Annotated in this window: 56 protein-coding genes and 3 tRNA genes (2 of these 59 running past the window's edge); 26 read left to right on the top strand and 33 right to left on the bottom strand. The window is 62.6% G+C overall.

Annotation, left to right across the window (positions count from 1 at the left end; genetic code table 11):
• On the bottom strand, positions 1–509 hold the 5' portion of the coding sequence (locus WOB96_RS04685; RefSeq protein WP_341370120.1) for a TlpA family protein disulfide reductase. 4 nt of this gene lie to the left of the window's left edge; only the first 509 of its 513 coding nucleotides appear in the window; the start codon lies at positions 507–509; its stop codon lies beyond the left edge, outside the window.
• Positions 506–1066: a hypothetical protein gene (locus WOB96_RS04680; protein WP_341370119.1), complete on the bottom strand. Its 561-nt coding sequence runs from the start codon at positions 1064–1066 to the stop codon at positions 506–508. Before WOB96_RS04680 ends, WOB96_RS04685 begins: the two co-directional genes overlap by 4 nt.
• 153 nt (positions 1067–1219) lie before the next feature.
• Here WOB96_RS04680 and WOB96_RS04675 point away from each other — a divergent pair, with 153 nt between their 5' ends.
• The 4 genes from WOB96_RS04675 to WOB96_RS04660 all read left to right on the top strand — a co-directional run bounded on the left by WOB96_RS04675 (position 1220) and on the right by WOB96_RS04660 (position 5332).
• Complete coding sequence (locus WOB96_RS04675; RefSeq protein ID WP_341370118.1) at positions 1220–1600, top strand: NifU family protein; 381 nt, start codon at positions 1220–1222, stop codon at positions 1598–1600.
• 388 nt (positions 1601–1988) lie between these two features.
• Entirely contained in the window at positions 1989–2735 is a 747-nt protein-coding gene (locus WOB96_RS04670; protein ID WP_341370117.1) for a DUF2934 domain-containing protein, read from the top strand.
• Between the two features lie 99 nt (positions 2736–2834).
• Positions 2835–4790, top strand: a complete 1956-nt coding sequence (locus tag WOB96_RS04665) for a PAS domain-containing sensor histidine kinase (RefSeq protein ID WP_341370116.1) — start codon at positions 2835–2837, stop codon at positions 4788–4790.
• A gap of 98 nt (positions 4791–4888) precedes the next feature.
• A complete protein-coding gene (locus WOB96_RS04660) occupies positions 4889–5332 on the top strand; it encodes a DUF2934 domain-containing protein (RefSeq protein WP_341370115.1) in 444 nt (147 codons plus the stop codon).
• A gap of 57 nt (positions 5333–5389) precedes the next feature.
• On the opposite strand, the gene WOB96_RS04655 is transcribed toward WOB96_RS04660, so the two are convergent.
• The 4 genes from WOB96_RS04655 to purD all read right to left on the bottom strand — a co-directional run bounded on the left by WOB96_RS04655 (position 5390) and on the right by purD (position 8632).
• Complete coding sequence (locus WOB96_RS04655; RefSeq protein WP_341370114.1) at positions 5390–5608, bottom strand: hypothetical protein; 219 nt, start codon at positions 5606–5608, stop codon at positions 5390–5392.
• 189 nt (positions 5609–5797) lie between these two features.
• Positions 5798–6694: an oxygen-dependent coproporphyrinogen oxidase gene (gene hemF, locus WOB96_RS04650; RefSeq protein WP_341370113.1), complete on the bottom strand. Its 897-nt coding sequence runs from the start codon at positions 6692–6694 to the stop codon at positions 5798–5800.
• Between the two features lie 92 nt (positions 6695–6786).
• Positions 6787–7356 (bottom strand): L-threonylcarbamoyladenylate synthase type 1 TsaC, encoded by a 570-nt coding sequence (gene tsaC, locus WOB96_RS04645; protein WP_341370112.1) that lies wholly within the window; start codon positions 7354–7356, stop codon positions 6787–6789.
• A gap of 7 nt (positions 7357–7363) precedes the next feature.
• Positions 7364–8632: a phosphoribosylamine--glycine ligase gene (gene purD / locus WOB96_RS04640; protein ID WP_341370111.1), complete on the bottom strand. Its 1269-nt coding sequence runs from the start codon at positions 8630–8632 to the stop codon at positions 7364–7366.
• Between the two features lie 87 nt (positions 8633–8719).
• Here purD and galE point away from each other — a divergent pair, with 87 nt between their 5' ends.
• A complete protein-coding gene (gene galE, locus WOB96_RS04635) occupies positions 8720–9709 on the top strand; it encodes a UDP-glucose 4-epimerase GalE (protein WP_341370110.1) in 990 nt (329 codons plus the stop codon).
• 671 nt (positions 9710–10380) lie between these two features.
• Here the strand turns inward: galE and WOB96_RS04630 are convergent.
• From WOB96_RS04630 to WOB96_RS04560, 15 genes are all read right to left on the bottom strand, one after another.
• Positions 10381–11475 (bottom strand): tetratricopeptide repeat protein, encoded by a 1095-nt coding sequence (locus tag WOB96_RS04630; protein WP_341370109.1) that lies wholly within the window; start codon positions 11473–11475, stop codon positions 10381–10383.
• Position 11476: 1 nt separating this feature from the next.
• The gene (locus WOB96_RS04625; protein WP_341370108.1) at positions 11477–12322 is read right to left on the bottom strand and encodes an ExeA family protein; all 846 of its coding nucleotides are present in this window, start codon (positions 12320–12322) and stop codon (positions 11477–11479) included.
• Positions 12322–14079: a secretin N-terminal domain-containing protein gene (locus WOB96_RS04620; RefSeq protein WP_341370107.1), complete on the bottom strand. Its 1758-nt coding sequence runs from the start codon at positions 14077–14079 to the stop codon at positions 12322–12324. The genes WOB96_RS04625 and WOB96_RS04620 overlap by 1 nt, the downstream gene beginning before the upstream one ends.
• The gene (locus WOB96_RS04615) at positions 14076–14426 is read right to left on the bottom strand and encodes a hypothetical protein (RefSeq protein WP_341370106.1); all 351 of its coding nucleotides are present in this window, start codon (positions 14424–14426) and stop codon (positions 14076–14078) included. Before WOB96_RS04615 ends, WOB96_RS04620 begins: the two co-directional genes overlap by 4 nt.
• Positions 14423–15196: a hypothetical protein gene (locus tag WOB96_RS04610; protein ID WP_341370105.1), complete on the bottom strand. Its 774-nt coding sequence runs from the start codon at positions 15194–15196 to the stop codon at positions 14423–14425. The genes WOB96_RS04615 and WOB96_RS04610 overlap by 4 nt, the downstream gene beginning before the upstream one ends.
• Entirely contained in the window at positions 15193–15870 is a 678-nt protein-coding gene (locus WOB96_RS04605) for a hypothetical protein (protein WP_341370104.1), read from the bottom strand. The genes WOB96_RS04610 and WOB96_RS04605 overlap by 4 nt, the downstream gene beginning before the upstream one ends.
• Positions 15867–16907, bottom strand: coding sequence for a pilus assembly protein PilM (gene pilM, locus WOB96_RS04600; protein ID WP_341370103.1), 1041 nt, complete (start codon positions 16905–16907; stop codon positions 15867–15869). Before pilM ends, WOB96_RS04605 begins: the two co-directional genes overlap by 4 nt.
• A gap of 64 nt (positions 16908–16971) precedes the next feature.
• Positions 16972–19275, bottom strand: a complete 2304-nt coding sequence (locus tag WOB96_RS04595) for a DUF6701 domain-containing protein (RefSeq protein ID WP_341370102.1) — start codon at positions 19273–19275, stop codon at positions 16972–16974.
• Entirely contained in the window at positions 19272–19694 is a 423-nt protein-coding gene (locus WOB96_RS04590; protein ID WP_341370101.1) for a pilus assembly PilX N-terminal domain-containing protein, read from the bottom strand. The genes WOB96_RS04595 and WOB96_RS04590 overlap by 4 nt, the downstream gene beginning before the upstream one ends.
• 10 nt (positions 19695–19704) lie before the next feature.
• Complete coding sequence (locus WOB96_RS04585) at positions 19705–20553, bottom strand: type II secretion system protein (protein ID WP_341370100.1); 849 nt, start codon at positions 20551–20553, stop codon at positions 19705–19707.
• Positions 20553–21074 carry a type IV pilus modification PilV family protein gene (locus tag WOB96_RS04580; RefSeq protein ID WP_341370099.1) on the bottom strand — a complete coding sequence of 174 codons (522 nt, stop codon included), beginning with the start codon at positions 21072–21074 and terminating at the stop codon, positions 20553–20555. The genes WOB96_RS04585 and WOB96_RS04580 overlap by 1 nt, the downstream gene beginning before the upstream one ends.
• Positions 21064–21504: a prepilin-type N-terminal cleavage/methylation domain-containing protein gene (locus WOB96_RS04575; RefSeq protein ID WP_341370098.1), complete on the bottom strand. Its 441-nt coding sequence runs from the start codon at positions 21502–21504 to the stop codon at positions 21064–21066. Before WOB96_RS04575 ends, WOB96_RS04580 begins: the two co-directional genes overlap by 11 nt.
• Before the next feature lie 44 nt (positions 21505–21548).
• The gene (locus WOB96_RS04570; protein WP_341370097.1) at positions 21549–21986 is read right to left on the bottom strand and encodes a pilin; all 438 of its coding nucleotides are present in this window, start codon (positions 21984–21986) and stop codon (positions 21549–21551) included.
• An 83-nt stretch (positions 21987–22069) separates the two neighbouring features.
• Entirely contained in the window at positions 22070–23290 is a 1221-nt protein-coding gene (locus tag WOB96_RS04565; protein ID WP_341370096.1) for a type II secretion system F family protein, read from the bottom strand.
• Between the two features lie 3 nt (positions 23291–23293).
• Entirely contained in the window at positions 23294–24997 is a 1704-nt protein-coding gene (locus WOB96_RS04560; RefSeq protein WP_341370095.1) for a GspE/PulE family protein, read from the bottom strand.
• Between the two features lie 270 nt (positions 24998–25267).
• Between WOB96_RS04560 and WOB96_RS04555 the strand changes: the two genes are divergently transcribed.
• Positions 25268–26125 (top strand): pirin family protein, encoded by an 858-nt coding sequence (locus tag WOB96_RS04555; protein ID WP_341370094.1) that lies wholly within the window; start codon positions 25268–25270, stop codon positions 26123–26125.
• Positions 26126–26198: 73 nt separating this feature from the next.
• Here WOB96_RS04555 and WOB96_RS04550 read toward each other — a convergent pair whose 3' ends face one another.
• The 4 genes from WOB96_RS04550 to WOB96_RS04535 all read right to left on the bottom strand — a co-directional run bounded on the left by WOB96_RS04550 (position 26199) and on the right by WOB96_RS04535 (position 27462).
• A complete protein-coding gene (locus WOB96_RS04550; RefSeq protein ID WP_341370093.1) occupies positions 26199–26492 on the bottom strand; it encodes an addiction module antidote protein in 294 nt (97 codons plus the stop codon).
• Complete coding sequence (locus tag WOB96_RS04545; RefSeq protein ID WP_341370092.1) at positions 26489–26779, bottom strand: type II toxin-antitoxin system RelE/ParE family toxin; 291 nt, start codon at positions 26777–26779, stop codon at positions 26489–26491. Before WOB96_RS04545 ends, WOB96_RS04550 begins: the two co-directional genes overlap by 4 nt.
• Before the next feature lie 182 nt (positions 26780–26961).
• Positions 26962–27037 (bottom strand) — tRNA-Phe (locus WOB96_RS04540).
• Positions 27038–27084: 47 nt separating this feature from the next.
• Entirely contained in the window at positions 27085–27462 is a 378-nt protein-coding gene (locus WOB96_RS04535) for a DsrE family protein (protein WP_341370091.1), read from the bottom strand.
• A gap of 81 nt (positions 27463–27543) precedes the next feature.
• Between WOB96_RS04535 and WOB96_RS04530 the strand changes: the two genes are divergently transcribed.
• The 3 genes from WOB96_RS04530 (at position 27544) to WOB96_RS04520 (ending at position 29477) form a co-directional block, all read left to right on the top strand.
• A complete protein-coding gene (locus tag WOB96_RS04530) occupies positions 27544–28437 on the top strand; it encodes an aldose 1-epimerase family protein (protein ID WP_341370090.1) in 894 nt (297 codons plus the stop codon).
• Positions 28438–28499: 62 nt separating this feature from the next.
• The gene (gene apaG / locus WOB96_RS04525; RefSeq protein WP_341370089.1) at positions 28500–28877 is read left to right on the top strand and encodes a Co2+/Mg2+ efflux protein ApaG; all 378 of its coding nucleotides are present in this window, start codon (positions 28500–28502) and stop codon (positions 28875–28877) included.
• Between the two features lie 3 nt (positions 28878–28880).
• Positions 28881–29477, top strand: a complete 597-nt coding sequence (locus WOB96_RS04520; RefSeq protein ID WP_341370088.1) for a class I SAM-dependent methyltransferase — start codon at positions 28881–28883, stop codon at positions 29475–29477.
• Positions 29478–29520: 43 nt separating this feature from the next.
• Here WOB96_RS04520 and WOB96_RS04515 read toward each other — a convergent pair whose 3' ends face one another.
• The 5 genes from WOB96_RS04515 to WOB96_RS04495 form a co-directional block, all read right to left on the bottom strand.
• Entirely contained in the window at positions 29521–30102 is a 582-nt protein-coding gene (locus WOB96_RS04515) for an outer membrane protein (protein ID WP_341370087.1), read from the bottom strand.
• A 278-nt stretch (positions 30103–30380) separates the two neighbouring features.
• Entirely contained in the window at positions 30381–30692 is a 312-nt protein-coding gene (locus tag WOB96_RS04510) for a DUF167 domain-containing protein (protein WP_341370086.1), read from the bottom strand.
• Positions 30689–30985 (bottom strand): YggT family protein, encoded by a 297-nt coding sequence (locus WOB96_RS04505; RefSeq protein WP_341370085.1) that lies wholly within the window; start codon positions 30983–30985, stop codon positions 30689–30691. Before WOB96_RS04505 ends, WOB96_RS04510 begins: the two co-directional genes overlap by 4 nt.
• On the bottom strand, positions 30982–31872 hold the full coding sequence (proC, locus tag WOB96_RS04500; RefSeq protein ID WP_341370084.1) for a pyrroline-5-carboxylate reductase: 891 nt from the start codon (positions 31870–31872) through the stop codon (positions 30982–30984). The genes WOB96_RS04505 and proC overlap by 4 nt, the downstream gene beginning before the upstream one ends.
• 17 nt (positions 31873–31889) lie before the next feature.
• On the bottom strand, positions 31890–32609 hold the full coding sequence (locus WOB96_RS04495; RefSeq protein ID WP_341370083.1) for a YggS family pyridoxal phosphate-dependent enzyme: 720 nt from the start codon (positions 32607–32609) through the stop codon (positions 31890–31892).
• Positions 32610–32715: 106 nt separating this feature from the next.
• On the opposite strand from WOB96_RS04495, the gene WOB96_RS04490 reads away from it, so the two are divergent.
• Complete coding sequence (locus tag WOB96_RS04490) at positions 32716–33771, top strand: type IV pilus twitching motility protein PilT (RefSeq protein ID WP_341370082.1); 1056 nt, start codon at positions 32716–32718, stop codon at positions 33769–33771.
• 26 nt (positions 33772–33797) lie between these two features.
• Complete coding sequence (locus WOB96_RS04485; protein ID WP_341370081.1) at positions 33798–34931, top strand: PilT/PilU family type 4a pilus ATPase; 1134 nt, start codon at positions 33798–33800, stop codon at positions 34929–34931.
• Positions 34932–34937: 6 nt separating this feature from the next.
• On the opposite strand, the gene prfA is transcribed toward WOB96_RS04485, so the two are convergent.
• Both prfA and hemA read right to left on the bottom strand, forming a co-directional pair.
• Positions 34938–36029 carry a peptide chain release factor 1 gene (prfA, locus tag WOB96_RS04480; RefSeq protein WP_341370080.1) on the bottom strand — a complete coding sequence of 364 codons (1092 nt, stop codon included), beginning with the start codon at positions 36027–36029 and terminating at the stop codon, positions 34938–34940.
• Entirely contained in the window at positions 36026–37387 is a 1362-nt protein-coding gene (hemA, locus tag WOB96_RS04475; protein ID WP_341370079.1) for a glutamyl-tRNA reductase, read from the bottom strand. Before hemA ends, prfA begins: the two co-directional genes overlap by 4 nt.
• Before the next feature lie 116 nt (positions 37388–37503).
• Between hemA and WOB96_RS04470 the strand changes: the two genes are divergently transcribed.
• The 13 genes from WOB96_RS04470 (at position 37504) to WOB96_RS04410 (ending at position 50906) form a co-directional block, all read left to right on the top strand.
• Positions 37504–39285 (top strand): tetratricopeptide repeat protein, encoded by a 1782-nt coding sequence (locus WOB96_RS04470; RefSeq protein WP_341370078.1) that lies wholly within the window; start codon positions 37504–37506, stop codon positions 39283–39285.
• Positions 39286–39294: 9 nt separating this feature from the next.
• A complete protein-coding gene (lolB, locus tag WOB96_RS04465) occupies positions 39295–39951 on the top strand; it encodes a lipoprotein insertase outer membrane protein LolB (RefSeq protein WP_341370077.1) in 657 nt (218 codons plus the stop codon).
• Positions 39944–40801 (top strand): 4-(cytidine 5'-diphospho)-2-C-methyl-D-erythritol kinase, encoded by an 858-nt coding sequence (ispE, locus tag WOB96_RS04460; RefSeq protein WP_341370076.1) that lies wholly within the window; start codon positions 39944–39946, stop codon positions 40799–40801. The genes lolB and ispE overlap by 8 nt, the downstream gene beginning before the upstream one ends.
• 23 nt (positions 40802–40824) lie before the next feature.
• Positions 40825–40899, top strand: a tRNA-Gln gene (locus tag WOB96_RS04455).
• 111 nt (positions 40900–41010) lie between these two features.
• Positions 41011–41958, top strand: a complete 948-nt coding sequence (locus WOB96_RS04450) for a ribose-phosphate pyrophosphokinase (RefSeq protein WP_341370075.1) — start codon at positions 41011–41013, stop codon at positions 41956–41958.
• Between the two features lie 93 nt (positions 41959–42051).
• A complete protein-coding gene (locus tag WOB96_RS04445; RefSeq protein ID WP_341370074.1) occupies positions 42052–42666 on the top strand; it encodes a 50S ribosomal protein L25/general stress protein Ctc in 615 nt (204 codons plus the stop codon).
• Positions 42667–42682: 16 nt separating this feature from the next.
• The gene (gene pth, locus WOB96_RS04440) at positions 42683–43261 is read left to right on the top strand and encodes an aminoacyl-tRNA hydrolase (RefSeq protein ID WP_341370073.1); all 579 of its coding nucleotides are present in this window, start codon (positions 42683–42685) and stop codon (positions 43259–43261) included.
• Positions 43262–43275: 14 nt separating this feature from the next.
• Positions 43276–44367: a redox-regulated ATPase YchF gene (gene ychF, locus WOB96_RS04435; RefSeq protein ID WP_341370072.1), complete on the top strand. Its 1092-nt coding sequence runs from the start codon at positions 43276–43278 to the stop codon at positions 44365–44367.
• A 44-nt stretch (positions 44368–44411) separates the two neighbouring features.
• A tRNA-Met gene (locus tag WOB96_RS04430) sits at positions 44412–44488 on the top strand.
• Between the two features lie 411 nt (positions 44489–44899).
• Positions 44900–46000, top strand: coding sequence for a polysaccharide biosynthesis/export family protein (locus WOB96_RS04425; RefSeq protein WP_341370071.1), 1101 nt, complete (start codon positions 44900–44902; stop codon positions 45998–46000).
• Positions 46001–46317: 317 nt separating this feature from the next.
• Positions 46318–47778 (top strand): mannose-1-phosphate guanylyltransferase/mannose-6-phosphate isomerase, encoded by a 1461-nt coding sequence (locus WOB96_RS04420; RefSeq protein ID WP_341370070.1) that lies wholly within the window; start codon positions 46318–46320, stop codon positions 47776–47778.
• A 109-nt stretch (positions 47779–47887) separates the two neighbouring features.
• The gene (wbaP, locus tag WOB96_RS04415; protein WP_341370069.1) at positions 47888–49402 is read left to right on the top strand and encodes an undecaprenyl-phosphate galactose phosphotransferase WbaP; all 1515 of its coding nucleotides are present in this window, start codon (positions 47888–47890) and stop codon (positions 49400–49402) included.
• 121 nt (positions 49403–49523) lie between these two features.
• Positions 49524–50906 (top strand): UDP-glucose dehydrogenase family protein, encoded by a 1383-nt coding sequence (locus tag WOB96_RS04410; protein WP_341370068.1) that lies wholly within the window; start codon positions 49524–49526, stop codon positions 50904–50906.
• Positions 50907–50948: 42 nt separating this feature from the next.
• On the opposite strand, the gene WOB96_RS04405 is transcribed toward WOB96_RS04410, so the two are convergent.
• Positions 50949–51614, bottom strand: a complete 666-nt coding sequence (locus WOB96_RS04405) for a phosphatase PAP2 family protein (protein ID WP_341370067.1) — start codon at positions 51612–51614, stop codon at positions 50949–50951.
• Between the two features lie 272 nt (positions 51615–51886).
• Between WOB96_RS04405 and WOB96_RS04400 the strand changes: the two genes are divergently transcribed.
• Together WOB96_RS04400 and WOB96_RS04395 are read left to right on the top strand one after the other, a co-directional pair.
• Complete coding sequence (locus WOB96_RS04400; RefSeq protein ID WP_341370066.1) at positions 51887–54355, top strand: SLBB domain-containing protein; 2469 nt, start codon at positions 51887–51889, stop codon at positions 54353–54355.
• Positions 54356–54361: 6 nt separating this feature from the next.
• On the top strand, positions 54362–55292 hold the 5' portion of the coding sequence (locus tag WOB96_RS04395; RefSeq protein WP_341370065.1) for a GumC family protein. 296 nt of this gene lie beyond the right edge of the window; the window shows 931 of its 1227 coding nt (coding positions 1–931); its start codon is at positions 54362–54364; its stop codon lies beyond the right edge, outside the window.

Below are 55292 nucleotides of genomic sequence, written 5' to 3'. Positions count from 1 at the left end.
CGTGTCAGCCCTTGCAGGAAAGGGAGATAGGGCGGGACGTCCCAATCTCGGCCGCCCAGGGCCAGATAACGGATCCGGCCCTGCGGGTCCACCAGAAAACTGGATGGCAGGCCGCGTGGCCGCCAGTTCTCGGTGACCCGGCCATCAGGATCGAGCAGGCTGTGCAGATCCGGCGCCACGGTCGAAAGAAAGGTGAATACCTCTTCCTGGCTTTCCGCGGTATTGACCAGCAGCAGGCGCAGCCTCGAATCCGGCATCTTCGCGTCCAGGCGCTGCAATGAGGGCATTTCCTGACGGCAGGGGCCGCACCAGCTTGCCCAGAAGTGCACCAGCACCCATTGCCCGCGCAGACTGCGCAGATCCGTCACCCGCCCATCCATGTCGCTCAGGCGCAATGCGGGCGCCGGGCGGTTCTCCACCGGCATCAGACCGCGTGGTGGCGCAGCCTGCAAGGGCGCGCTCAGGATCAGGAAGCCAAGCAGCAGGATGAGGTGGCGGGTCTGTTTCATGGCTGCTCTCCGTGAGATGCATCAGCGCTGGGACAGCGCAGATTGTCGACCTGGATCTTCAACACCGGTCCAGTCTTTTCGGCTCCGGTACGGAAGCTGGCCTCCAGGGAAAAGGGGCCGGCAGGCGGCAGAATGGCCAGGTTGCCACCGACTGGCTCGCCGGGTTGCAGGTCGCGCTGTTCGGGGAGTTGCGTCCAATTGAAGGTGGCGCGATTGCCCGGTGGCAGGTCAATGGCATCCCAGCGCTGCTGCCAGTCGGTGCGCGTGAGTCGCGGCACGGCGCGGCCCTCGGCATCGGTGATGCGCCAGCGGTCGAGTGCCAGCCAGACGATCTGACTGGTTTCATTGCGCATGCCCACGGTCAGAAAGCAGATCTTGCCCAGGGCCTGGATTGCGCTTTCCGGGAAGCCGCGCGCGCTGTAAAAGGCGGCAAGCTGCTCGGGACTGCGGGCCGAGAGATGGAAATCCAGCTCCCGTACCGCCCCCTGGGGCGGGTCGGCCCAGACGGGGGATGCGAGCAGCAGGATCGATAGCATGGCGGACTGGATCTGTTTCATAGGGTCTTCTTCGGCTCAGCAGGCGGACACGCGGATGATGCAATTTCCGGTCCAGCATTGATGACTCCGGGAGCCCATTGTGCCAGTCGGGATCAAATTCGATATACTTTCCTCTTATATCCTTTTAAGACATCCAGCAGGGGCAGTTTTTCCGTGACCGAACAACGACAGCCTATCCGCTTTTATACGGAAGACGAACTCGACGAGATCGAGGCCCAGGATCCCGAGCGGGCCTACCAGCTTGCCCGCGCCCAGGCGATGGCGCAGCGCCAGACGCCCTTTGCCCCCGTCGATGTCAGCAACCTGCCGCCGCCAGACCCGGACCGGGTGGCGGAAGCTGTGGAGAGTGTTCGCCAGATCCTGTCGCGAGATGGCGGTGATATCGAACTGGTCGGCATCGAGGATCATGTCGTGCTGGTACGCATGAAGGGTGCCTGTGTCGGCTGCCCGAATTCCGTGCTGGATCTGCAGAATGTCGTTACCCGGATCGTCCGGGGTGTACCCGGCGTCGGCGAGGTCCGCAATACTTTCTGAAAAGCCCCGGCTTTGTCTTGACACCTGGGTCATTTCCCTCCCTTATCCCACGGCGCGGCTTTTCAGCCCATTTGGTCTAGGACCTAAGTGACTGTACTGCAAAACTAATCTTCCTTTGCGCAATCCATTTCCCTGAAGGCTTGGGCAATTGCTGCATTTCTGGCTTCGCCCGGCAACAGAGTCCGCCGAAAAGTACATGGAAGCCTGCCATGCCGGGCGTATGCTTTCCGCTATAGGAAAAGCCAGGCGCAGGAAAACCAGATTTCAGCACGCCTGCGCGAGCAGGGTGACAGTGAGGTGAATACCATGACTGGAACTGATGATCAGGCCGGCCGGCCAGGGCTTGTGCCGCTTCACCCCTTTTTGTCATTGCCCCGGAGGAGGGTTCATGCAAGAACGTCTGATCGCCTTTTTTGCCACGCGGGAGGCCGCTGAAGAGGCTGCCGCGGCACTGCGACGTGCCAACTCGCCGGAGCCCGAGGTGCAGATTCTGCAGGCGGAAGCGGGCGCGAGCTTTGCGCCAAAGGACAGCAGATCCGCCAAGCGCCGGCGTGAAACCCCGGATTTCATGGATCGGGTACGAGGTTTACTGGCTGAAGTCGGGTTGCTGGACGCCCGTCGGGCAGCCAATCTGGATGACACCGGGCGGAACTGCTTTGAGGAAGGTCTCTGCCGGGGTGGCGTGGTGCTGCGCGTCGATGTCGATGCAGAGCAGGCCCAGGAGAGCATGAATCTGCTGGCGCGCCATGAGGCGCTGGATGTCACCGAATATGCCACGGGCTGGGCGCGGCTGCGCAAGCGGCATGCTGGCGGCCAGGATGCCGGCACCGCCCCGCAGAAGGCAGCAACACGGACCAGGACAGCGAAGGCTGAACCCGCCGGCGAAAAAGGCGGGCGCGGGCGTACCCCGAAGGTCGCGAGCGATCCAGCCATCGGTAATGCGGTCAGCAATGATCACGGCCATGAGATAACACCGGAGATGCGGGAGCGCATGATTGCCGAGGAGGCTTATTTCCTGGCTGAACAACGTGGTTTTGCTGGTGATCTTGCCGTAGAGGACTGGCTGGAAGCCGAGCGTCTGGTGGATGCCCGGCTGAACGCCGCCAGGGCTGACGGGTCCGGGACTGGTGCCTGATCCCGATGGTGCTCAGGGAGTCAGGGGAGGAGCGTAATCGTCCTAAGACAGGATGCAGTGGTTCATATAAGAAGCTGGTTATTCACGATGGGGGACGACATGGAATCCGTACAGAACGCACCGCCAACCGTGCAGCAGGATGTCCGCGGGCTCCTGCATGATCTGGTGCTGGAGCGCCCCTCGGCCATTTACAGCCTGAAAGCAGATGGTCCTGCGCCATCGGTCATCTGGATCAGTGAAGACGTCTACCGAATCACCGGCTACACCGTGCAGGAAGCGATCAGCTCTCCCGAGTGGTGGTCCGAGCACCTGCATCCGCAGGACCGTACGCGTGTCCTCGAGAACCGTCACCGGCTGTTGTTCGATGAGGATGCCATCACGCAGGAATACCGCTTTCGCCATAAGGATGGTTCCTATCGCTGGCTTCGGGATGAAGCCCGGCTGGAACGTGACCCTGCCGGCGCGCCGCAGCAGATCATCGGTATCCTCTATGATATCACCGAGCAGCGCGAGGCCGAGATCAGCCTGCGCGAGCGCGAAAAGGCCTTCCGCCTGCTGTTCATGAACAGTCCCCTGCCGATGTGGGTGTTCGATCTGGAAAACTTGCGTTTTCTGGAGGTGAATCTCGCCGCTACCCAGTACTACGGTTATTCCCGCGAGCAGTTTCTCGGCATGCGCCTCGACTCGCTTACCCCCCGGGAGAATGACGACAGATTCTTTGCCAGCCTGGCCAGCATGCGCGAGAGTGCCGCGCCCGGTTCCCCGCTTTTCTTCGGGCGCTGGCGCCATGTGCTGGCCAGTGGTCGCAGCATCGAGGTGGAGACCTTTGCGCATCTGCTCGATTATCGCGGCCAGCGCGCGGCGCTGATGATGGCGCTCGACGTGAGCGACCGCAAGATCGCTCAGGATGCCTTGCGAGACAGCGAGGAGCGATTCCGCGCCACCTTCAACCAGGCGGCGGTGGGCATGGCCCATCTCTCGCCGGACTGCCACCTGTTGCAGGTCAATCAAAAATTTGCGGATATGCTGGGCTACAGCCGGGAGGAAATGCTGGGTCTGAGCCTGGCCGAGCTCACGCATTCGGAGGACCTGTCAGCCAATGCTGACTGTCAGCGGCGGCTGCTCGGCGGCGAGATCAGCAACTGCGTTCTCGAAAGCCGCTATCGCCATCGGCATGGGGATTGGCTTTGGGTCAATATTGCAAGATCCCTGGTGCGTGATGGCGAGGGACAGCCTGCCTATATGATCCTGGTGATCGAGGACATCAGCGCGCGCAAGCAGGCAGAGCTTGAAAGATGCGCGGCGGAAGAAGAGGTGCAGCGCATGCGCGATGATCTCGAGCGCCGCATCGAGGAGCGTACCGCCGAGCTCAAGCAGTTGAATCGGGAGCTGGAGGCCTTCAGCTATTCGGTCTCCCATGACCTGCGCGCGCCACTGCGCGTCATCAACGGCTTCAGTCTGGCCCTGCTGGAAGATTATGGCAGCAAGCTCGACCAGGAGGGCGTGCGGCATCTGGAGCGCGTACGCAGCGCCAGCATCCGCATGGGAGAGCTGATAGACGATCTGCTCAATCTGGCCCAGATCAACCGCAGTGGCATGAAGATAGAACTGGTGAACCTCAGTCAGATCGCCTTGCGCTTCACCGAGGACCTGCGGTCCTCCAGTCCGGAGCGGCAGGTGGATTTCGTGATTGCGCCGGATCTGCTGGCGCAGGGGGATGCCCATCTGCTGGAAATCGTGCTGGAGAACCTGTTGCGCAATGCCTGGAAATTCACCAGCAAGCAGGCCCATGCGCGTATCGAACTTGGTCAGACCCGCATGAATGGTGAACAGGTGTTTTTCGTGCGTGACAACGGCGCGGGTTTTGACATGCAGTATGCCCACAAGCTGTTTGTCCCCTTCCAGCGCCTGCATGGCGATGCGGAGTTCAAGGGCACGGGGGTCGGGCTGGCGACCGTGCAACGCATCATCCACCGCCACGGCGGTCGCATCTGGGCCCAGGGCAGCCCTAACCAGGGCGCGACCTTCTATTTCACCTTGAATCCGCAAGCTTAGCGAGATTTCGGGTCTCAGACTTTCGCGCCAGGCAGGGAATGCCTGGCGGCATCAAAGGTCTAATTCCACGTGCAGAATCCGTCATGGGAGCGCGAAGGATGAATAAGACGTTTGTCAGGTTTTCGGGAAGTGGCCAGATAGCGGAAAGCGAGGCGCAGGAGCTGCCGCTGGCAGTAGTACACTATCTGGTGGGTCGCCGAAGCCAGGGGCCTGGCGGCAGCTATGTGGTCTCACCGGAGGAGCGCCAGCGCATGATTGCCGAGGCCGCCTACTTCAGGGCCCAAGCCAGGGGCTTTGGTGAAGGTCTGCAACTCGAGGACTGGCTGGCCGCGGAACGCGAGATCCAGCAGCAATTGGAGGCTTCGCGCGACAATGGTGGGGAATCTCGGACCCTGAACATGCCGTCGTGCAAGCCAGCGAAACGGGTCCATGTGCCCAGTAATCTGGGCCTGGCCGAGCGCCGTACCCAGCCAAGCGATCATCATGAGCCGGAACGCAGGCGCGCCAGCAATCTGGCGAGGCCAGCTGCCGGACAGAAGTGAGTTTTGTCGGGCATATGGGCGGTGCTTCACCGCCCCGGCCCAGCGAGCCTGGTGTTTCTAATCGTCCTCGTCTGCGCCCTGGAAGAAATCCAGTGAAAAAAGACTCAGGCCGCAGGCAGCACCCAGTCCCAGGCAGATACCCATGTTCCAGGCAAAGCCAATCCATGTCAGGACCAGGGTAGCCAGCACCACCAGCAGGACTTCCGGGTTCAGGGCGGGAATCCTGTAGGAAGCCGACTCCAGCAGATGATCCGTCATCAACTCTTCTCTTTTCATGATCTCCTCCCGGATGAAAAGGACGTGGAACGGCAATCTGACATGTAGCAGTTTCAGCTTATGCCGCCGTCCGGGCTCCGGAACGGGACCAAGGTAGTAGAGTCAGTCCTAGGTCTGACAACCCATGTGGGGTATCGATGCCGGCATCAGGGTCTCCGGGCGCTGGCCTTACCCGATTTCTTCTTGAACTCAGATCGAAATCCAGTCGCGCGCCGGCAGGAACTGCTCGTAAAGGGCCGCTTCGGGGCTGCCGGGCTCGGGCTGCCAGTTGTATTCCCAGGAAACCAGGGAGGGCAGGCTCATCAGGATGCTCTCGGTGCGACCACCCGATTGCAGGCCAAACAGGGTGCCGCGGTCGTAGACGAGATTGAACTCCACGTAGCGCCCGCGCCGGTAGAGCTGGAAATTGCGCTCGCGCTCGCCAAAGGCCATGTCGCGGCGTCGTTCGATGATGGGCAGGTATGAAGGCAGGAAGGCATTGGCGGCCTCCTGCCAGAAGGCGGTGAGCTTTTCGTGATCGCCGGTGAGGTCATCAAAGAAGATGCCGCCCACGCCGCGCGCCTCGTTGCGATGCTTGATGAAGAAGTAGCGGTCGCACCAAGCCTTGAAGTTGGGGTAGAAATCAGGGTCGTGGATGTCGCAGGCGGTTTTCAGGGTGCGGTGAAAGTGGCGCGCATCAGCTTCGAATCCGTAATACGGGGTGAGATCCGCGCCGCCTCCAAACCACCAGATGTCGCCGGCTTCGAGATAGCGGTAATTGAAATGCACGGTCGGGATGTAGGGATTGTGTGGGTGCAGCACGCAGGACACACCCATGGCAGTGAAGGGCAGGCCAGCCATCTCCGGACGGGCGGCGGTGGCAGAGGGCGGCAGGGAGGCGCCCCAGACCTTGGAGAAATTCACGCCGCCTTTCTCGAAGATCCCGCCATTGCGGATCACCCGGGTGCGCCCGCCGCCGCCCTCGGGGCGGCTCCAGGCGTCTTCCTGAAAGCGCCCCTTGCCATCAATGGCTTCCAGGCCGGCGCAGACGCGGTCCTGAAAAGCCAGGAGGAAGGATTCGATGTGGTTCAGATCCGGTTTCGGCATGAGGGCTCCTGTTTGCAATGATATGTCCCGCGCCAAGATCATAACAGGACAACAATATCCTATTCTAGTCTTTCTGGAGCTTGCCAGCACTGTCAGCCGGGGCGTAGCGTGCGCCCGCTCTGCACGTCAATGATCCGGCTCGGCTTGCGCTGCTTGCCAATGGGCGCGCGCAGAATGGCATCCACGCGGCTACCGAAGTAGCGCCTTACCTCGGTTGCCGTGCGTGCGGACTGGAAGCCGGCGGGGTTGGCACTGGTGGAAACGATGGCCATGCCGGCAACCTTGCAGAGGTCCCGCGCCGGGGGATGGGCGTCCTCGCGCAGGGCGATGCCGTCATGCCTGCCGCGCACCCAGGGCGGGCAGCGGCGGCCGGCAGGCAGGATCAGACTGACGGGACCCGGCCAGACCGCGTCCATGGTTTGGTCGATATCCCCCGGCAGACGGTGGCGATCCGCATAGGGCAGCAGTTGCCGCCTGCTGGCACCGATCACGATCAGGCCCTTCCAGACCGGTCGGTTCTTGAGGCGCAGGATGCGCCGCACGGCGCGGCGATTGCGCGGATCGCAGCCCAGCCCGTAGCAGGACGCCGTGGGGTAGGCGACCACGCCGCCGCGCCGGATCACGCCGGCCACGCGCCGCAGTTGACTGGCCCAGGGCTTCATGATGCGCTCAGGCCTCGCGGGCGATGGCGCGATAGCCGATATCGCTGCGGTGCTGCTCGCCATCCCAATGAATCTGGCGGACGGCTTCATAAGCGCGGTTCTGGGCCTCGCGCACGCTCTGGCCGAGTGCTGTCACGCCCAGCACGCGGCCGCCACTGGTGAGCACTTGGCCGTTTTTGAGTTCGGTGCCGGCATGGAAGACCTTGCTGTCCGCGAGCGCAGCGGTATCCAGTCCCTGGATGGCATCACCCTTGCGCGGATTGTCGGGGTAGCCGGCGGCGGCCATGACTACGCAAAGCGCCGGACGGCTGTCCCATTCCAGGCGAGTCTCCTGCAGATGGCCATCGACCGCAGCATCCAGCAGATCCAGAAGATCACTCTGCAGGCGCATGAGGATGGGCTGGGTCTCGGGGTCGCCCATGCGGCAGTTGAATTCGAGTACCTTGGGCTGGCCGTTCTCGATCATCAGACCCGCGTAAAGAAAGCCGGTGTAGGGGATACCCTCGCTTTCCAGACCACGCAGGGTGGACAGGATGACGCTTTCCATGATGCGCTGATGGGTGGCGGCATCGACGACCGGGGCGGGGGAGTAGGCGCCCATGCCGCCGGTGTTGGGGCCCCAGTCGGCATCCAGCAGGCGCTTGTGATCCTGGGACGTGGCCAGGGCCTGCACCTGGCCCTGTGCCGCCACCACGATGAAGCTGGCCTCCTCGCCCTGCAGGAATTCCTCGACCACGATACGCCCGCCGCCCTGCATCCAGTCGCGCGCGGCATCCAGGGCTTGTTCCAGCGTTTCGGCAATGATCACGCCCTTGCCGGCGGCCAGGCCATCGGCCTTGATGACCAGCGGCAGGCGCTGGCTGCGGATGTAGTCCTCGGCGGCCGCGAGATCTTCGAAATGCCGGTAGGCGGCAGTGGGAATGGCATGGCGCGCCAGAAAATCCTTGGCGAAGGCCTTGGAGCCTTCAAGCTGAGCGGCCTGGGCCGTGGGGCCGAAGATGCGCAGGCCAGCAGCCTGGAAGGCGTCGACCAGGCCAGCCACCAGCGGCGCTTCCGGGCCGACCACCGTTAGATCAATGTTTTTTTCACGCGCAAAGCGCAGCAGCGCATCGATATCGCTGGCACTGATTGGCAGGTTCTCGACCCCGGCCTCCAGCGCGGTGCCGGCGTTACCCGGCGCGCAGTATACCTGGCCGACACGCGGCGACTGGGCGAGTTTCCAGGCCAGCGCGTGTTCGCGCCCGCCGTTGCCGATCACAAGAATTTTTTGGCTCATACGCTTTCCGCAGGACGACAGGAATTGTTGAAAGCAGGTATTCTAGCCTTTTTGATAAGCACTTGGCATCAAAAAGGGGAAAAGGGCATGGCACAACTCGAGATTCTGGTGGTAGGCGGTGCGGGCTACATTGGCTCGCACATGGTGGAGATGCTGCTGGAGCAGGGGCATCGGGTGGTGACCCTGGATGATCTCTCCAACGGGCATCGGGATGCGGTGCTGGGTGGTGAGTTCGTACAGGGCAATGTCGGTGACGCCGCGCTGCTCGATCAGGTCTTTGGTGAACATCAGTTCGATGGCGTCATGCACTTCGCCTCCTTCATTCAGGTGGGCGAATCCGTGATCCACCCGGCCAAGTACTATCACAACAACGTCACCACCACGCTGGTGCTGCTCGACGCCATGCGCCGCCACAATGTGCGCAACTTCATCTTCTCCTCCACCGCCGCCATCTTCGGCGAGCCGCACTACACGCCCATCGATGAAAAGCATCCCGAGCATCCCATCAATCCCTATGGCCGCACCAAGCGCATGGTCGAAGAGATCCTCGGCGACTACGACCAGGCCTATGGCCTGAAATCCGTCTGCCTGCGCTATTTCAATGCCGCCGGTGCCGACCCCGAGGGGCGTCTGGGTGAGCGTCATGATCCCGAGACTCATCTCGTCCCGCTGGTGCTGCAGGCCGCCTCCGGCCGGCGTGAAGCTATCTCCGTGTTCGGCCGCGACTACGACACCCCCGATGGCACCTGCATCCGCGACTACATCCACATCATGGATCTCTGTGGCGCGCACCTGCTGGCCCTGGAGCAACTCGTCGCCGGCGGCGAGAGTGCGGCTTATAACCTCGGCAACGGCAGTGGCTTTTCCGTGCAGGAAGTCATCGACACGGCACGGGAAGTGACCGGGCGCGAGATCCGCGTCATTGATGCCCCCCGTCGCGCGGGTGATCCGGCCCGGCTGGTGGCCGACTCGCGCCTGGCCCGCGAGCAGCTCGGCTGGAACCCGCAGTTCAATGACCTGCATACCATTATCCAGCACGCCTGGAACTGGGAGCGGAAGATGGCGGGGGTGGGTTGAGTTTGAGTTTGTGCGGCTGCGCCGCGGCTGGATTGAGTGTCGGGGGTTGCCCGACAGCAACTCCCTTTCTTTTGCTTGTCCAAAAGAAAGGGAGCAAAGAAAAAGACCCCCAGCACCGGTGGCCTGCGGCTACCCGGCTTGCTGGCTCGTGCGGAGCGGCTGCGGAACTCGCCTGCGGCTCAGACAGTCCTCGCCGACTGCCCCCCGCCCGAGCGGCACGCGCCGGCACCGGTGCAATGGGTTGAACCCCATCCCAAGCTCGTGATTGAGTGCTCTGGGAGAAGATCTGGTTAGAAGGGATCTGGTTTGATCGGAGCTTAGCGGATCTTGTCTGATGTATGCGGCTTAACCAAACCTTCTCTATCTTTTGCCTTTTGCCTTTTCCTTTCAGCCTGCCTCATCAGGGCTGATCCCTGTCTGCCGGCACGGACCAGACCCCTTCTGCGCTGCCGTGCAACGCCGGGACGCGGGGATCAGCGCGCGCGTTGTCTGAACGCAGCGAGTTTAGCGCGCGCGCCCAAGGCCCAAGGCGCACAGGGCAGTCCGCGTCAGCGGACCAGCGCAGCGGGGCGGGTTTTCTTGGGTTACTTTCTTTTGCCCGTCCAAAAGAAAGTAACCAGCTGTCGGGCTGCCCCCGACACTCAACCAAGCCGCGGCGCAGCCGCTCAAACTCAGCCCAGCCCCGCCAGCCTCCCCCGCAAATATTCCCCCACCTCACTCCCCGCCGGCAATCTCTCCAAGACCCGCTGCAACAGCACCCGCGCCTCGGCGGATTGCCCCTGGTCCGCCAGCACCAGACCAAGCCCCATCTGCCATTGCAGATTGTCAGGATTCAGCCGCAGGGCCTGGCGATAGGCCTTGTTGGCAAGATCAAGCTGTCCCTGTTGCCGCGCCAGAGCCCCCAGCAGCCCGTAATAACCAGGATTTGAGACCGGCGCGCGCATCTGGCGCAGGAGATCAAAGGCCTCCCGGTTCTGCTGGAGTTCTGCCAGCAATCGGGCGAGCAGGATGGTGATATCGGCATTGTCCGGGAAAAGCTGACGACCTTCCCGCAAGGCCTGCAGGGCCTCGTCCTGCCGGGCCTTCTGCCAGAGCAGCAGGGCGAGCTGCACGCGGGCGCTCGCAAAACGCGGCTCTTCGCTCACCAACATCTGCAAATCGCGGATGGTACCAGCGGGGTCGCTGCCCCGGTTTTCCAGGGCGGCTTCCAGGCGTGCATTTCTGGTTTGGCCGGTCATTTCCAGCTCAGGATGGATCACGGGTGGCGAACTGAGTTCGGCAGCTTGCGCTTTCTTGTTTTGCGCTGCCCTGGGCAAGGCGGGCGCGCTCGATACTGGTCGGACTGCATTCCGCTGCTCAGGCGTGGAACTGGGCGGCGGCTGTCTCACCGAGGTTCGGGACAGGGATTGGGGCTCCTCGAAGTCCGGGGCTTCCGGCGTCGTTTCCTTCACCGATGGACTCAGCGCGGGCGCGACTGGGGCCTCGGCGGGGCTGACCGCCACCTGTGGCGGCTGGATTGCTGTGGTGCTTGCTGCCGGGGCAACTGGTGCGGCCTGAGCCAATACCGGGGCTGGCGGAGCAACCCTGAGCGATTCCGGCCAGAGCAGGAGCAATCCTCCCGCCAGGACCCCGGTTCCCAGTACACCGCCCAGCAGCATCCTTTTCCGGGACCTGTCCACTGCCTGCACGGGCGGCAGGGCGGCTCCCGCTGCCTGCGGTCCCCGGCGTCGATCCAGGTCCTTCAGGACATCATTGATCAGGCTCATATCAAAAACCCGTCACGCGCCGCCAGAAGGCGACGTTGAAGGCCTGCGGCGTGTCGTCTAGGGCGCGTAGCAATTCCCGGCGCGAGATCTGGCGCCTGCCCTGGCCATAGGCCGCTAGCAGGGCCTTGTGTGCCAGCAGATTGATCAGGCGCGGTATGCCGCGACTGGCCCGGTGCAGCAGACGCCGCGCGCCGGGGCTGAACAGTGCCCAGCCGCGGTAGCCCGCCAGCCGCAGCCGGTGTTCGAGATAGGCGCCACTCTCGTCTTGGCGCAGGGGCCGCAGGGTGTAATTGAAGGCGATGCGCTGCCTGAGCTGGCGGATCTCGGGCGCTTCCAGGCGGCTGTCGAGCTCCGGCTGACCAAACAGCATGATCTGCAGGAGCTTGCGTTTCTCGGTTTCGAGATTGGAAAGCAGACGCACGGTTTCCAGCGAGGCTGTCGAGAGTGCCTGGGCCTCATCGATCAGCAGGATGACGCGTTTGCCGTCCGCGGCGTGCTGGAGCAGGGCCTGATTGATGGCCTGCAAGGCCTGCTGGCCGTCCTCGTGCTGGTCGAGGCTGAGCGTCAATTCCCGGGCCACGGCCTGCAGCAGTTCTCGGGGTTCGAGCTGGGGGTTGAGAATATAGGCGCTGATCGTGTCCGGGCCGAGGCTCTGCAGAAAATAGCGGCAGAGCGTGGTCTTGCCGGTGCCCACCTCACCGCTGATCTTGATGAAGCCTTCCCCCGATTCCAAGGCGAAACGCAGGGTATCGAGCGCGCCCTGGCGGCTCTCGTCAGCAAAGAAGAAGCTCGAATCCGGCGTCAGCCCGAAGGGATATTCCCGCAGCCCGAAAAACTCCAGATACATCAGCGTTCGCCCCCGACGCCGAAGGTCTTCGGGAAGCCGCCGAGATGGAAACCAGGATCGGCATCCTCGAAGCGCGTGCGGGTCGCGGCAATGTCCTGCTCCCAGGCACTGGCATCATCGACCACCACCGGGCGCAGCAGGATCACCAGCTCGCTCTTGAGGCTGGCCTGGCGGGTGTGGCGGAAGGCCGCGCCCAGGAAAGGAATGTCGCCCAGGAGCGGCGTGGCGGCGAGATCCTCGCTCTGGCTCTCCTTCATCAGGCCGCCGATCACCACCACCTGGCCATTGCGGGCGCGCACGATGCTGTCGACCTCGCGCACGTCCGAGGACGCGAGTGGCAGGGTGTAATTCGCGCCATTGATGGTGAAGTTCTGGGTCACGGTATTGATGTTGGTGATGGCCGGATGCACGTGCAGGGTGATGAAGCCGTCCTTGTCGATGCTCGGCGTGACGTCCAGGGCGATGCCCGAAAACAGCGGCGTCAGCTTGGGCGTGGGCTGGGTGTTGACCGTGCTGCCGAGCGTGCCGCCGACGCTGGAATTGGTGTTGATGTCGGTGACGAAGATGTTGTCGGTACCGACCTTGATCACGGCTTTCTGGTTGTTGATGGTGGCGATGCGCGGGCTGGAAAGCACGTGCACCTGGCCCTGGCGCGACAGGGCCTCGATCATGGCGGCAAAGTTTGCGCCATTGCGCACCACCATGTTGAACACGCCGCCGAAGGCCTGCACCGTATCCAGCGCGGGCAGGGTACCGCCAATATTGCCGCTATTGCCGACAGTGGGCGCGGTCCCATCTGCATTGGCGAACAGGCCCGGTCCGCCCACCTGATTGGCAGTGATGTCAGTGTTGCCGATATGCCCCAGCGCGTTCCAGTTGATGCCGGCCTGAAAGCCCTTGTTAAGCTGCACCTCAAGGATCTTGGCCTCCAGGATGACCTGACGCTCGACGCTGCCCCGGATGGCCTGCAGCAGACGACTGACGTCGCGCAGCTCGCTCGGCATGGCGCGCACGACCACCATCCCGGACTGCGGGCTGAGGATGACCTTGCGGCCATCCTTGTCGCCGATCACGGCATCCAGCGAGCCCTGCAGGCCCTTCCAGAAATCGGTTTCCGAGCGGGTATTGATGCGGCTGGCCTGCAGAGCGCGCCCATCCAGCCCGTTGCTGCCCGGTGCCAGGGCCATAGAAGGCTGCGTGCCCGTGTTGCCATAGGTGCTCGACGCGCTACCCACGTCATTGGAATTGACCGACAGATCCGAGATGCCGCGACGCTGGATATCCAGATAGTTGATCTGATAGATGCGGGTTTCGAGCTGGGCCGGCTTGATGATGATGCGCTTGCCCTGCAGCTCGTATTCATAGCCATAGGCGCTGCGGATGCTCTCCAGGGCCTCGGGCAGGGTGACCCGGTGCAGGTTGAGCGTCAGACGGCCCTTGACCTCGGGCGAGACCACCATGCTGTAGTCCGTGCCATAGGCCAGGCCCATGAAGATCTGATCGGCCGGCGCGTCCTGCATCACCAGATTGAAGCGCGGGAAGGCCGCCTTGCGCGGGGCGGGTGTTGGGGCCAGACTGCCAACCGGTGGCAGCAGGGCGCGATCGACTTCGGCGGGCAGGGGACTGCTGGCCGGGACGGCGGGCGCCGGGGCCAGGGTCTGCTTCATCATGGCCTCCTGTCTGTCTTGCGGCATGTGCTGGCAGCCGGACAGGAGCGCGAGCGCCATGGCGCCCAGGGGGAGAAGTGATTTCTTCATGGTGCCGAAGCCTTGTTGGCGCTTATGCGGGGCCGATAGGCCAGTGCCGGTAGTTTCAGAGTGAGCGTTTCGCCCGTGGGCGTCTGCAGGCGGGCCCAGCCCGAGCCGATGGCCTGCAGGCGCAGGCCCTCCAGGGTGTCGCCGCGACGCAGCACCTGGCCATTGATGATGGCGACCGGCTGCTTTCCCCCCATCAGCGTGCTCTGAAGCTGCAAGGCCGGTAGGGCAGGGGCCGCCATGCCCGCTGGCGCATGTACGCGGGGCAGGGGCGGACGCGTCGGGTCTGCGGCAAGACTCATGTTGCTGGCCAGTGCCGCCCATGTCCCCAGCATCATCAAGGTTTTCATGGTCGGGCTCCGGGCGTGGGCAACGCATAGGCGGGATCGCTGGCGCGGTTGAGCTTGTCCAGAAAGGCCTCGCCGGAACCGGGCGCCTGCGCCGGCGCTGCGGCTTTGATGTCTCCGGGCAGATCGGCGCCAAGGATGTAAGTGTTAACCACGGCCCTGACCTCGGCGCGCGGGTATTGCGTGACCTGATAATCCAGACTGCTCCACTCCAGTGGCCAGGGAGAGCTTGCCAGACGCTGGAAGTAGCGCGTCGTGTCGGCATAATTGCCGCTGAAACGCAGCTCCACGCCCTTGCGATAGAGCGCGGGCGAGTCATTCGAGGCCTGGTTGCCGGTGGCCGGATAGACCTGGACCGCCGGCAGGCTCTGCAAGCCGGTGATCCGCAGACCCGGGCCGCCCTGCTCGCGCAGGAGCTGGGCCAGCCAGCGCGCCAGTTCGCGGTCATCGAGAAAACGCCTCCCGCTGGCGGCGAGTTCGGCATTCACATCATCGAGTTGCGCTTGCGCGCGCGCCAGCCGTAGCCGCAGGGGGGATTGCGGGCTGGATGGATCATTGCTCGCCAGTAGCTGCATTTCCTCGGCAATGGCGGCCTGTTGCTGCTGCGTGTCCTTGAGGCTTTTCTGCAACTGTAGGGTGTGCTTCTGGATGGGATCGAGCACGAACTGGACCCCGCCGAGCACAATCAGCGCACTCACGGCACCCAGGATGAGCAGGCGTTCGCGCTCGCTGGTGGCGTTAATGAAGCTTTCCAGACGCTGCCAGGATTTCATCGTGCCTGCTCCGCCGATGCCGCACCCGCGCCATCGGGCTTGCCGCTGGCCAGCTCGAAATGCAGGTAGGACGCACCTAGCTTTTCCGGCTTCGGCGTGCTGACGCTGAAGCTGCGGAATTTCGCCTCGGGAAAGCCATGGTAAGTATTGAGGGCGTTGAGATAGGCCGGCAGGCGGTCGGCATTCAGAGTACCGCCAGCCAGCCGCACCGTTCTGCCGCCCTCCGACACATGGATGTCGGTCAGCCAGAGGCCCGGCCGGCTGGCATTCGCCAGGCTGCCAAGGATGCTGGCGGGCCGGATCTGCTCGCCCAGCAGGCGGCTGTCGAGATAGCGCAATACTTCACGCCGGTCCTGGACCTGCTTTTCAATACGCCCGGCCTCGGCCTGCAGGGCGGCGAGACGGCTGGGGCCGGCCTGCTGGCGCAGGAGCTCCAGTGCGGCCTCATCACGGGCCAGCCCCTGCTGCGCCACACGCAGGGTGGTTTCAAGCTGCTGCTCATGTTGCCGGAGCATGGCCGCATAACCGAAGATGGCAAGCAGCAGCAGGGCCACGTAAAACAGCATGAATCGCGCTGAAAACAGGACCGTCTTCGGCGCGAAGGCGTCGGTGTAAAGATTGATATGCCGGAGCTTGCGCCCGGTGAGCGGCTGGAGGGCAATCGCCTGGTTCATGACAGCAGTTCCCGCAGGGCCGCGCCATAGCTCAGCAGCCCCATGCGATGGCTGGCATCCCTGCCATCGATCGCCGGGAAGTCACGGCAGGCAGCGCCGGTCAGCACGCCAAGATAGGGCGCCAGGTGCGGCACGTGCAGGCTATCGAAAAGGACATAGGTCTGGCGCACCGCGCCGCGCCGGAAGCGGCTGTCGTAATAATCGAGCGAGCGCTGCAGTTCCAGGGCCAGGCGCTCGGCCTGCTGACGCAGGATCTGCTGGGCGGCGGGCAGGATGTCGGTGAGGATTTCGGGTTCCCCAAGCCCCTCGGTGCCGATCTGGGCCCGCGCCATCTCCGGCGCAAAACCGGCACTCTCCACCAGGCCATCGACCAGGTTGCCCGTGCCGAAGGCAATGGCGCGGCTGAAGATCAGCTGGCCCTGGCGGGTGATGGTCAGCAGCGATTCGTCCTCGGCGATTTCCAGCAAGGCCAGGCCCTGTTCATCCTCGGGCAGACGCGCGGCCAGGTTGCGCTGCGCCTTTTCGGCGATATCGATGTAGGCGGGGTCCAGTCCGATGCCGCGCAGCAGGTCCACGCGGGCCTGTACCACGCTCTCGCGGGCGGCGACGACATAGATCTGGCGGGTATCGGCTGTCTGACCGGGTGGCAATTCGAAGTAGTCGAGGATAGCCTCATTCACCGGGAAATCGATCTGGTCGGCAATCTTCCAGCGCAATGCCGAGAGGATTTCCGCTTCCGGCACCTGAGGGGCTTCCACCAGCAAAAGCTGATAGTCGGGACGATGCAGAACGCTGACGCAGGGGCTGCCGGCCAGATTGTGCTCGCGTACCTGCCGGCTCAGCAGCTCCGCCAGCGCCTCGCGCGAGTGCTGCTGATCCGGGCTCAGGGGCAGGCGCTTCAGAAACGTGGGCCGGCCCTGCCGGTCCACTTGACAGAGGCTGGCCTGGCTCGGACGCAGGTCGAGCGCCAGCAGCGTGCCGGCACGGGGGCGGCGCAGCAGCTTGCGAAGATCTAGTTTGAGGAAATCGAGATTCATGAGCCTGGAGCCGGTTTTAAAATTCGTATTGTCGGACAAAGGTCGGATTAGATGAAAAGATAGTCTAGTTGAGCACTTCCCGCCAATAAATGATGTGCCGGTTGCCCTGAAAGTGCCCGAAGGCGGCCAGGGCGGGCTGGCTGAGCAGGTAAGGGTGAGCGGCAAAAGGAACGAGAAAGCTGCCGCCCGTGCCGCCCGCGGTATACCAGAGTTGTGCGCCGGCGCGATGGCCACTGGTGTTTGGCGCAAAAAGCTGACCGCCCGTGGCGCTGTAATCGGCCTGTGTCCAGTAGCCGCGGCCGTCATTTGCGGCCGTGGCGCCCAGGGCGGTGCCGGTCGGTGGGCTGAGCTGAAACAGCGAGCAGGTGTCGTCGGTCTTGTCCCGCCAGCTCCGGCTCGCGCTGTCCCAGAACTGCGTGCGTACCCACATGGGCAGGGGCAGCAGTTCCGAGCCATAGGCATTGTCGGCAGTCAGCCGCCCGAAGTAGAAGGCGGAGTGGACAGGATTATGGGGCTTCGTCATCACGCCATCGCCATCCTCAGGGGTGAGAGAAATGTCGGTGTTGAGAAAAGGCCCGTCCGGCGTGAAACCGGGCGCGCTATCCTGGCGCCTGATCTTCAGTTGTGCCCTAACGCCATCAGCTTCGCCATTGCTGAAGGCAGTGCTGCCTGCAAAGCCATTTTGTGCCAGTCGGGGCGTGAGATCGGCGCTGCTGGTGCTTACGGGTGAATCGATGGCGCTGAATCGCCAGCGGCCCTGGCTGGCACTCGTATCCGGCGCAAAGGGCTGATCGAACTTCGCCAGCGTGCCGCTGTAGTTCCGTGTGAGTTGGTTCTGGGCATTGTGGGCGCTGATGCTGAAAACGAGATCGAATTGCTCGTCGAGATAGCTGAAGGGATTGCCGCAGCCGGCCAGAGTGGCGGCGTCGGTACGATTGCGGATGCTGATGGCCGGGATCTCGAAATGATCGGGCACGAAGCGGCCGATGGTCGTGGCGCCCTTGGCGTATTGCGGCTGGTTGCCGGCATTACAACGCAGGCCGATGCTGCGCTGGCACAGTGGCGTGCCGTCACTGGCGTCGACGCTGGCGAAGCCGCTGTCCGTTACCTGAACCGCGACCGCGCCGACCTCGGAATAAGCTGCCGTGCTTTCCGTCACGCCCGCGCTGAAGGTCCAACTGGCCGTTGCCAATGTGCCGAGGGCGCCACCGGCGGGCAGGACCTGGGAAACGGCGATTGCCGTAGGCGTGCCGCCTGTGTAGCCGGACGTGGCTGTGCCCGAAGCATTCACGGCACTTGCCCGCAGCGTGAAAGGCTGGCCCGCCTTGTGGATCGGCGTGCCGCTGGCTGTCGCGGTATTCAGGATATTGGTGGTGCCTGGTGATTCCCAGTTCTGATCGCTGGCCTGGATCAGGAAATGGCTCGGGCGGATGGCGAAGTTGTCGCTGGAGCAGGCCGCTGCATTGTTCTGTCCATTGCCATTGCCATTGCCATTGCCATTGTCGTTGTCGTTGTCGTTGTCGTTGTCGTGTTTATGCCCGTGCCCACCGCCATCGCCAAGACCCGCTTGTGTGATGCGCACCCGCACCTTGGCGACGGCATCTGCATACAGGATGTTGCTGAGCGTCCCTTCACCCTTGCGCAGCGTGGCAGACATGCTGCTCCAGCCCGGCAGGGTCGGCAGCTCGGCGCAGACCGCGCCGCTGGAGGCATCGACCAGATCGATCTGTACATCGCCATCGAACCCATTGTTTACCCGGCCATCCTTGAGGGCATAGATGTCCAGATCAAAGGGCTGGCCGGCAATCCTGGTCTGGATAGGGCCGGTGATGGGGTCTGTATTCCTGTCCACGGCATTGAAGGGGTCGCTACTAAGCGATCCCGATCCATTGCCGAGGTCCAACTGGATTTTGTCCCACTGGATATCGTCATAGCCAAATCCCAGCAAGAGCAGAGAGATTCGCCCCGCGCTGACAGTCAGGGTATGCTCGCCGGCGCTCAGGGACAGCGTCTTGACCAGCGTAAACTTCTGGTCATCGCGATCCAGGGTGCCAATCGCGACGCCATCGATCGCCACGCTGGCGGGCGCAGCAAGACAAAATGGACAGGGCTTGCCGTCGATGAAACCCAGAATCGGCCAGCCGGCTTCGACATCGCCCAGATCAAAAAAACTGATCTGCTGCAGGGTGGCGGGATTGGCAAGCGGGAAGCTCAAGGAAACCTTTGTACCGATTGCCTGTTCCGGGCTCCAGCGCGGGCCCTCATCATTTCCGATGTGCACATTGTCGTTCAGATTGAGAATATAGGCGGCCGCCTGGCCCGCTGCCAGCATCAAAAAACACGCGAGAAGAAGGCGCAGCCGCTTCATGGGTTCTGCGCTCCGACTTCGATCATCCTCGTCGCCGCATCCCTGCCGCTGCCGCAAGCGCCCCGGCTGCTGATGCGAAACTGCGTGCTGGTCGCGCCGCCGGCATTCGCTACCACCACCGGCCCGGCGCAGCTTACCTGCGCGCTGCAGCCAGCCAGGCCCTGGGCACTGAAGCTCAGATCCTGCTGGGCAAAGCAGGTGGCGGCCGCGCTGCCTGTCGGCGGAAAGATTGTGTTCATGCCCCACTGCGCGCCGCTTTCGGCGGCGTAGAAGGCGCGGGTGGAGAGCACTTCAAAACCCACCGATTGCGCGCCGGTCGCCAGCATGCGCGTCATCGCCGCGCCCAGCAGTGACAGCACCACCAGCACGAAGATCGCCACCGGCAGCGAGAATCCAGATTGTGAAAACGGCTGTTTCATGGGACTCGTCTCATGGCACATTGCGCAGTTGAATGTCATGGCGGATGCGCACCCACTCCTCGTTCTGCATGAAGCGCAGATCCAGGGCGACGAGCCCGTTGCGGTTCAGTGAACCGGCCGTAAAGCGAAAGGGTTGGACCGCGCCGCCGCCATCCCTGAGCGGCAGGTGTTCGGCGAGGAGATCCCCGCCTGCGGGCGGAGCGGGCTGGCTGGCCTGCACCCCGTAATCGTGATAACGGCGCAGTTCGCCATTGCTCAGCACACAGAAGCTCACCGGGTCGCGGGTGACAAAGAGCCGCTGGGCGGCGGACTGGCGCGAGAACTGATGTGCCCCAATGAGCGTGACCCGGCTCACGCCGGCGGGTCGTCCGCTCGTGCTGACCGACTGGATCGGAAAGCGCACGCCGGGATCGCCGCTGGCGTAGGGATCACCATTGCCGCTGCCCGGACCCAAAGGATAAACCGCCAGCGCAAAGCCGCCCTGGCTGAAATCGCCATTCAGATCCAGGGCATCGAGCGTGCTCGCGGCCTCGGAAAAGCCACTGACCGGCAGGGCCAGGATGGCCTCGCCAGAAGGATAGCTGCCCGTCTCGCGTTGATAGCGTGCCCCGCTGACCAGCGGCATGAACTCGATGCAATTGCCGCTTACCCGCACACTGTTTGGCAGGGCGCCGCGCAGCTCGCGGCTGATGCGCTCTGCCGCCAGACGCGCAGTGCTGGCCAGTTGGTCGCGCCGGGCCGTATCGCGGTAACCCTCCACGCTGCGCACGATGAAGGCCGTGGTCCCGGCGGCGAGAATGCCCAGGATCACCAAGGCCACGATCATCTCGATCAGGGTGAAGCCCCCAGCGCGGCGCATCAGAAATTGCTCCGATAGGCGCTGAAGGGGAAGGACTCTCCCTGTGGCGTGGTGACAGTCACCGTGATCCGCTTGGCGGCGGCATTGGCGATCCCGAGATCCGTACCGGCATGGGCAACGCTCACTGTCACCCGGTAGCCCGCATAGCCGGGCCGGGGATTGCCCTCGGCGTCCGTGGGCGCTTCATTCAGGCCCTGGTAATCATCCACGTCATCGAAGCTCGCGCGGGTCTCGCCGGCCTCAACCCCGAGTGCCGTGGAACAGGGCCTGCCAGCAGGGGAATCGCAGGGCGGCGATTGGCCATCATTGCCGGTATTGGCGTCAAACTTCTTGGGCAGGATCTCGTCGAGATAGGCCTGACCAAGTTCGGCGGCGCGGATCTGGATCATCGGATCAGCCGAGTGGCTGGTCGCCTGATTCACCGCCAGCAGTACCCCGCTCAGGGCAACGCCGATCACCACGATGAAGACGATCAGCTCGATAAGCGTGAAGCCCGTTTGCCTTTGGATGCTAGCAGGCATGGGCATAGCCAGTGGGCTCGATGCAGACCTGGCGGTTCTCGCCACCGCCGCTGAGCGTGACGGTCGCGGTGGTGCTCTGCCCGGTGTCGCCGAGGCGGTCATAGGCGAGTGCCTGGCCTGTGGCTGTCACGCCGCGCGGAAAGGGCAGGGGATAGCTCTCCCCGCTGGGCGAGGCGATCCAGGCATTGTTGATTTGCACGCCGTAGTCGCTGTTGCTGATGACCAGTCGCACGGAGTGCGTCTGATTCATACCCAGTTGCTGGGCATGACGGGCGACGCTGATCAGTTCGTTCTGGGCGGTGCTGGCGGAAAAGGAGTCCGCGCCGAAAAAACGGGGAATGGCAAAGGCGGCGAGGACGCCGATCAGGGAGATGACGACGATCAGCTCAATGAGGGTAAACCCGTTTTCTTGAGCAGGGGACTGGCGCATGGCGCATCAGAAGCAGGGCGGGCTGTGCCCACCCTGCGCTCCGCCTAGCAGCCGTTGGTTACTGGCGTTCCGACCGTGGCCGGTGCTGTGCTGGATGTGGCAGCCGTGTACTGCACGTAGCATTCGGCAGGAGTCGGTGCGCCTGTCAGCGTGAATTTTCCATTTCTGAGAGAAAAGCCGGTCAAATCCTGTAAGGCATTACCGATTGTGGCTGTTGTGGCGTAACCATTACTAAGTCTGACGCTCTGACCGTCGCCAATATCGAGAGTGCCTGCAGTTTGGCCTTTGGCCAAGGCCTTGGCATGCACCATCGCCGAAGCCGACTTCAAGCTACCCGCCAGCCCATTCAGCGTGGCAATACGTGCATCTCTTTGCAGATCCACGAAACGCGGCAGCGCAAAGGCCGCGAGAATGCCGAGAATGGTAATGACGACGATGAGTTCGATCAGGGTGAAACCCTGCTGTTTGACCTGCATGGACATGATGTAACCTCCCTGGTGAATGGACAACTTGTTGTTTTCGACAAATAGCGGCTTGCGCAAATAAAACAAGCCGGACTGCAAAATCAGTGGGCTACCCGCGCCATGTCCCACATGGGCAGGAAAATACCCAAGGCAAGCACTAAGACTAAAGTCCCCATGATCACTAGCATAATCGGCTCGATTCTTGCTGACAATGCCTCGATCTCATAAGCGGTCTCGCGCTCGTAGAAATCCGCGACATCGCCCATCAGCTCGTCGATGTTTCCCGATTCCTCCCCCACCGCGATCATCTGCAGTACCAGCGGCGGAAACAGATGCGTGGCCTGCGCCGTGCGGGTGAGCGATTCGCCACGTTCCACGCCGGTTTTCATGCCCTGCAGACGCTCGGCGATGAAGCGGTTGTCGGTGGCCCTGGCGATGAGCTCGATGCCGCGCAGGATGGGCACGCCGGCCTTGCCGGTCAGTTGCAGGGTGCGTGCGAAGCGCGCCATGGCGCTCTTGAGAATGAGCGAGCCGAACACCGGCAGGCGCAGCCTGTAACGGTCCCAGCGCAGGCGCCCCTGGTCGGTATTGACCGCCGCGCGCGCACCAAACCAGAGCGCAATGCCCAGCAGCAGCACCAGCCACCAGTACTTGGTGCTGAAGTCACTGGTTGCGATCAGGATCTTGGTGAAGATCGGCAGGTCCACATGCGCGCTTTTGAACATCCTGGCGAACTGCGGGATCACCATGTAATTGAGGATCGCCATCGCCACTGCCAGCGCGATCACGACAAAGCTGGGGTAACGCAGGGCGCGCTTCACCTTGCCGGCGGTGTCCTCGTCGCGTTCGAGATAACCCGCCAGCGCGAGCAGGGTGGCGTCGAGATTGCCGGTGTTCTCACCCACCGCCACCAGGCTCACGAACAGCTCGCTGAAGGCCTGCGGATGTCTGGCGAGTGCCTCGGAAAGCGAGCGCCCGGCATCGAGGTCGGCACGCACCTCGCCGAGGATGCGCCCGAGCTGCGTATCCATGCCGTAGGTCTGGCGCAGGCTGTCGATGGCGGATAACAGGGGCACGCCGGCGCGCAGCAGGGCATAGAGCTGGCGCGCGAACATGATGATGTCCTTGCGCGCGATACGCCGCAGCCGCAGGCGCTCGATCAGCAACTGCAGCGAACTGGGCGGCGGCGCCTCGCGGATATCCACCGGGATGAGACTGTTGTTGTTCAGAAAAGCCGCCACCGCACTGGCATTACCCGCCTCCAGGCGGCCATTGAGCAGTTCGCCACGCGGGTTGCGGGCCTGGTAGAGAAACTCGGCCATGGCTTAGTGATCCATCTCCGCCGTGACTCGCGCCACTTCCGCCAGCGAGGTCACGCCTTCACTGGCGAGTCTTAGCGCGGCAATGCGCAAGGGGCGATACTGCGGCTGCTTCAGCGCGGCATCCACGATGGCCTGGCGATTGCCGGCTTCCAGTGCCGCGCGCACTGTAGCGTCCACGCGGATGAGTTCATGAATGCCCTGGCGGCCCTGATAGCCGGTGTTGTTGCAGGCCAGACAACCCCGCCCCTTGTGAAAACGCAGCTCGCCCGGCGTCTTGCCAAGCTGGCCGGCAAACTGGGCGCGCGCAGCTTCGGAGACTTCCGTGTCCTCGGTCTTGCACTGCGGGCAGATGCGCCGCACCAGCCGCTGGGCCATCACACCGATGGCGCTCGATCCCACCACGAAGGGCTCCAGGCCCAGATCCACCAGGCGCGTCAGGCTCGACGCCGCATCATTGGTGTGCAGGGTGGACAGCACCAGATGCCCGGTGAGCGCGGCGCGCAGGGCGATCTGCGCGGTTTCCAGATCGCGGATCTCGCCGACCATCACCACGTCCGGGTCCTGGCGCAGCACCGAGCGCAGCACCAAAGCGAAATCCAGCCCGATGCGCGCGTTGACCTGCACCTGATTCACGAGTTCAAGCTGATACTCGACCGGATCCTCGACGGTGATGATCTTCTTTTCGACCGAGTTGATCTCGTTGAGCCCGGCATAGAGCGTGGTGGTCTTGCCCGAGCCGGTCGGGCCGGTCACCAGCAGCAGCCCATGCGGCTGGCGCACCAGATGCTCCAGCACGGCTTCCACGTCCGGCGCCATGCCGAGTTCGTGAAAGCGCCTGCGCGCGCTCGACTGGTCCAGCAGACGCAGCACGATGGATTCGCCAAAGCGCACCGGCAGCGTCGACATGCGGATATCGTAGGCCCGGCCCTCGATGCTGATATTGAAGCGCCCGTCCTGAGGCAGGCGTCGCTCGGCAATGTCGAGATTCGCCATCAGCTTGAGCTTGGATGTCACGGAAGCGCCGATGCGCGCCTCGCCGGTCACCTGCTCGTGCATCACCCCATCCACCCGAAAGCGCACCCGCAGCAGCTTCGCGTCCGGCTCGATGTGAACGTCCGAGGCCTTCATGCGCACCGCATCCTTTAAGAGCGCATTGAGGAAGCGCACCACCGGCGCGTCTTCCACGCTGCTCTCGGTCAGCAGTTCATCCGGCGTGCTTGCCGCCAGATCCTGCTTGAGTTCCTCGGCGAAGCCGGCGGCCTGGCTCGTGCCCTTGTAAAAGCGCGGCAGCAGTTCCAAAAGGCTCGCCTCGCTGATCACCGCCGGCTCCACCGGCTTGCCGAGCAGGCGTGACAGCTCGTCCTGGGCATAGATGTCGGTGGGATCGGACAGGCCGACCAGGATCGCGCCACCCTGATCCTGGAGCGGCAGGGCGCGGAAGCGGCGCGCGAAGGTCTCCGGCAGGCGCCGAACCAGTGCGGCATCGATGCGAAACTGCGCGAGATCGATGAAGGGGATGTTGAGCTGGGTGGCCAGGAAGTTGAGCAGGGTGCTTTCGGCCAGCGTGCCGCTTTCCACCAGCACCCGCCCGAGCTTGTGGCCACTGGCCTTCTGCAAGCTCAGGGCCTGTTCAAGCTGGATGGGACTGATGACGGCATTCTGCACCAGCAGATCGCCCAGGCGGATCTTCTTGAGTCTTGCGGCCATATCTTCTCCGACGTTTGTAGGAGTATATAGCAGGTTTTGAGCGGGAGGTCAGGGTGGGGGCGAAGCGGACTGAATTCAGAAGCCCTGTCACGTTCAGCCGTACACTTCATCATGGCGATGTCCTCCCCGGATTGAGTAGCGCGTCGATTTGGAGTCCAATTCTCTAACCCAAAGAGATTGGGCATGAAGCGGTGGTCTTCGATAGAGCAGATCGTCCGCCTTTCTGTCTGAGGCCGTGCTATCGTTTATGAATGAACCAGGAGGTCCGCCATGACTACCCGTTCCATCCAGCAACTGATCCGCGCCCGACCGGTATCCGAAGGCGCGGGCGTCACGGTGCACCGCACCATCGGCACCCCGGCCTTGCGCCAGCTCGATCCTTTTCTGATGCTGGATCACTTTGGCAGCAACAATCCGGATGAATATATCGCGGGCTTTCCCGAGCACCCGCATCGTGGTTTCATCACCTTCACCTACATGCTCGACGGCCACATGCAGCATCAGGACAGCATGGGCAATCGCGGCGATCTGCGCGCGGGCGGGGCGCAATGGATGAAGGCCGCCAGCGGCGTTATCCACTCCGAGATGCCACAGCAGACCAATGGCTTGCTGCGCGGCTTTCAGCTCTGGATCAACCTGCCGGCGCGTGAAAAGATGAATGATCCCGAGTATCAGGAATTCACGCCCGAGGCGATTCCCGAGGTGAATCGTGATGGCGAGCGCGTGCGCGTGCTGCTGGGTCAGTATGGCGAAACGCGTGGACCGATCTCGGATCCGAACACTCAGGCGCAATATCTGGATGTCACGCTTGCTGCTGGCCACGCCTTCCGGCAGGACCTGCGTGAGAACGACACCGCTTTCATCTATGTTTTCGAGGGGAGCGCGGCGCTGGGCGGCAGTGATCTGCCACAACACAGTCTGGCCGTGCTGAGCCCGGGCGACGCTGTCGAACTCGTCGCCGGCCCGGATGGCGCGCGCTTCATCCTGGTGGCGGGCAAGCCGGTGGGGGAGCCGGTGGTGCAGTATGGCCCCTTCGTCATGAACAGCCGCGAGGAGATCGAGCAGGCCCTGATGGATTACCGCGACAACAAGCTGGTGCGCAGCAAGGCCGCCATGCAGGGGGCCTAGGATGGCCGAACTGGCGGGCCTGATCGCGGCATGTGCCGATGTGCTGCTGGACCCCGGCTAGCCGGGGGGAGAGTCAATGGGCGGCGGGGACCTTGGCGCTCAGTTCGATGCCCAGGGCCTTCATCACCGCCAGCGTCGTTTTCAAGGTCGGGTTGCCGCGCTCGCTGAACGAACGGTAAAGCTGTTCGCGGGATAGTCCGGTTTCGGCGGCAATCTGGGCCATGCCCTTGGCTCGGGCAACTACTCCCAGGGCGTGCGCGATATAGCCGGCATCGTTGGTCTCGAACGCGCCGGCCATGAACATGGCAACGGCTTCATCAGAGTCCAACCCCTCGGCAGGATCAAAAACAGTCAGTTTCTCGGTCATGACTCGCTCCATTCATTTGCTAAACGCTTCGCGGTCTGAATATCCCTTGCCTGTGTGCTTTTGTCACCACCGCACAACAGGAGGATGATCGTGGCGCCGCGCTGCTGGAAATATATGCGGTAGCCCGGGCCATGATGAATGCGCAATTCACTGATCCCTTGGCCGACCGGTCGCACATCTCCCGCATGACCATAAGCCAGACGGTCCAACCGCGAAAAGATCGCGCCTCGGGCTCGACCATCCTTCAGATTGGTCCACCATTTCCGGAAGGCCTCGGTTTGCCTCAAATCGATTATGGCTCGATTGTAGTCCTTAAACTACTTGGCAGCAACTACGCGGGGGCGCCTCCCATTGCAGCTCACGCCATTTCCGAATGGATGCCATACCAACCCCGGTGGAGCAGAATTGGAGCAAGTATTCCGTGACGCAAAGAAAAAGGGTCAGGCTTTTCAGCCTGACCCTTTTTGTCTGGTGCCCAGGGACGGAATCGAACCGCCGACACGAGGATTTTCAGTCCTCTGCTCTACCGACTGAGCTACCTGGGCAATGGCCGCCTATTAAACAGCGCAAGGCCCGCCAAGTCAAGCCGGGTCTAGTAACCCAGCACCTTCCACTCGTCATCCATCACCCGCGCCATGTAGGCCGCGCCGCCGGCCGCGCCAGTGCATTCGGCGATCAAATCTCCGGCACTGATTCCATGCCCCGTCAGGGCGCCGCCGCAGGCATAGAATTTCACCCCGAGATCAGCGGCATCCTTCATGAACTCGTAGATGGACTTGTCGCCGCCATCACTCGGGTAGAGCTTTTCAGCTACGCCCTTTTTCAGGAGCGCGGCGGACTTGCCGGCAAAATAGATTTCCACCTCGATATCCATGGCCGCAGCCGCGGCGGCCTGGAAGAAAGGGGCGCCGCACTCATGGGGGCGCTCGGGCGTGGTGTTCAGCAGCATCATCACCAGTTTGTCGGCCATGGCAATCCTTTGATTTTCGCTCGAAAAATCCCTAGTGTATTCAAAATTCCAGGAATTGTAAGCAAACGCCCGGAGGGGAGCATGGACAGAGTGGTGCTGGAAAATGCGTTTTTCAGGGCGGAGATCGACCCGCTTGGGGCCGAGCTGCGTTCGCTGATTCCCGCAGGTGGCAGCAATGTGATCTGGGGCGCTGATCCGGCCTACTGGCCGCGTACGGCACCCATCCTCTTTCCCATCGTCGGGCGTCTGCAAGGCGATCGCTATACCCACGCCGGGCAGACCTTCCAGCTGGGACAACATGGTTTTGCGCGGGACAGCGTCTTTGAAATTGAGCAGCAGGACAGCGATGCCGTCACGCTGCGCTTGCGTGCCAGCACCGAAACGCTTGTCCGCTATCCCTTCGCCTTCGATCTGCGGGTGCGATATCAGTTGCATGGCGAGGGCATCGAGACCGCCTTTCTGGTGCGCAATGCCGGTGATGAAACCGTGCCCTTCGGCGTGGGCGGTCATCCAGCCTTCAACTGGCCGCTGGAAGAGGGCCTTGCCAAAACAGATTACGTGCTGCTTTTCGAGCAGCCCGAGCAGGGCGAGCGCTATCTCGTCGGGGATGGCTTGTTGACAGGCGGACAGGGGGCCGTGCCCTGGCAGGGACATCTATTGCCCCTGGATGAAGCGCTGTTTCGTGAGGACGCCATCGTGCTGTTCCATCCCGCGTCACAGTGGGTGCGATTTCAGCCGCGCCAGGGCGGGCTTTCCATCCGCGTGATTTATACCGGATTTCCCTTCCTTGGTATCTGGTCCAGGCCCCAGGGCGCGCCCTTTCTCTGCATCGAGCCCTGGCAGGGGCACGCCAGCTTTGTCGGCGAGCCGCCGGATCTGCTGGCCAAGCGCGACATGATCCACCTGCCGCCCGGCGAGTCCTTGCGGTGTGCCTTTCAAATCGAAGTGCAGCCGGCCGCGGCGGTCGGGGCCTGATCGAGCCCGCCAGCGCATCCCGGCTGAGGAATCCCTGAAACCGTTGACAACGAGATCCTGCCATGTCCCAGTTACCCCGAATCGAGATTCAGGTGGAGACCCGCTACCTGGCGGAACAGTCCCAGCCCGAACGGAACCACTACGTGTTCGCCTACCGTGTCACCATTACCAATCAGGGCGAGATGCCGGCCCAGTTGATCAGCCGCCACTGGATCATCACCGATGCCAACGGCGAGACCAAGGAAGTACGCGGGGAAGGCGTGGTCGGTGAGCAGCCCGTCTTGCAGCCGGGTGACAGCTACCAGTACACCAGCGGCAGCGTACTGGAGACGCCGGTGGGCAGCATGCATGGCAGTTATCAGATGATCGATGCCGAGGGCCGGGCCTTTGATGCCACCATCCCGCCTTTCAGGCTGGCGACCGCCACCGTGCTGCACTGAACGATGAGCCTGCGCCGGACCTATACGCTCTGGGCCGCTGGTTACGATGCCCTCATCGCCGGGGCGACGGCGCGAGCGCGACAGCAAAGCCTGGCCGGACTGGGTGAGGTGGCCGGGCAGCGCATCCTCATCGATGGCGTGGGGACCGGGCTTGATTATCCCTGGCTGCCAGTGGGCGCGGATTATGTGGGGGTGGACCTGACCTGGGCCATGCTGAAGAAGGCTATGGATCGCCCGGATGGCAGGCAGGTGAGGCTGGTACAGGGAGACGCGATGCAGTTGCCCTTTGCCGGTGCGGTATTCGACCGGATCGTCATGCATCTGATCCTGGCCGTGGTACCCGAGCCGGCGCGCGCGCTGACTGAAGCCGTGCGCGTGCTGAAACCGGGCGGGCAGATCCTGATCTTCGATAAATTCCTGAAGCCGGGGCAAAAGGCACCGCTGCGGCGCCTGATCAGCCCCCTGCTCGGGAGGCTGGCCACGCGTACGGATGTGGTGTTTGAAGATGTGCTGCGTGATGTATCCAGCCTGCAGTTGGTGTCGGACGTCCCGGCGCTGGCAGGTGGCTGGTTTCGGCTGATCCGCTTGCGTAAGGCATAAAAAACCGGCCCCGAAGGGCCGGTCCGCAGCAAGCTGGGGCGTTTTACTTGAAATAGTAGTTCACGCCCACGGTGAAGTTGTTGTTCGTGAATTCAGCTTCGGGGAAACCAATATTGGCCCGGCTGTAGGTCCACTCGCCCTTGGCTGAAACATTGGGCATGATCATATATTCAATGCCCAGGCCGCCATGCAGGCCCCACTCATCGCCACTGGCATCGTCCGTGAGATTGGTGCTGGCTATGCCGAGCTTGCCATAAGGCATGAACTGACCCAGATCGACGCCGAGCTTGGCGTCAGCGCCCCAGACATAGCTGCCATAGCTCAAGGGTCCGTAGGGGTAGGTGGCGTGGTCCGCTGAGGCATTCCAGTCAATGAATCCTTCCGCACCAATCACCGGGCCACCCATGTTCATGTTGTAACCCAGTTGGGCGCCACCGGTAAATGCGGTTTTGCTATCCGCGCTAATATCGGAATCGGAATTGTTCAGACCGATTCGGCCACCCACATAAGGCCCGGTCCAGTTTCCCGAACTCTGGGACATGTATCCTTGCGCCATGGCGCCAGGTACGGCAACCGCCCCAAGGACCAGGGTGGAAGCAAGTGCTGCGAGGATCTTCTTGTTCATGTTGACCTCCGTAGTTGCAGATTCGTGAATGACATGACAATTCTACATTGTTACGTCTTTACAACGATCCTGCCTGGGTTGGGTTGACATAGCGAACATCCGGCTACATCAATCAAGATGGTTTCACGGTTCTACAAGTCTTTGCGGTATGCCAGCTTGTGGCAACGGCGCAACATGTACAGATTATGACCACCGGCCTGAGCAGGGGTTCCGGGGAGTTTCAGAGCGTTCCAACATTCGGAGTAGGACAAAAGGTGGATTTGGAGGAGAAGGCGGGATCAGGCCAGGTTCCAGGCACGAAGGCGGGAGAGCGCATGAGAATGATCTGGTTCCCGCAGTCGCAGGACCTTTTCGCGGCCAGTCTCGCCCTGCAGGATGCTGATCCGGCGTTGCGGAATCTCGAACTGTTCCGCCAGGAAGCGGATCAGGGCGGCATTGGCCGCACCATCCACGGGTCTTGCCTGTACCCTGATTTTCAGGGCGTTGCCATGCTGCCCGGCAATCTCGGTGCGTTTGGCGCCAGGCTGGGCATGAATGGCAAGGATCAGATCTCGATCCTGCCAGTGCCAGGCAGGATTTTCAGCGTTCACGTCAATCCAGGACCCGCCATGCTGTAGAGCCAGCGCACCAGCAGATTCTTGCCGAACTCGATCACCAGCAGGGCGACGATTGGCGAGATGTCAAAGCCGCTGATGGGCGGGATCAGGCGGCGGAAGGGACCAAGCACCGGCTCGGTGATGCGCACGATGAATCGCACCACCGGATTGTAGGGGTCGGGATTGACCCAGGAGAGCAGGGCACGGATCAGGATGGCGTAAAAATACAGGGTCAGCACCAGACTGATGATATTGGCCAGGCTGATGAGCAGGCTACCTGATATCATTCTTCTCCCTCCGCACCGTAATGATTGGCAATGGCCTCCGAGCGCGCGGCCGCGGCGGCAATTGCCTGATAGAATAGGTCCCGCATGCCGCGCTCCAGTTCCCGCACCCCGGCCGCCGTGGTACCGCCCGGACTGGTCACGTGGCTGCGCAGGGTTGCGGGCGTGTCCTCGCTTTCCAGCGCCATCTTGGCCGCCCCGAACACAGTCTGCAAGGTCAGCAGGCGCGCGGTGCGACGATCCAGGCCCTGCGCGACGGCCGCATCTTCCATGGCCTCAAGCACCAGAAAGAGATAGGCCGGCCCACTACCGGACAGGGCGGTCACCGAGTCCATCAGATACTCCTGCTGGATCCAGACCACCAGACCCACGGCACGCATCATCGATTCGGCGAAATCGACCTGTACATTGTTGACCTCGGGCGTGGCGTAAAGCCCCGAAGCGCCCGCCGCCACCAGGGCCGGCGTATTGGGCATGACCCGCACGATGGGCACCGGCGCCCCGATCCAGCGCTGGATGTCGGCGGTACGGATGCCGGCGACCACGGAAATGATCAGGGGCTTGGTCTGGATCAGCGCGGGTGCAAGCTCGCGCGCGACCTTGCTCAGGGCCTGGGGCTTGACGGCCAGCACCACGCCATCGGCCCCTGCTGCCGCTTCCTGATTGTCCTCGAATACCGTGACGCCCAGGGTCTGCGACAACAGGTCCCGTTGCGAGGCGTTGGGGTCTGCGACCCGGAACTGGCGGGGCTTCCAGCCATCGTGAAGGAGCCCGCCGATCAGGCTGCGGGCCATGTTGCCGCCGCCGATGATGGCCAGCTTGCGCGCCTTGGACACCGGCGTGACCGAGGAGCCGTTCTTGTTCTGCGTCTTGCTGGTCCCTTTGGACATGAGTTCCTCTTTTTGCGTCAGTCTGGCGCGGCGCGCCGGTACTCGCGGGGTCCGAAGATGGCGCTGCCGATGCGCAGCATGGTGCTCCCGGCCACCACGGCCAGTTCCAGATCATCCGACATGCCCATGGACAGCGTGTCGATTGCTGCGTCGGGGCAGCGGGCGCGCAGGCTCTGAAAATAGCCCGCCATCTGCCCGAACTGCAAGCTGGCCTGAGTCAGATCGGGACTTGGCAGCGCCATCAGGCCACGCAGGCGCAGATGCGGCAGCCGCAGTACGCCATCGACCAGCGCATCCAACTCGGCTGGTTCAATGCCTGCCTTGCTCGCTTCACCGCTGACATTGACCTGGATCAGCACATTCAGCGGGCGGGCGGGATCACGCTGGGCATTCAGGCGCTCAGCGATCAGCAGGCGGTCGAGCCCATGTACCCAATCAAAATGCCTGGCAATGAGCTGCGTCTTGTTGCGCTGGATGGGACCGATGAAGTGCCATTCCAGGTCCGGGCAGTCCGCCAGGGCAGCCAGCTTGTCCACGGCCTCCTGGATGTAGCTCTCGCCAAAGAGATGCTGTCCGGTGGCTATGGTCTGGCGGATGCCTGCCTCGCCGACACCCTTGGAGACCGCCAGCAGGCGGATGCCCGCCGGGTCGCGGCCGGCTTTTCCGGCGGCGGCCGCGATTCTCTGATGCACTGCCTGGAGGCGGCTTTCGATATCCGTGCAATTGTCCGCTGACATGTGATTCCTGCTCGCCCACGCCGGGACGGGGCAGTCAATTTGTATTTATCGACTAATATACACCATTGCACTCATATTGAGAGACACAGGATTTGGAAGGAAGGCCATGGACATCACGGAACTGTTGAGCTTTGCGGTCAAGAACAAGGCGTCGGATACCCACCTGTCTTCGGGATTACCGCCCATGATCCGCATCAATGGCGAGGTCAAGCGCCTGAACATCGAACCGCTCGATGCCAAGGCGGTGCATGCCATGATCTATGACATCATGAACGACAAGCAGCGCAAGTTCTTCGAGGAAAACCTGGAAGTCGACTTCTCTGTCGATCTCGGCGGCGTCGCCCGTTTCCGTGTCAATGCCTTCCAGCAGGATCGCGGTCCGGCGGCGGCCTTCCGGACCATTCCCTCCGAGGTGCTGTCGCTGGAGCAGATCAATGCGCCCGCGGCCTTCAAGAGCATCATCGAGGTGCCGCGTGGCCTGATTCTCGTGACTGGCCCCACCGGCTCGGGCAAGTCCACCACGCTGGCGGCGATGATCAATCACATCAACGAGAACAAGCACGAGCACATCCTCACCATCGAGGATCCGATCGAGTTCGTGCACAAGGCCAAGAAGTGCCTGATCAACCAGCGCGAGGTGGGGCCGCAGACCCATTCTTTCTCCAACGCCCTGCGCTCGGCCCTGCGCGAGGATCCTGATATCATCCTGGTGGGCGAGTTGCGCGATCTCGAAACCATCCGTCTGGCCCTGACCGCCGCCGAAACCGGCCACTTGGTGTTCGGTACCCTGCATACCAGCTCCGCGCCCAAGACCATCGATCGTATCATCGATGTCTTCCCGGCTGCCGAGAAGGACATGGTGCGCGCGATGCTGTCCGAGTCCCTGCGCGCCGTGATCGCCCAGACCCTCCTCAAGACCGCCGACGGTAACAGCCGGGTGGCGGCGCACGAGATCATGATCGGCACGCCCGCCATCCGCAACCTCATCCGCGAGGGCAAGGTGGCGCAGATGGTGTCGGTCATCCAGACCGGGCAGCGCGAGGGCATGCAGACCCTGGATCAGAACCTCATCGACCTGGTCAAGGCCCGGCGGGTGCGTGCCGAAGATGCCATGCGCAAGGCCCAGAACCGGGATCTCTTTGCCAATATTGGCGCCTTATGAAAACCTTATGAAAAAGGAAGGGTAGCTTGAGTTTTCGCGATCTACTTTTGCTGATGAACCAGCGCAATGCCTCGGATCTCTATCTGACCGTCGGCGCGCCGCCCACCTTCAAGATCGATGGCAAGAGCGTGCCGGTCGGCAGCTCCTCGCTCAAGCCCATGGAAACCGTGGCCCTGGCGCGGGAGATGATGACTGAGGAACAGCTCGGGGAATTCGAGGCTCACAAGGAGCTGAACATGGCCCTGAGCGTGCCCCAGGTAGGCCGCTTCCGCGTCAATGCCTTCTATCAGCGCAACGAAGTCGGGATGGTGCTGCGTTCGATCAAGACCGACATCCCGCAACTGGAAGGTTTGCGATTGCCCCCGATTCTGCGCGAACTGGCGATGACCAAGCGCGGCCTGATCCTGTTCGTCGGCGCCACCGGTTCCGGCAAGTCGACCTCGCTGGCGGCCATGGTTGGCTACCGCAACCGCCATGACAGCGGTCACATCCTCACCATCGAGGACCCGATCGAGTTCCTGCACCGCCACGAGAAGTCCATCGTCAACCAGCGCGAAGTGGGCATCGATACCGAGTCTTACGAGGAGGCGCTGAAGAACGCCCTGCGCCAGGCGCCGGACGTGATCCTCATCGGCGAGATCCGCGCGCGCGAGACCATGGAGCACGCCGTTGCCTTCGCCGAAACCGGCCATCTCTGCCTGTCCACCCTGCATGCCAACAACGCCAACCAGGCCCTGGACCGCATCATCAACTTCTTCCCCGAGGACCGGCGCAGCCAGCTCCTGATGGACCTGTCGCTGAATCTCAAGGCGGTCGTCTCGCAGCGGCTGATCCCGCGCAAGGACGGAAAGGGGCGCAGTGCGGCGATCGAGGTGTTGCTGAACTCCCCGACCGTGGCCGATCTCATCTACAAAGGGGAGGTGGGCGCGATCAAGGAGGTCATGGCCAAATCCACCGAGATGGGCATGCAGACCTTCGACCAGGCCCTGCTGAAGCTCTATATGGATGGGGAAATCAGCTACGAGGATGCCCTGCACAATGCCGACTCGATCAACGAGGTGCGACTGGCCATCAAGCTCGAATGCATGCGCCAGGGCCGCGAGGATCCGGGGCTGCGCAGCGCCCTGGGGACGACACCCGAGTTGCAGGTGGAAGAATAGGCGAGACTAGTCGCCCAGCGCGGCGAGCTGATCGGCCTGGTATTCGCTGATCAGCGGCTCGATCAGCAGGTCCAGCTCGCCCGCCAGCACCTGTTCCAGTTTGTAGAGGGTCAGGTTGATGCGGTGGTCGGTGATCCGCCCCTGCGGGAAATTGTAGGTGCGGATGCGCTCGGAGCGATCCCCGGAACCCACCATCAGCTTGCGCGCGCTGGCCTGGGCGCTGCTCTGCTTCTCCTGCTCCACTTCCAGCAGCTTCGACTGCAGCAGGCTCATGGCACGGGCGCGGTTCTTGTGTTGCGAGCGGTCTTCCTGACAGGCCACCACGATCCCGGAAGGGAGATGGGTGATGCGCACCGCCGAATCGGTCTTATTGATGTGCTGGCCGCCGGCGCCGCTGGCGCGATAGGTATCGATGCGCAGATCGGCGGGGTTGATGTCGATGCCGGTGATTTCATCCACGGCCGGTAGCACCGCCACGGTGCAGGCCGAGGTGTGAATCCGGCCCTGGGTCTCGGTTTCCGGTACCCGCTGCACGCGATGGCCACCGGCCTCGAATTTCAGGCGCGAGTAAGCACCGCGCCCGCTGATTTCCACCACGGCCTCCTTGTAGCCGCCGAGATCCGATTCCGAAGCGCTGATCAGCTCCGCGCGCCAGCCGCGCGATTCGGCATAGCGGCTGTACATGCGCAAGAGGGCCCCGGCAAACAGCGCCGCTTCCTCGCCGCCGGCCCCGGCGCGGATTTCCAGAAACACGTTGCGCTCGTCGTTGGGGTCCCGCGGCAGCAGGAATTTCTGCAAGGCCAGCAGCAGCTGATCGAGCTGCGCTTCCATCTCCACCACTTCCTGGGCGGCCATTTCGCGCAACTCGGGATCGCTCTCCGAAGCCGCCATGGCGCGGGTTTCCTCCAGGCTGTCGCGGGTCGTCTGAAACCGGGTCAGGGCGTCCACGACCGGGCTCAGGTCGGCATATTCCCGCGAGAGCTGCTGGAAGCGCGGCTGGTCCTGAATGATCTCCGGCTCCGACAGCAGGGCATTCACCTCTTCATAGCGTTCGGCGAGATGTTCCAGCTTGGCCTGCAGGCGCGGATTGATGCTCATGAGGTTTCGTCCAGCTTGAACAGGGTATGCAGGGCGGCGACCAGCGCCGGCTCCTCGCGGGCTTCACCGGCGGCCCGCAGGGTCACGGTCGGCTGGTGCAGCAATTTGTTGACCAGGCCATGCGACAGGCGCTCGAGCACCAGCTCGGGCGCCTGTCCCTGCTGGAGCAGGCGCAGCGCCCGCTCCACTTCGCTTTGCCGCAACTGCTCCGCGCGTTCGCGCAGCAGGCGAATGGTGGGGACCGCGCCGAGCCCCTGTTGCCAGCGCCCAAAGGCCAGGCTCTCCTCGATGATGATGGTCTCGGCGGCCTTGGCGGCTTCACGCCGTGCCTGCAGGTTTTCCTCGATGATGCCCTGCAGATCATCCACCGTATAAAGATACACGTCCGGCAACTGCCCGACCTCGGGTTCGATATCGCGCGGCACGGCGATATCCACCATGAAGACCGGCCGGTGACGGCGCTTCTTCAGGGCGCGCTCCACCGTGCCCTTGCCCAGCACGGGCAGAGGGCTGGCGGTGGAGCTGACCACGATATCGGCATCTTCCAGGGCTTCCGGAATCTGCCCGAGCCCGATAGCGTGGCCCTGGAACTCCTCTGCCACCTGGCGGGCGCGCTCGGCGCTGCGGTTAGCAACCGTGACGCGGCCCACGCCTTGCTCGCGCAGGTGGCGCGCGACCAGCTCGATGGTCTCCCCGGCGCCGATGAGCAGTACCTGCTGGCCGCTCAGGTCCCCGAAGATGCGTCTGGCCAGACTCACCGCGGCAAAGGCCACGCTGACCGCCTGGCTGCCGATCTGGGTTTCGGTGCGCACCCGCTTGGCCACCGAAAAACTCCAATGGAAAAGGCGATTGAACAAGGCGCCGACGCTCTGGGCCTGATGGGCGAGCAGATAGGCGTTCTTCAGCTGACCCAGGATCTGCGGCTCGCCAAGCACCAGCGAATCAAGGCCCGACGCCACCCGAAAGAGATGCTGGACCGCGGCATCGCCCGTGTGCACATAGAGATAGGGGTCCAGGTCGGGGATGGACAGGTGGTGGTATTCCGCCAGCCACCGCGAAACACTCTCGGGGCTGGCGGAATCAGTGCTATAGTAGATCTCTGTGCGATTGCAGGTGGACAGGATCACCGCCTCGCCAATGCCGGGCTGGGCGACGAGATCCTGGTGAGCCTGCATGATGCCTTCGCTCGCGAAGGCGACCTGCTCGCGGATTTCGACCGGCGCGGTTGTGTGATTTAATCCCAGGGAAAATATCTTCATGTCCTGCCATATTGGATGGGCGCCACCGGCTCGCGCCTTTGCGCACTGCCCGGAACCCTGTCCGGACTGACGACTGTTGAATACGACTAGCGTGGGCATAATCTGTCGATTTTCCGCAAAGCCCAGGATCAATGCAAGCTTGCACTGATAACTCAGGCAATCTCCTGATCCGTGGGCAAGCTGTACCTTTTCTATCCTTTCTCAGAGGACCAAGCATGGGCAGAAAGAACTGGCAGGCAGGCGGGCTCTGGCTCGGGCTGATGCTGGCCTGCAACGAACTCCTGGCCGGATCGCTTTTGCCCGTCCAGCCAGTGGGCGGGTCGGGCGTGCAGGAATCATCAGGTCAACCGCAAGTCCCGGCCATCCTGTTGTCGGCCAGCCGCCAGGCGGCGACTGCGCAGCCGCGCCTGTCCGACAGGCAGAGTCCCTTGAACGCCCAGGGCATGTTCGAGCTGATGCTGGGCGAATTTGCCCTGCAAAGTGGCGATCTGCCGCTTGCTGCCGAAGCCTGGAAGAAGGCCGCTGAAAATACCAATGATCCCAGCGTGCTGGAGCGCGCGACCAAGGCGCTGACCCAACTGGATCGCCTGCAGGAAGCCCTGCCGCTAGCCCGCCGCTGGGCGCGGGCGGCGCCCGATCAGGTCGAACCCTCGCAATACCTCGCCGCGCTGCTGGTCGGTACCGGCCAGCGGGACGAAGCGGTGCGGCTGCTGCAGCAGCTCACCCAGCGCTTCCCGGAGCGCATGGACGTCTATCTGCAGCTCAGCGAGATCCTGGCTGCCAGCCGGCAATATGAACCGGCAGTACAGACCCTGCAGATGCTGATCAAGAAGCAGCCGCAGCAGGCCGCGGCCTATTACGCCCTCGGGCATCTGCGTATCAGGATGGGGCAGGACGACAAGGCGCTCGTTCTGTTTCGCCAGGCCCTGGAGCGGCGTCCGGAGTGGGAGCAGGCGGCCCTGGCCGTGGCCATGACCCTGTCAAAGGTACAGGGAGACAGGGCCGCCAGCGATTTCCTGCAGACCTACATCCAGCGCAACCCGAATGCCCAGGAAACCCGCATGTATCTGGCCGCCAGCCTGCTGAGGCAGGAACGCTGGGACGATGCCTATGCCCTGTACCAGGAGCTGGCCGCTCTGCAGCCGGAGAATCCCGACGTCTTTCTGGTGATGGGCATGATCGAGCTGCAACGAAATGACCTGTCCAGGGCCGAGCAGTCCCTGAATCGGGTGATGGAGCTGGCACCTGATCAGCCTGCCGCACGTTACTATCTGGGACGGCTGGAGGAATCCCGGGACAATCTGCCCCAGGCACTGGCGTGGTATGAGGGGATCGGTCCCGGTGCCCTGTATGTGGAGGCCCGCTTGCGCATGATCCAGCTCGATGCCCAGGCCGGCAACCTGAAGTCGGCCCATGCCCGTCTGGCCGATCTGCGGAAAAAGATGCCTGATGACCTGCGCATCCAGCTCTTGCAGGCCGAGCTGGCCATGCAGGAAAAGGATGCCCCCGGCGCGCTGGCCATCATCGATGCGGCCATTGCCAAGGCCCCCCGGCAGCCGGATCTGCTCTATCAGCGTGCAGCGATATACGAGCGCATGCGTAACTATGCCGCCATGGAGCAGGACATCCGCGAAGTCATCCGCCTGCAGCCCGACAACGCCCATGCCTACAACTTTCTGGGCTACAGTCTGGTCGAACGTCGGGAGCGCCTGCCGGAAGCGGAAATCCTGCTGAAAAAGGCGCTGCAACTGGCGCCCCGCGATCCCTATATTCTCGACAGCATGGGCTGGCTGCTGCACGAGATGGGGCGCGATCAGGAAGCCCTGGACTATCTGCAGAAAGCCTTGCTGCAGTACCCCAACGACCCGGAAATATCCGTCCATGCCGGCGAGGTGCTCTGGGCGCTCGGAAGACACGACGAGGCCCGCAAGCTGTGGCGGTCAGCTCTGCAAGCCCACCCCGACAATGCCGCTCTCAAAGAGCGGATCAAGCGCTAAGGAGAGCTCATGGGTTCGCTTGAGATGTTTCGCAGGCCTGCCACCTGGCCACTGCTGATGCTCGTGCTGGCAATGAGCGGCTGCGCAAGCCTGCCACCGGAACCGCTGCCTGCGCAAACGCCAGCGCAACGCAGCCAGAAACTGGAACAGCTCCAATCCTGGTCCGCGCAGGGGCGGGTTGCGGTGCAGGCTGGCAACGAGGGCAACAGCGCCGCCTTCGAATGGCAGCGCACGGGCGGCACCGAGGTGTTGCGCATGCGCGATCCCCTGGGACGCACCGTCATGTTGCTGGAGCAGAGTCCCCAGGGCGCCTACGCGAAATTCGCCGATGGTTTCGAGGCGAGTGGTCCGGATGCCGCAACTGTGCTGGCCGGCCGTTCGCCCATGCCGCTACCGGTCAGCAGCCTTGCTTACTGGCTGCGGGGACAAGCCCTGCCCGGACAGCTTGCCGAAGTCACCTATGACAGTCAGGGCAATCCGGAAATCCTGAAGCAGGCTGGCTGGACCGTGACCTATCAGGATTATCGCCCTGTGAATGGCGTGGCCATGCCCGGACGGGTCCTGGCGGAAGGCCCACAGGCGGTGCGCGTCAAGGCCGTGATTCGGGACTGGCAACTGCAGTTCGGGAATGCAGCCGCTTCCACCGCCGGAGGGCAGGGTGGCTGAGGAACAGGTAGCCTATCCGGCGCCGGCAAAGCTGAACCTGATGCTGCGCGTCATCGGCCGGCGCCGGGATGGCTATCATCTGCTGCAGACGGTGTTCCAGTTCCTGGACTACGGTGACGCCTTGCGCTTCGTATCCCTGCCCGGGCGCGGGGCGCGCCGGCTGGCCGGTGCCGCGGAAGTATCGCCGGAGAGTGATCTCGTGGTGCGTGCGGCACAGTTGCTGCAAGATGCCTGTGGGGTACGGGAGGGCGTCGGCATCTTCGTCGACAAGCGCCTGCCGATGGGGGGCGGTCTCGGCGGCGGCAGCTCGGATGCCGCCACCACACTGCTTGTGTTGAACCAGTTGCTGGGACTGGGTCTGAGTCTCGCCGAGCTCGCCGAGCTTGGCCTTGGCCTGGGCGCGGACGTGCCGGTCTTCGTCCGGGGCCGGGCTGCCTGGGCGGAAGGCGTAGGGGAGCAACTCACCCCCCTGCCGGAGCTGCCCACCCCCTGGTATGTGGTCCTGCATCCCGGTGTTTCTGTCTCCACCGGCAGTATCTTCAGCGATCCGGAATTGACACGTTCCCATTCTCCCATCACAATACGCGACTTTCTGGACGGGGTGCAGGACAATACCCTGCAAGCGCTCGTGCTTGCGCGCTATCCGGTCATTGGCGAGGCCCTGAACTGGCTCGACGGGCAGGGGATCGCGGCTCCCCGACTGACCGGCAGCGGCGCCTGTGTCTTTGGCATGGCCGATTCACGTGAGGTCGCCGGGTCCATCGTCCGGCGCGTGCCTGCAAACTGGGTCGCCTTTGCCGCCCAGGGGAGCAACCGGCATCCCCTGCACGCGCAACTGAACTTAGAGTAAGATCCTGTTCCAGCACGATTTCTTGGGGCGTCGCCAAGCGGTAAGGCACCGGATTTTGATTCCGGCATTCCTAGGTTCGATTCCTAGCGCCCCAGCCACTTTGTCGTATCAGTATTAGTCCGAGGCTGGCAGAGACGGCCGGGCGCGCCCGCATTCCGTGCGATGCCCCAGAGCTGCTCTAGTATCTGTATCAGGGAGACATAGACACCATGGCCTATGGCAGTATGATGGTGTTCACGGGCAACGCCAATCCGGCGCTTGCAGCGGCCATCGCTCGCTACCTTCATATTCCGCTGGGGCGGGCGGACGTCGGTGAGTTCAGTGATGGCGAGGTGTTTGTCGAGATTCTGGAGAATGTGCGTGGCAAGGACGTCTTCGTCGTTCAGCCCACCTGTGCTCCCGCCAATGACAACCTGATGGAACTGCTGGCCATGATCGACGCGCTCAAACGCGCTTCGGCCAACCGCATCACCGCCGCCGTGCCGTACTATGGATACGCCCGGCAGGATCGCAAGTCCCGCGCCAGAACGCCCATCACCGCCAAGCTCGTAGCGGATCTGATCACCACGGCCGGCGCCGACCGCGTGCTCACCATGGATCTGCATGCCGATCAGATCCAGGGTTTTTTCGACGTGCCGGTGGACAACATTTACGCCTCTCCCATCCTGCTCGGCGACATCTGGCGCCGCAACTACGAGAACCTCGTGGTGGTCTCCCCGGATGTCGGCGGCGTGGTGCGTGCCCGGGCCATTGCCAAGCGCCTGGAGGTGGATCTCGCCATCATCGACAAGCGTCGCCCGCGCCCCAATGAGGCGCAGGTCATGAATATCATCGGCGAGGTATCCGGCCGTACCTGCGTGCTCATGGATGATATGGTCGATACCGCCAAGACCCTCTGCGAAGCCGCGGCTGCGCTGAAGCGCCGGGGTGCCGCCAAGGTTTATGCCTATGCCACGCACCCGGTATTCTCGGGAGAGGCCGTGGCGCGCATCGAGTCATCCGCGCTGGACGAGGTGGTGGTGACGGATACCATACCGCTTGATGAGGCAGGGCAGAAATCGAGCAAGATCCGCACCCTGAGCGTGGCTGAACTGCTCGCGGAGACCATCCGCCGCATTTCCGACGAGGATTCCGTCAGCTCGCTTTTCATGGAATGAATTCGCATGGCGCGCATTCGCGCGTCCTGTTTGGCAATGGGGAGAAAGGTTTCGTCAACCCTCGCCCCGCTCATTTAAGCAGGAGTAAACACAATGACTGATTTTTCCCTGAATGTAGAAGTACGCGAGGTCCATGGCCGTCGTCCCAGCCGCCGCCTGCGCCGTGAGGATCGCGTGCCGGCCGTCATCTACGGCGGTGGCGAAGCCGCGCAGTCCATCACCCTGTCCCAGCGCGAAATCTCCAGGCTGATCCTGGACCAGAGTGTCTTTTCACACGTGATTTCCCTTGCTTTCCCCGATGCTACGACCCAGCAGGTGATCATCCGCGATCTGCAGATGCATCCTTTCAAGCTCCTGGTGCAGCACATGGACTTCCAGCGCGCCAAGGCCGGCCAGAAGGTCACCGTGCATGTGCCGCTGAACTACATCGGTGAAGAAGGGTGTGTCGGCGTCAAGACGCAGGGTGGCCAGTTGCATCACATCCTGGTCGAGGTCGAGGTGCTGGCGCCCTCGGACAGGTTGCCGGACCATATCGATGTCGATGTCAGCAACCTTGAAAAGGGCGAGAGCATCCACCTTTCGGACCTCAAGCTGCCCGAGGGCGTAAGCATTCTGGCGCTCGCCCATGGTGATGACAAGGCCGTGGTGCAGGTGCTCGCGCCGCGTGGCGCGGCGACCGAGGAGTCGGAAGCCGCCGGCGAGGCCTGAGGCAGGGTTTTTCATCATGCCAGCCTCATGGCTGTTGGTCGGGCTGGGCAATCCCGGCCCGGACTACCACCGGACCCGGCATAATGCCGGGTTCTGGTTTTTGGAGGCGCTCGCGCGTCAGTCGGCGACGCCGCTGCGACTCGACAAGGGCTATCAGGCCCTGCTCGGGCGGGCACTGATCCAGGCGCAGGAAGCCTGGTTCTGTCTTCCGCAGCAGTTCATGAATCGTAGTGGCGAGGCGGTCGCCGCCGTCGCGCGCTTTTACCGGATACCGGTGGAACGCATCCTGGTGGCCCATGATGACCTGGATCTGCCGCCCGGCGTGGTGCGTCTGAAACGGGGCGGCGGCAATGGCGGTCACAACGGTCTCAAGGACATCGACGCGAGACTGGGCAGCCGGGATTATCTGCGCCTGCGCATTGGCATCGGGCATCCCGGACATCGCGATCAGGTGGTGAATTACGTGCTGGGACGCCCGAGCGCGGCGGACGAGACTCTGATTCATGGCGCCATCGATCGAGCCCTGGAGGTTCTGCCCCAGGTGCTGACAGATCGACTGGAAGCGGCCATGCATTCCTTACACAGCGCCGGATAGGCCTGGAGCATATCATGGGATTCAAATGCGGTATCGTCGGCCTGCCCAATGTCGGCAAGTCAACCCTCTTCAATGCCTTGACCCAGGCGGGTATCGCCGCCGAGAACTACCCGTTCTGCACGATTGAGCCGAATGTCGGCATCGTCGCCGTGCCCGACCCGCGTCTGGACGCCCTGGCGGAAATCGTCAAGCCCGAGCGCGTCGTGCCGGCAAGCATGGAATTCGTCGATATCGCCGGCCTGGTGGCGGGCGCGGCGCAAGGGGAGGGGCTGGGCAACAAGTTTCTGGCCCATATCCGCGAAACGGACGCGATTGCTTTCGTGGCGCGCTGCTTCGAGGACCCGGACGTGGTCCATGTGGCTGGCAAGGTTGACCCGGTGAGCGACCTCGATGTCGTGCTCACCGAACTGGTGCTGGCGGACATGGAGACCGCCGAGCGTGCCTTGCAGCGCGCCCAGAAGAACGCCAAGACCGGCAAGAAGGAGGCAATGGAAGAGCGCGCCTTTTTCGAGCGCCTGGTCGCACATCTCGATGAGGGCCACACCGCCCGCAGCCTGGTTGCGGATGCCGAACAAATGGCCTGGTTGACGCCGCTCTGTCTCCTGACCGCCAAGCCCGCCATGGTGATCGCCAACGTTGCCGAGGATGGCTTCGAGAACAATCCCTTGCTGGATACCGTGCGGGGCTGGGCCGAGCGCGAAGCGGCACAGGTCGTGCCGGTCTGTGCCGCCATGGAAGCGGAGATCGCCGAGCTCGACGAGGCCGACAAGCTGCAGTTTCTCAAGGACATGGGCCTGGAGGAACCGGGGCTCAACCGGGTGATCCGCGCCGGCTATGAACTGCTGGGCCTGCAGACCTATTTCACCGCCGGGGTCAAGGAGGTGCGTGCCTGGACCATTCATCGCGGCGATACGGCACCGAAGGCAGCCGGCGTCATCCACACCGATTTCGAGCGCGGTTTCATTCGCGCGGAAGTCATCGCCTACCCGGATTTCATTCAATATCGGGGCGAGCAGGGGGCCCGCGAGGCCGGCAAGGCGCGCCTCGAAGGCAAGGAATATGTGATGCATGACGGTGACGTGGTGCACTTCCGCTTCAACGTCTGACGGCTTGACTTTTCGCCATTTTCGTACAAAATATCACCCTCATTGGCGCTTTAGCTCAGTTGGTTAGAGCAGCGGAATCATAATCCGCGTGTCCGGGGTTCGAGTCCCTGAAGCGCCACCAGAATATCAAGGGCCTGGTGCCGAAACGCCAGGCCCTTTTTCTTTTTCGGGGCACTGGCGGGGCACCCAGCTCCGCACCCAAGCCTTGCCTTCCCGCCCGAAGCGCCCCAAGCGGCGGGCTGGATTTCCTACCTGCGATCTAGGGCAATTGTCCGATATTTCCCTGCAACAAACCGTGCCAGAGTAGTTGCGCAAAATGCACGCAGCTTCGGCCATTTTCTGTCCGGCTGCAAAACGGGTGGCATGGGTGCGATCTGAGCTTGGCGCGCCTCTTCCACTGATAATGACTGATCTCAACCCACTCAAAGGCTGCACCAGTACGAATCCAGGCTCCGGGCTGGTCTCCACCCGATAACCCGGGCAGAATTCTGGATCGTGGAAAGGTTCGGTCTGACGATACAGGGAGGAAACCTTGAATACGAAATTGCGCTTCAGCTCGGCAGCTCTCGGACTCGCCACTCTCATGATCCTGGGAGGATGTGCCAGTACGCCTACCACAAACGACACCGTCAGCACCAAGTCCATTTCCATGCCCAGTGCAGTGACGGCCCAGCAATCCAAGCTGCTCGACGAGACCCTGAGACAGTCCAGGCTCGATGAGCAGCAGGGAATCAGTTATCGTGTCGGCCCGGGAGACATCCTGCGCATCGACGTCTATCAGCATCCGGAACTGTCCGGCGGTTTGTACAACATCCAGCAGGGCAGCAACACCAACGGTGTGCGCGGAACCCGGGTCGATAATGACGGCACGATCCAGATGCCGCTGGTCGGCAGCATTCAGGTAGCCGGCAAAACCGCCAGCGAAATCCGTGATCTGATCCAGCAGCGTTTGAGTACTTACTTCAAGGACCCCTCCGTTTCCGTGCAACTGGATACGGGTACCAGCATGCGCTACAACCTGCTGGGCGAGTTCACGCAGCCCGGCCTGAAGTATTCCGACCGGCCCCTGAATCTCCTGGATGTGCTCGCGTTGGGTGGATCAGTCAATATGCAGACTGCGGATCTGCGCGGCGCCTATGTCGCCCGCAACGGCCAGAAGCTGCCCATCAACTTCAACCGTCTCCTGCGTCAGGGGGATCTCGCGCAGAACATTCGTCTGCGGCCGGGCGACACGATTTTCGTGCCGGACAAGGCCAGCCAGCAGGCCTTTGTGTTTGGTGCGGTATCGAAGCCCGGCGCCGTGCCTTTCACGGGCGGCCGCATGGATCTCCTGCAGGCACTTAGTCAGGCCGGCCTGACGTCCACCGATATCACCCGCAGTCGTCTGGAGGACGTGCGCATCATTCGGGCGGAAGGTGATCGTGCCCAGTTCATCCAGGTCAATGCCGGGCGCATCATGAAGGGTGAGGCGGCGCCGTTCGAGCTCGCCTCGGGCGACATCGTCTATGTGCCGCTGGGCAAGGTTGGTGGCTGGAACGAAGTGATCGGTCAGGTCCTGCCATCGCTGCAGTTCGTGTCCAGCCTGCTCAATCCCTTCGTGCAGATCGAGTTCCTGAAGAACAACAGCAACTAACATCTTGCTGGCCAGTGCCGGGCAGGGCCCAAAGGGCCCTGCCCGGTTTTTTTGGAACAATGCCCATTTTCTCGCGCCATTCGGCACGGTTGCTGTAGGCCATGGCCGAAAGGCGGCGTACAGGCAAGTTGCAAATGCGGTATTGCGGGGCTATCTGCCCACAATGGCTTAGGTCGTTCGTGGTATCCCAAACATGGAACTGAAAGATACAATGCAAGCCAGCAATACCAATAACATGTGGGCATGGCCGTTTGCAGAAAATGGCTTTACTACCCTGGATTCATTGAATGCAGTCCGTTTCAGATGAGGAGCAATGCATGTTGACCCCTGTAATCTTGTCCGGTGGTGCGGGAACCCGGCTTTGGCCGGTCTCTCGGGAGGCGCATCCCAAGCCATTCATGCAGCTGGCCGATGGCCAGAGTCTGCTGCAGAAGACCCTGCGTCGAGTGGCTGTCCTGCCAAGGGTGCAGCGTGTGCTGACCCTGACCAATCGCGAATATTTCTTTCGGACCCGGGATGAATATGCCCGGATCAAGGAAGCCCGACATCTTTCCTTTGACTACGTGCTGGAGCCGGTAGGGCGCAACACGGCGCCAGCGATCGCCATGGCTGCCTTGCGGCTGCAGGCGCTTGAAGGGCCGGAAGCGGTCATGCTCGTGCTTCCCGCGGACCACCTGATCAATGATCAGGCCCGTTTCGCCAGGGCGGTCGATCTGGCAGCAGAGCAGGCCCGCGAGGGCCGGCTCGTTACTTTCGGCATCCGGCCAAGCTACCCGGAAACTGGATTCGGCTATATCGAAACCAGTGAGGATCTGGTCCTGGCCGGCGTGGAAGACGCGGCATCCAGCAATACCCGGTCAGCATCCTGCACGGTCAGGCGCTTCGTCGAAAAGCCCGACTTCATGACGGCCACGGCCTATCTCGAAAGCGGACGCCATCTCTGGAATTCGGGCATGTTCTGCTTTACCGCCGGCGCCTACCTGGAAGCGCTGCAGCTACACGCTCCTGCTGTTCATGAAGGCGCCGTGGCCTGCTGGGAAGCCTCTGCCCTGGAACAGCAACCGCTCGAGCTGAACCCTGCTTGCTTTGCCAGCATTCCGGACATTTCCGTCGATTACGCGGTGATGGAACAGGCCACCGACGTGGCCGTGGTGCCCGGCGATTTCGGCTGGAGCGATATTGGCTCATGGAGCGCCGTCAGCGAGCTCACCGAGGCGGATGGCGACGGCAACCGGGTCGATTGCGAAACCGTGCTGGTGGATGCCAGCAATTGCTTCATCCGTGGCAATGACCGGCTGGTGGCAGCGGTCGGCGTGGAGAATCTGGTGATTGTGGATACCCCGGATGCCCTGCTGGTCGCCAATCGGGATCGCACCCAGGATGTCAAGAAGGTGGTCGAGCAACTCAAGCTCCTGGATCACGAAGCCTACCGCCTGCATCGCACCGTCCATCGTCCCTGGGGCACCTATACCGTGCTCGAAGAGAGCGGCGCCTTCAAGATCAAGCGCATCGTCGTCAAGCCGGGTGCCTCTCTGTCCTTGCAGATGCACCATCATCGCAGCGAACACTGGGTGGTGGTGTCCGGGATGGCGAGGGTCATCAATGGCGAACGCGAAATCCTGGTGCGCAAGAACGAGTCCACTTACATCCCCTACGGCACCGCCCATCGCCTCAGCAATCCGGGGGTCATCGACCTGGTCATGATCGAGGTGCAAAGCGGCGAATATCTTGGAGAAGACGACATCGTGCGCTTCGATGACCAGTATGGACGGGCCTGAAGGCTAAAGCTGGCGCGTCCTTGGGCGTTGCACCGCTGCTGGGGGGCAGTTCAGGCTGCCACCAGTGGCGACAGGCATCCTTTTGCGGTCCGGATGTGAGGAGGTTTGCATGAGCAACATCGCTGTTTCGCGGCAACCTACATTTCGAACCTTCATGCTCAGCACGCATGCAGCGAAGGTGCTGTTGCTGCTGGGAGATCTGTTTGCCCTGTCACTCGCGTTCTTTCTGGGACGCATGGGCTACTGGGTCTGGAATGGCACGTCCTTCATGGAGCTCTCCACGGCTTTCGTGGAGTGGTGGGGCAACAAGGGCGAGCTGCGCTCTCTGCTTTTCGTGCTCCTGTCCGGCATCGCCATCGCCTGGTTCCTGGCCTTTGGCCATTATTCCCAGCGCCGGCCCTTCTGGGACGAGTTGCAGCAAATTCTCAAGGTCATCGTAACGCTCGCCATCATCGATGCGGCGCTTGGTTTCGTGGGCAAGTGGGAGTTCTCGCGGGCGTGGATGATCAGTACCTGGCTGCTGGCCTTGCTGCTGATCCCCCTGATACGCGTGCAGATCAAGAAGGCCCTGATTCGCCTGGGTGGCTGGGTGCGTCCAACGGTCGTCATTGGCGCCGGCCAGAATGCCCGGGATGCTGCTGCCGCACTCTGGAGCGAGCCGCTGCTCGGCTTCGACGTCATTGGTTTTCTCGCCGTGGCGCCAAAGCCGGGTGAAAATGCAAATGCCCTGCCGGAATACATGGAGGTCAATGGCCACCGGATCCCGGTCATCATCCTCGGAGACGATCCGGAGCTGACCCTGGAGCGTCTCGGCAATCCGCATGTCGTCGTGGCCTTGAATTTTCGAGCTTCCTACGAGAATCAGGAGCTGCTGCAGCGTCTGAGCCTGCGTCACCACGACATCAACATCGTCCCGCCGATCAGTGGTCTACCCCTGATGGGCATGGAAGTGACGCACTTCTTTCGCCATGAGGTCCTGCTGCTGCGAGTCCGCAACAACCTGAGCCGCTCAGGGGCGCAGTTTCTCAAGCGGAGCTTCGATGTCATTACATCGGGTCTGCTGTTGCTGCTGCTCTCGCCTGTCATCGGGTTCATCATCTGGCAGATCCGGCGTGAAGATGCTGGTCCGGCATTCCTGCGCCAGGAGCGCGTGGGCCGCAATGGTCAGCTCTTCAAATGCCTGAAATTCCGCAGCATGGTCGAAAACGCCGATGAGGTACTTGCCCAGTGGCTTCAGGAGCGGCCCGAGATTCGCGAGGAATACTCGCGCAACTTCAAGCTCAAGAATGATCCACGGGTGACACGGGTCGGTAAGTGGATCCGCGCGACCAGCCTCGACGAACTGCCGCAGCTCTGGAATGTCTTCATCGGCGAAATGAGCCTGGTTGGCCCCCGGCCGCTACTGGCGCGTGAACTGCCGGACTACGGTGACTCGATCAACATGTACAAGGAAGCCCGGCCCGGTATCACCGGCGTCTGGCAGGTCAGTGGCCGCAGCGAAACCACTTTCACCGACCGCATCAACCTCGATGCCTGGTACGTCAAGAACTGGTGCCTCTGGTATGACATCGTGGTGCTATTAAAGACCGTGCAGGTCGTGCTGGCCCGCAAGGGCGCCTACTGAGAGTGCGGGATCTCCCGATTCAGGTCAAGGGCGGCCATGAGCCGCCTGTTGCTGATCATTCCACCAAAAGCCGGAATCCGATATCATCCCCCAGGTTGAATCCAATTTTGAGGACTGCTGCGTGAATCTCACGGTGATTGGGACGGGGTATGTTGGGCTGGTGACAGGGGCGTGTTTTGCCGAGATGGGGCGGACCGTGACCTGTGTGGATGTGGATGCCGGCAAGATCGAAGGGCTCAAGGCCGGCGTCCTGCCGATCTATGAGCCGGGGCTCGAAGAGATCGTGCTGCGCAACAGCGCCGAGGATCGACTGCACTTCACCACCGAGCTGCCCGAGGCCATGCAGGACAGCAAGGTCTACTTCATTGCCGTGGGTACCCCGCCCGGCGAGGACGGTTCTGCCGACCTGCAGTACGTGCTGGCGGTGGCCCGCCAGATCGGGCGGCATCTCGATGGCTACAGTGTCATCGTCGACAAGAGCACCGTGCCGGTGGGTACGGCCGACAAGGTCCGCGCCGCCGTCCAGGCCGAACTCGATGTCCGGGGCGTCAAAATCCCCTTTGATGTGGTCTCCAATCCCGAATTCCTGAAGGAAGGCGCGGCCGTCGCCGACTTCATGCGTCCTGATCGCATCATCGTCGGCTGCGAGAGCGAACGGGCCCGCGAGATCATGAAAAAGCTCTACGCGCCCTTCAACCGCAATCGCGAGCGGGTCATCTACATGGGCGTGAAGGAAGCCGAGATGACCAAATACGCCGCCAATGCCCTCCTGGCAACCAAGATCTCCTTCATGAACGAGATCGCCAATCTCTGTGATCTGCTGGGCGTGGATGTCGAGAGCGTGCGCGAGGGCATCGGCTCGGATTCGCGCATCGGCTCGCACTTCATCTATCCCGGCTGCGGCTATGGTGGGTCCTGCTTTCCCAAGGACGTGCAGGCGCTCATTCGCACCGCGCACGCGCGCGGCTACGCCACGCCGGTGCTCGATGCCGTGGAGGCCCGCAATGCCGCGCAAAAGCAGGTGCTCTTCCAGAAGCTCAGCCGCCGCTTTGGGTCCGACCTGCGCGGCCACACCTTCGCCGTCTGGGGGCTCGCCTTCAAGCCCGGTACCGACGACCTGCGCGAAGCGCCGGCCCGGGTGCTGATCGAGGCCCTGCTGAATGCCGGCGCCAGCGTGCGGGCCTATGATCCGGTGGCCATGGATGCCGCTCGCAAGGAGTGGCCGGCAGCGTGGTTCGAGGCCGGGCGGCTCAGCCTCGCGGCGCATCAGTACGAGGCCTTGGAAGGGGCGGATGCCCTGGTGCTGGTGACCGAATGGAAGCCCTTCCGCCACCCGGATTTCGCCGCCATGAAACGCCTCCTCAAGGCCCCGATCATCCTCGATGGCCGCAATCAGTACGACCCCGAGGAACTCCAGCCCTTGGGCTTCGAATACGAGGGCATCGGCAGAGGCCTGGCGCTGCCATCGGTGAAAGACTTTACCGGTTCCCTGGCCAGGCGCTGATCCGGCAGGCTTGCCGCAAGCGCGGCAAGCCGCCCGCCCCTTTCAAAACTGCTTCAGGATCATCAGGCCTTTCCCGGTAAACACCATCCCGACATCCCCCTTGGGAAAGTGCCGGTAAAGAAAATCCGCCGTGTAATAGCCCAGAAACGCCCCGCCCACCACATCCGAAAGCCAGTGGGCGTCATCCATCACCCGGCCTGCCCCCGAGATCACGGGAATGGCATAAAGCCAGGGCGCGTCATAAGCCTTGGCATAGGGCGTGATCACGGCCCAGGACAGGGAGGTATGTCCGGAAGGGAAGGACGGGCCGTTCAACAGCACATCGTAGCGGCTGCCGAAAGGCTCGAACTCATAGGGATCGTTGGTATCACTGGGGCGTACCCGGCCGACGAGTTGCTTGATCGCCACCGTCTCCACGTAAGTCAAGGCAGTGGCCGCCAGTGCCACGCTGGAGGCATGGGCAAGCTTCTCATTGGCCCAGGGGCTCTGGAAACTGGTGGCGGCAGCGAAGCCGATGGCATAGATCGGCAGGATGTCCTTGGTATCTCCGAGTACCCGGCGGATATCGTTATCCGGATGCTCGCTGGCCCAGCGGTCCAGTTCCCGGTCTCCCAGCGTGGAAAGCGCGGTGACACCCAGGGCGATCCCGGTCTTGCCGAGCGTTGTATCCCACCAGGGCCTTGATGCTACAATGGATCCCCGTGGCAAGTCCTGTGGGGCGGATTCTGGCGCCATTGCCGACCGCGACCCAGCTTGCGGTTCAACCAGGAATCCCCCTGAGGATGGCGCGTCTGGCGTGCGCATTTGGTCGGAGATGGGTGGTTTCGCGCCGGTGCTATAGTCCTGGGACCATGCAGCATGGCAGGTGAACAGGCTCGTCACAACAAGAAGAGAACGCAACAGGGTGGCAGGCATGCGCCCGGTTTTGGAGTTTCTCATTTATTTTCCTTGATTTTCCAAAGCGGCGAAAAGGGTTGGGGATGACGAAATTCTCCCGGCTATGGGCGAGAAAAGCGATAGCCTTGTTGGTCTTGTTCGTGTTCATGATGGTACAGGCTCAGGCGCAGAATCTGGATCCCAGGAACGCGTATAATGACGCGCAAGGCCTGAATGTGCCAAGCCCGACTTATGGCCAGCCAGGAATGCCCGGTTCCTTTTCCCTGTTGCCCCAGACTTTGCCAAGTTCCGGCAAGCCAACCATTTCCGGAAATCAGTCCACGAGCTCGGCAACTGCTGACAAGCAATACCAGGGACAGCAGAGCTCTCTCTTCCTGCCCGTAAACCCCCCAGCCGCCCCCAGCCTCTTTCAGCAATTTCTTGCCAAGGGCGAGAATCTCGGCATTTCAACGGATCTGCCGCTTTTTGGGCATCAGTTCTTCAGTCAGGCTCCTTCCACCTTCGCCCCGGTGCAGGATACCCCGGTACCGGCGGAATACGTGGTAGGCCCCGGCGATGAAATCATGCTCCGGGCCTGGGGCCAGGTGGACATCGATTACCGGGCCACGGTGGACCGCTACGGTAACTTCAATGTGCCAACCGTGGGCAATGTGCATGTTGCCGGCTTGAAGTTTTCCTCGCTACGGGACTATCTGCGTACCGCGATAGGCCGCGTCTACCAGAACTTCGATCTGGATGTCAGCCTTGGTCAGCTACGCTCCATCCAGGTCTTTGTCATGGGCCAGGCCAGGCAGCCCGGCACCTACACCATTTCCGCCCTGAGCACGCTGGTCAATGCCCTGTTCGCGGCCGGCGGGCCGACGCCGCAAGGTTCTTTGCGCCATGTCCAGCTCAAGCGCAATGGCCAGGTCGTGGTGGACTTCGATCTCTATGATCTGCTGCTGCGTGGCGACAAATCCCGGGATGTGCAATTGCTGCCGGGCGACGTCATCTTCATTCCGCCAGTCGGTCCACTGGCGGCGGTGGCGGGCAATGTCAATGTCCCAGCCATCTATGAGCTGAAAGGCCCCACCAGCCTGGAAGACCTCCTGCAACTGGCCGGCGGGCTGGCCTCCACGGCCTATGGGCAGAAGGTCAATCTCGAACGCATCATCAACCGTGAAAGCCGGCGCATAGCCGAGTTCCCGCTGGATGCCGCTGGACGCATGCGCCCGGTGCAGGACGGCGACCTGGTGCGGGTGTTCGCCGTGCCCACCCGGTTCGACAATGCCGTGACCCTGCGCGGCAATGTGGCCTGGCCCGGGCGTTACCCCTGGCGTGAAGGCATGCGCATCCGCGACCTGATTCCTTCCCGCGACGCGCTGATCAACCAGGCATACTGGAGCCGGCTCTATGCCCAGCTCAAGCCCTACCAGCAGCAACCCAGCGATGCGGTCAGACAATATGAAAACAATCAATACGAAGCCAAGCAATACGAAGCCAAGCAATATGGAACCAGGCTATATGACCCCAATCTCAATGAAGCCGATGCCGGCGCAACGCAGCCTTCCTCGGAGAGTCCCCGCAAAACCCTAGGTACCCAGCAGGAAGTGGTACGTACCCTGCCCGAGCCCAACTGGGACTATGCTGTCATCGAGCGTGTCCGCCAGAGTGATCTCAGCACTGAACTGATCCCCTTCAACCTCGGCCAGGCAATCCTGGAAGGGCATCCCGCAAACAACCTGCTATTGCAGCCCGGCGATGTCATCACCATCTTCTCCAAGGATGACGTCCAGGTTCCCGAAGCGAAAAAGACCAAGTTCGTGCGCCTCGAGGGCGAGGTCAAGCGGCCTGGCATCTATCAGGTCCAGCCTGGCGACAATCTGACCACGATCATCGAGCGTGCGGGGGGCCTGACCAGCCAGGCCTATCTGTTTGCCGCAAATCTCACCCGCGAATCCGTGCGCAGGATGCAAAAGGAACGCCTGGCCGAGAGCCTCGACCGGCTGGAACAGGACATCAACCAGAGTGCCGCGCGTGCCGCCGCCGGGGCCTTGAGTGCGGAATCCGCAGCATCCGCCCAGGCCCAGGTCCAGGCGCAGCGCGCGCTGCTGGCCCGTTTGCGGCAGATCCAGCCCCAGGGCCGCATCGTGCTCGGACTCAAGCCGAGCACCCGGGAACTATCCGATATGCCGCCTCTGGCGCTGGAGGACGGCGACCGCCTGCTGATCCCTGCCCGGCCTGAACTGGTCAACGTCATGGGTTCGGTGTTCAACCAGAATGCCTTCATTTTCCGGCCAAGGACCGATCTCGGGGAATATCTGGCCCAGGCTGGCGGGGCGAACCGGGATGGCGACCTGGGCACCATGTACATCATCCGCGCCGATGGTTCGGTGATCAGCAATACCCAGCGCGGCTGGTTACGCGGGGTCGAGGGGGATCCCGCATTGCCGGGTGACACCCTGGTAGTGCCACCCAAGACCCAGCGGATATCCTGGCTGCGGGAATTGCGGGACATCACCCAGATCATGATGCAGATTGCCACGACGGCCCTGATTGCCGTAAGACTCTGAGTGCCCATGAGCAACACCTATACAAACACTGAATCGGCTCCCAATCCTTCAAACCGGCCGGAAGAGGATGAGGACGAGATATCCCTGCTCGATCTCTTGATCGTGCTGGCCAAGCGCAAAAAGCTGATTTTCTCGGTCACCCTGTTCTTTGTGCTCGCCGCCGTGGTCATCAGCCTGCTGATGCGCCCGGTCTATACCGCCACCACCAAACTCCTGCCGCCACAGCAGCAGGACAGTGGCGCGGCCGCCATGCTGAGCCAGGTTCTGGGCGGTGCGGCAGGGCTGGCAGGTGGCGCGCTCGGAATCAAGAACTCCAACGACCTCTATATCGGCATGCTCGAGAGCCGCGAGATCAGGGGCATGCTGATCAAACAGTTCGGCCTGCAGAAGCGCTATGAAACGAAAACGCTCGACGACACCCTCAATGCCCTGGAGGGCCGGACCGAGGTCAAGGCCGGCAAGGACGGCATCATCAGCATCTCTGTGGATGACAAGGATCCGCGTTTTGCCGCCCGGCTCGCCAATGCCTATCCAGAAGCCCTGGACCGGCTGACGCACAAGCTGGCGCTGACGGAAGCCTCGCAAAAACGGGTTTTCTTCGAGAGGCAACTCAAGGATGCCCAGGTACATCTGGCCAATGCCGAGGACCAGCTCAGGAGCGTTCAGGAAAGAACGGGTCTGATCGAGCCGGGTTCCCAGGCCTCGGCCGTGATCCAGGCCGTGGCACAGGCACGGGCCCAGATCGCCGCCAAGGAAGTGCAGCTTGCCGGCATGCGCGCCTACGCCGCCCCCGGAAATCCGGACCTGCAGCGGACGCAGCAGGAGCTCGATGAACTGCGCGCCGGCCTCAAGCGTCTGGAGCAGCGTAATTCAGCGGCGGGCGACATCATGATCCCGACCGGCAAGGTGCCCGAGCTTGGGCTGGAGTACACGCGCC

Source organism: Thermithiobacillus plumbiphilus (assembly GCF_038070005.1).
In the GTDB taxonomy this organism is placed as follows: domain Bacteria; phylum Pseudomonadota; class Gammaproteobacteria; order Acidithiobacillales; family Thermithiobacillaceae; genus JBBPCO01.
Note: the sequence above shows the minus strand (reverse complement) of the source record. Positions and strands in the feature narration are given on the sequence as shown.

What these genes read in the sequence shown, in the direction of transcription:
- WOB96_RS04655 (WP_341370114.1), bottom strand. Translation starts at nt 5,608, where the DNA reads ATGAAAAGAGAAGAGTTGATGACGGATCATCTGCTGGAGTCGGCTTCC.
- WOB96_RS04595 (WP_341370102.1), bottom strand. Translation starts at nt 19,275, where the DNA reads ATGAAGCGGCTGCGCCTTCTTCTCGCGTGTTTTTTGATGCTGGCAGCG.
- WOB96_RS04590 (WP_341370101.1), bottom strand. Translation starts at nt 19,694, where the DNA reads ATGAAACAGCCGTTTTCACAATCTGGATTCTCGCTGCCGGTGGCGATC.
- lolB (WP_341370077.1), top strand. Translation starts at nt 39,295, where the DNA reads ATGGGTTCGCTTGAGATGTTTCGCAGGCCTGCCACCTGGCCACTGCTG.
- WOB96_RS04555 (WP_341370094.1), top strand. Translation starts at nt 25,268, where the DNA reads ATGACTACCCGTTCCATCCAGCAACTGATCCGCGCCCGACCGGTATCC.
- WOB96_RS04400 (WP_341370066.1), top strand. Translation starts at nt 51,887, where the DNA reads ATGACGAAATTCTCCCGGCTATGGGCGAGAAAAGCGATAGCCTTGTTG.
- WOB96_RS04515 (WP_341370087.1), bottom strand. Translation starts at nt 30,102, where the DNA reads ATGAACAAGAAGATCCTCGCAGCACTTGCTTCCACCCTGGTCCTTGGG.
- WOB96_RS04615 (WP_341370106.1), bottom strand. Translation starts at nt 14,426, where the DNA reads ATGAAAACCTTGATGATGCTGGGGACATGGGCGGCACTGGCCAGCAAC.
- WOB96_RS04665 (WP_341370116.1), top strand. Translation starts at nt 2,835, where the DNA reads ATGGAATCCGTACAGAACGCACCGCCAACCGTGCAGCAGGATGTCCGC.
- WOB96_RS04530 (WP_341370090.1), top strand. Translation starts at nt 27,544, where the DNA reads ATGGACAGAGTGGTGCTGGAAAATGCGTTTTTCAGGGCGGAGATCGAC.
- WOB96_RS04620 (WP_341370107.1), bottom strand. Translation starts at nt 14,079, where the DNA reads ATGAAGAAATCACTTCTCCCCCTGGGCGCCATGGCGCTCGCGCTCCTG.
- WOB96_RS04470 (WP_341370078.1), top strand. Translation starts at nt 37,504, where the DNA reads ATGGGCAGAAAGAACTGGCAGGCAGGCGGGCTCTGGCTCGGGCTGATG.
- wbaP (WP_341370069.1), top strand. Translation starts at nt 47,888, where the DNA reads ATGAGCAACATCGCTGTTTCGCGGCAACCTACATTTCGAACCTTCATG.
- WOB96_RS04630 (WP_341370109.1), bottom strand. Translation starts at nt 11,475, where the DNA reads ATGAGCCTGATCAATGATGTCCTGAAGGACCTGGATCGACGCCGGGGA.
- apaG (WP_341370089.1), top strand. Translation starts at nt 28,500, where the DNA reads ATGTCCCAGTTACCCCGAATCGAGATTCAGGTGGAGACCCGCTACCTG.
- proC (WP_341370084.1), bottom strand. Translation starts at nt 31,872, where the DNA reads ATGTCCAAAGGGACCAGCAAGACGCAGAACAAGAACGGCTCCTCGGTC.
- galE (WP_341370110.1), top strand. Translation starts at nt 8,720, where the DNA reads ATGGCACAACTCGAGATTCTGGTGGTAGGCGGTGCGGGCTACATTGGC.
- WOB96_RS04490 (WP_341370082.1), top strand. Translation starts at nt 32,716, where the DNA reads ATGGACATCACGGAACTGTTGAGCTTTGCGGTCAAGAACAAGGCGTCG.
- WOB96_RS04520 (WP_341370088.1), top strand. Translation starts at nt 28,881, where the DNA reads ATGAGCCTGCGCCGGACCTATACGCTCTGGGCCGCTGGTTACGATGCC.
- WOB96_RS04420 (WP_341370070.1), top strand. Translation starts at nt 46,318, where the DNA reads ATGTTGACCCCTGTAATCTTGTCCGGTGGTGCGGGAACCCGGCTTTGG.
- pth (WP_341370073.1), top strand. Translation starts at nt 42,683, where the DNA reads ATGCCAGCCTCATGGCTGTTGGTCGGGCTGGGCAATCCCGGCCCGGAC.
- WOB96_RS04625 (WP_341370108.1), bottom strand. Translation starts at nt 12,322, where the DNA reads ATGTATCTGGAGTTTTTCGGGCTGCGGGAATATCCCTTCGGGCTGACG.
- WOB96_RS04550 (WP_341370093.1), bottom strand. Translation starts at nt 26,492, where the DNA reads ATGACCGAGAAACTGACTGTTTTTGATCCTGCCGAGGGGTTGGACTCT.
- purD (WP_341370111.1), bottom strand. Translation starts at nt 8,632, where the DNA reads ATGAGCCAAAAAATTCTTGTGATCGGCAACGGCGGGCGCGAACACGCG.
- pilM (WP_341370103.1), bottom strand. Translation starts at nt 16,907, where the DNA reads ATGAATCTCGATTTCCTCAAACTAGATCTTCGCAAGCTGCTGCGCCGC.
- WOB96_RS04495 (WP_341370083.1), bottom strand. Translation starts at nt 32,609, where the DNA reads ATGTCAGCGGACAATTGCACGGATATCGAAAGCCGCCTCCAGGCAGTG.
- ychF (WP_341370072.1), top strand. Translation starts at nt 43,276, where the DNA reads ATGGGATTCAAATGCGGTATCGTCGGCCTGCCCAATGTCGGCAAGTCA.
- hemF (WP_341370113.1), bottom strand. Translation starts at nt 6,694, where the DNA reads ATGCCGAAACCGGATCTGAACCACATCGAATCCTTCCTCCTGGCTTTT.
- WOB96_RS04450 (WP_341370075.1), top strand. Translation starts at nt 41,011, where the DNA reads ATGGCCTATGGCAGTATGATGGTGTTCACGGGCAACGCCAATCCGGCG.
- tsaC (WP_341370112.1), bottom strand. Translation starts at nt 7,356, where the DNA reads ATGAAGCCCTGGGCCAGTCAACTGCGGCGCGTGGCCGGCGTGATCCGG.
- WOB96_RS04660 (WP_341370115.1), top strand. Translation starts at nt 4,889, where the DNA reads ATGAATAAGACGTTTGTCAGGTTTTCGGGAAGTGGCCAGATAGCGGAA.
- WOB96_RS04680 (WP_341370119.1), bottom strand. Translation starts at nt 1,066, where the DNA reads ATGAAACAGATCCAGTCCGCCATGCTATCGATCCTGCTGCTCGCATCC.
- WOB96_RS04560 (WP_341370095.1), bottom strand. Translation starts at nt 24,997, where the DNA reads ATGGCCGCAAGACTCAAGAAGATCCGCCTGGGCGATCTGCTGGTGCAG.
- WOB96_RS04575 (WP_341370098.1), bottom strand. Translation starts at nt 21,504, where the DNA reads ATGCGCCAGTCCCCTGCTCAAGAAAACGGGTTTACCCTCATTGAGCTG.
- WOB96_RS04605 (WP_341370104.1), bottom strand. Translation starts at nt 15,870, where the DNA reads ATGAACCAGGCGATTGCCCTCCAGCCGCTCACCGGGCGCAAGCTCCGG.
- WOB96_RS04505 (WP_341370085.1), bottom strand. Translation starts at nt 30,985, where the DNA reads ATGATATCAGGTAGCCTGCTCATCAGCCTGGCCAATATCATCAGTCTG.
- WOB96_RS04580 (WP_341370099.1), bottom strand. Translation starts at nt 21,074, where the DNA reads ATGCCTGCTAGCATCCAAAGGCAAACGGGCTTCACGCTTATCGAGCTG.
- WOB96_RS04565 (WP_341370096.1), bottom strand. Translation starts at nt 23,290, where the DNA reads ATGGCCGAGTTTCTCTACCAGGCCCGCAACCCGCGTGGCGAACTGCTC.
- prfA (WP_341370080.1), bottom strand. Translation starts at nt 36,029, where the DNA reads ATGAGCATCAATCCGCGCCTGCAGGCCAAGCTGGAACATCTCGCCGAA.
- WOB96_RS04570 (WP_341370097.1), bottom strand. Translation starts at nt 21,986, where the DNA reads ATGTCCATGCAGGTCAAACAGCAGGGTTTCACCCTGATCGAACTCATC.
- WOB96_RS04670 (WP_341370117.1), top strand. Translation starts at nt 1,989, where the DNA reads ATGCAAGAACGTCTGATCGCCTTTTTTGCCACGCGGGAGGCCGCTGAA.
- WOB96_RS04445 (WP_341370074.1), top strand. Translation starts at nt 42,052, where the DNA reads ATGACTGATTTTTCCCTGAATGTAGAAGTACGCGAGGTCCATGGCCGT.
- WOB96_RS04585 (WP_341370100.1), bottom strand. Translation starts at nt 20,553, where the DNA reads ATGCGCCGCGCTGGGGGCTTCACCCTGATCGAGATGATCGTGGCCTTG.
- hemA (WP_341370079.1), bottom strand. Translation starts at nt 37,387, where the DNA reads ATGCCCACGCTAGTCGTATTCAACAGTCGTCAGTCCGGACAGGGTTCC.
- WOB96_RS04610 (WP_341370105.1), bottom strand. Translation starts at nt 15,196, where the DNA reads ATGAAATCCTGGCAGCGTCTGGAAAGCTTCATTAACGCCACCAGCGAG.
- WOB96_RS04535 (WP_341370091.1), bottom strand. Translation starts at nt 27,462, where the DNA reads ATGGCCGACAAACTGGTGATGATGCTGCTGAACACCACGCCCGAGCGC.